Annotated in this window: 51 protein-coding genes and 1 riboswitch (1 of these 52 running past the window's edge); of the genes, 41 read left to right on the plus strand and 10 right to left on the minus strand. The window is 36.5% G+C overall.

All coding sequences use genetic code 11. From position 1 onward, the window contains the following. The first annotated feature begins 277 nt into the window (after nt 1-277). The 5 genes from ACIQ1H_RS10140 (at nt 278) to ACIQ1H_RS10160 (ending at nt 8,500) form a co-directional block, all read left to right on the plus strand. Nucleotides 278-1,600, plus strand: coding sequence for an MFS transporter (locus ACIQ1H_RS10140; protein ID WP_402888598.1), 1,323 nt, complete (start codon nt 278-280; stop codon nt 1,598-1,600). A 69-nt stretch (nt 1,601-1,669) separates the two neighbouring features. Next, nucleotides 1,670-2,572, plus strand: coding sequence for a chemotaxis protein (locus ACIQ1H_RS10145; RefSeq protein ID WP_173477967.1), 903 nt, complete (start codon nt 1,670-1,672; stop codon nt 2,570-2,572). Nucleotides 2,573-2,736: 164 nt separating this feature from the next. Next, a complete protein-coding gene (locus ACIQ1H_RS10150) occupies nt 2,737-4,314 on the plus strand; it encodes a Ppx/GppA family phosphatase (protein ID WP_173477966.1) in 1,578 nt (525 codons plus the stop codon). Further along, complete coding sequence (locus ACIQ1H_RS10155; RefSeq protein ID WP_402888600.1) at nt 4,280-6,436, plus strand: RNA degradosome polyphosphate kinase; 2,157 nt, start codon at nt 4,280-4,282, stop codon at nt 6,434-6,436. The genes ACIQ1H_RS10150 and ACIQ1H_RS10155 overlap by 35 nt, the downstream gene beginning before the upstream one ends. 54 nt (nt 6,437-6,490) lie before the next feature. Next, on the plus strand, nt 6,491-8,500 hold the full coding sequence (locus ACIQ1H_RS10160) for a putative bifunctional diguanylate cyclase/phosphodiesterase (protein WP_402888602.1): 2,010 nt from the start codon (nt 6,491-6,493) through the stop codon (nt 8,498-8,500). Between the two features lie 238 nt (nt 8,501-8,738). Here ACIQ1H_RS10160 and ACIQ1H_RS10165 read toward each other — a convergent pair whose 3' ends face one another. Beyond that, nucleotides 8,739-9,356, minus strand: coding sequence for a TetR/AcrR family transcriptional regulator (locus ACIQ1H_RS10165; RefSeq protein ID WP_402888604.1), 618 nt, complete (start codon nt 9,354-9,356; stop codon nt 8,739-8,741). A gap of 231 nt (nt 9,357-9,587) precedes the next feature. On the opposite strand from ACIQ1H_RS10165, the gene ACIQ1H_RS10170 reads away from it, so the two are divergent. The 12 genes from ACIQ1H_RS10170 (at nt 9,588) to ACIQ1H_RS10225 (ending at nt 20,518) form a co-directional block, all read left to right on the plus strand. Beyond that, nucleotides 9,588-10,481 (plus strand): NAD(P)-dependent oxidoreductase, encoded by an 894-nt coding sequence (locus ACIQ1H_RS10170; RefSeq protein ID WP_402888605.1) that lies wholly within the window; start codon nt 9,588-9,590, stop codon nt 10,479-10,481. A 22-nt stretch (nt 10,482-10,503) separates the two neighbouring features. Beyond that, the gene (locus tag ACIQ1H_RS10175; RefSeq protein ID WP_402888607.1) at nt 10,504-12,024 is read left to right on the plus strand and encodes a CoA-acylating methylmalonate-semialdehyde dehydrogenase; all 1,521 of its coding nucleotides are present in this window, start codon (nt 10,504-10,506) and stop codon (nt 12,022-12,024) included. A gap of 179 nt (nt 12,025-12,203) precedes the next feature. Beyond that, nucleotides 12,204-13,520, plus strand: coding sequence for a GntP family permease (locus tag ACIQ1H_RS10180; protein ID WP_402888608.1), 1,317 nt, complete (start codon nt 12,204-12,206; stop codon nt 13,518-13,520). Nucleotides 13,521-13,535: 15 nt separating this feature from the next. Next, entirely contained in the window at nt 13,536-14,297 is a 762-nt protein-coding gene (locus tag ACIQ1H_RS10185; protein ID WP_402889482.1) for a 3-hydroxybutyrate dehydrogenase, read from the plus strand. 17 nt (nt 14,298-14,314) lie between these two features. After that, complete coding sequence (locus ACIQ1H_RS10190) at nt 14,315-15,499, plus strand: iron-containing alcohol dehydrogenase (RefSeq protein WP_402888610.1); 1,185 nt, start codon at nt 14,315-14,317, stop codon at nt 15,497-15,499. Nucleotides 15,500-15,613: 114 nt separating this feature from the next. After that, entirely contained in the window at nt 15,614-16,051 is a 438-nt protein-coding gene (locus ACIQ1H_RS10195; RefSeq protein WP_402888612.1) for a PadR family transcriptional regulator, read from the plus strand. A 2-nt stretch (nt 16,052-16,053) separates the two neighbouring features. After that, nucleotides 16,054-16,461 carry a DUF1700 domain-containing protein gene (locus ACIQ1H_RS10200; protein ID WP_402888614.1) on the plus strand — a complete coding sequence of 136 codons (408 nt, stop codon included), beginning with the start codon at nt 16,054-16,056 and terminating at the stop codon, nt 16,459-16,461. Between the two features lie 198 nt (nt 16,462-16,659). Further along, nucleotides 16,660-17,367, plus strand: a complete 708-nt coding sequence (locus tag ACIQ1H_RS10205) for a hypothetical protein (protein WP_402888616.1) — start codon at nt 16,660-16,662, stop codon at nt 17,365-17,367. A gap of 396 nt (nt 17,368-17,763) precedes the next feature. After that, complete coding sequence (gene fadH, locus ACIQ1H_RS10210) at nt 17,764-18,531, plus strand: 2,4-dienoyl-CoA reductase (protein ID WP_402888618.1); 768 nt, start codon at nt 17,764-17,766, stop codon at nt 18,529-18,531. 156 nt (nt 18,532-18,687) lie between these two features. Next, nucleotides 18,688-18,927 carry a short-chain dehydrogenase gene (locus tag ACIQ1H_RS10215; RefSeq protein WP_173477958.1) on the plus strand — a complete coding sequence of 80 codons (240 nt, stop codon included), beginning with the start codon at nt 18,688-18,690 and terminating at the stop codon, nt 18,925-18,927. Nucleotides 18,928-19,355: 428 nt separating this feature from the next. Next, a complete protein-coding gene (locus ACIQ1H_RS10220; RefSeq protein WP_402888620.1) occupies nt 19,356-20,231 on the plus strand; it encodes a helix-turn-helix domain-containing protein in 876 nt (291 codons plus the stop codon). Nucleotides 20,232-20,353: 122 nt separating this feature from the next. After that, the gene (locus tag ACIQ1H_RS10225; protein WP_402888622.1) at nt 20,354-20,518 is read left to right on the plus strand and encodes a hypothetical protein; all 165 of its coding nucleotides are present in this window, start codon (nt 20,354-20,356) and stop codon (nt 20,516-20,518) included. Between the two features lie 54 nt (nt 20,519-20,572). On the opposite strand, the gene ACIQ1H_RS10230 is transcribed toward ACIQ1H_RS10225, so the two are convergent. Beyond that, complete coding sequence (locus ACIQ1H_RS10230) at nt 20,573-21,406, minus strand: alpha/beta fold hydrolase (RefSeq protein WP_402888623.1); 834 nt, start codon at nt 21,404-21,406, stop codon at nt 20,573-20,575. A 156-nt stretch (nt 21,407-21,562) separates the two neighbouring features. On the opposite strand from ACIQ1H_RS10230, the gene ACIQ1H_RS10235 reads away from it, so the two are divergent. The 17 genes from ACIQ1H_RS10235 (at nt 21,563) to ACIQ1H_RS10315 (ending at nt 41,612) form a co-directional block, all read left to right on the plus strand. Then, on the plus strand, nt 21,563-21,691 hold the full coding sequence (locus tag ACIQ1H_RS10235; protein WP_255639661.1) for a hypothetical protein: 129 nt from the start codon (nt 21,563-21,565) through the stop codon (nt 21,689-21,691). Nucleotides 21,692-21,784: 93 nt separating this feature from the next. Then, complete coding sequence (locus ACIQ1H_RS10240; protein WP_173477954.1) at nt 21,785-22,555, plus strand: hypothetical protein; 771 nt, start codon at nt 21,785-21,787, stop codon at nt 22,553-22,555. Then, complete coding sequence (locus ACIQ1H_RS10245; RefSeq protein ID WP_402888626.1) at nt 22,552-23,766, plus strand: YcaO-like family protein; 1,215 nt, start codon at nt 22,552-22,554, stop codon at nt 23,764-23,766. Before ACIQ1H_RS10240 ends, ACIQ1H_RS10245 begins: the two co-directional genes overlap by 4 nt. Nucleotides 23,767-23,778: 12 nt before the next feature. Next, a complete protein-coding gene (locus ACIQ1H_RS10250) occupies nt 23,779-24,492 on the plus strand; it encodes a SagB/ThcOx family dehydrogenase (protein WP_402888627.1) in 714 nt (237 codons plus the stop codon). Beyond that, nucleotides 24,479-25,279, plus strand: coding sequence for an arylamine N-acetyltransferase (locus ACIQ1H_RS10255; RefSeq protein WP_402888628.1), 801 nt, complete (start codon nt 24,479-24,481; stop codon nt 25,277-25,279). The genes ACIQ1H_RS10250 and ACIQ1H_RS10255 overlap by 14 nt, the downstream gene beginning before the upstream one ends. Further along, nucleotides 25,276-26,043 (plus strand): DUF2268 domain-containing putative Zn-dependent protease, encoded by a 768-nt coding sequence (locus tag ACIQ1H_RS10260; RefSeq protein ID WP_402888630.1) that lies wholly within the window; start codon nt 25,276-25,278, stop codon nt 26,041-26,043. Before ACIQ1H_RS10255 ends, ACIQ1H_RS10260 begins: the two co-directional genes overlap by 4 nt. After that, a complete protein-coding gene (locus ACIQ1H_RS10265; RefSeq protein WP_402888631.1) occupies nt 26,040-27,284 on the plus strand; it encodes an MFS transporter in 1,245 nt (414 codons plus the stop codon). Before ACIQ1H_RS10260 ends, ACIQ1H_RS10265 begins: the two co-directional genes overlap by 4 nt. 385 nt (nt 27,285-27,669) lie before the next feature. Beyond that, nucleotides 27,670-28,113, plus strand: coding sequence for a cyclic-di-AMP-binding protein CbpB (gene cbpB, locus ACIQ1H_RS10270; RefSeq protein WP_173477948.1), 444 nt, complete (start codon nt 27,670-27,672; stop codon nt 28,111-28,113). Between the two features lie 68 nt (nt 28,114-28,181). Beyond that, entirely contained in the window at nt 28,182-29,069 is an 888-nt protein-coding gene (locus tag ACIQ1H_RS10275) for a transcriptional regulator CcpC (RefSeq protein WP_173478122.1), read from the plus strand. A gap of 688 nt (nt 29,070-29,757) precedes the next feature. Further along, nucleotides 29,758-32,148 (plus strand): hypothetical protein, encoded by a 2,391-nt coding sequence (locus tag ACIQ1H_RS10280; RefSeq protein WP_402888633.1) that lies wholly within the window; start codon nt 29,758-29,760, stop codon nt 32,146-32,148. Further along, entirely contained in the window at nt 32,148-33,083 is a 936-nt protein-coding gene (locus tag ACIQ1H_RS10285) for an ABC transporter ATP-binding protein (protein ID WP_173477946.1), read from the plus strand. The genes ACIQ1H_RS10280 and ACIQ1H_RS10285 overlap by 1 nt, the downstream gene beginning before the upstream one ends. Next, entirely contained in the window at nt 33,080-33,925 is an 846-nt protein-coding gene (locus ACIQ1H_RS10290; RefSeq protein WP_402888635.1) for an ABC transporter permease, read from the plus strand. The genes ACIQ1H_RS10285 and ACIQ1H_RS10290 overlap by 4 nt, the downstream gene beginning before the upstream one ends. A gap of 12 nt (nt 33,926-33,937) precedes the next feature. After that, nucleotides 33,938-35,401 (plus strand): hypothetical protein, encoded by a 1,464-nt coding sequence (locus tag ACIQ1H_RS10295; protein WP_402888637.1) that lies wholly within the window; start codon nt 33,938-33,940, stop codon nt 35,399-35,401. An 11-nt stretch (nt 35,402-35,412) separates the two neighbouring features. After that, a complete protein-coding gene (locus tag ACIQ1H_RS10300) occupies nt 35,413-36,408 on the plus strand; it encodes an AAA family ATPase (RefSeq protein WP_173477943.1) in 996 nt (331 codons plus the stop codon). Continuing rightward, nucleotides 36,405-37,277 (plus strand): DUF58 domain-containing protein, encoded by an 873-nt coding sequence (locus tag ACIQ1H_RS10305; RefSeq protein ID WP_173477942.1) that lies wholly within the window; start codon nt 36,405-36,407, stop codon nt 37,275-37,277. The genes ACIQ1H_RS10300 and ACIQ1H_RS10305 overlap by 4 nt, the downstream gene beginning before the upstream one ends. A gap of 11 nt (nt 37,278-37,288) precedes the next feature. Continuing rightward, the gene (locus ACIQ1H_RS10310) at nt 37,289-39,034 is read left to right on the plus strand and encodes a vWA domain-containing protein (RefSeq protein WP_402888639.1); all 1,746 of its coding nucleotides are present in this window, start codon (nt 37,289-37,291) and stop codon (nt 39,032-39,034) included. Then, a complete protein-coding gene (locus ACIQ1H_RS10315; protein WP_402888641.1) occupies nt 39,018-41,612 on the plus strand; it encodes a VWA domain-containing protein in 2,595 nt (864 codons plus the stop codon). The genes ACIQ1H_RS10310 and ACIQ1H_RS10315 overlap by 17 nt, the downstream gene beginning before the upstream one ends. Before the next feature lie 58 nt (nt 41,613-41,670). Here ACIQ1H_RS10315 and thiW read toward each other — a convergent pair whose 3' ends face one another. The 7 genes from thiW to ACIQ1H_RS10350 form a co-directional block, all read right to left on the minus strand. After that, the gene (gene thiW / locus ACIQ1H_RS10320; RefSeq protein ID WP_402888643.1) at nt 41,671-42,162 is read right to left on the minus strand and encodes an energy coupling factor transporter S component ThiW; all 492 of its coding nucleotides are present in this window, start codon (nt 42,160-42,162) and stop codon (nt 41,671-41,673) included. 200 nt (nt 42,163-42,362) lie between these two features. Beyond that, nucleotides 42,363-42,470: riboswitch (TPP riboswitch) on the minus strand. 55 nt (nt 42,471-42,525) lie between these two features. Then, on the minus strand, nt 42,526-43,722 hold the full coding sequence (locus ACIQ1H_RS10325; protein ID WP_173477938.1) for an MFS transporter: 1,197 nt from the start codon (nt 43,720-43,722) through the stop codon (nt 42,526-42,528). A 398-nt stretch (nt 43,723-44,120) separates the two neighbouring features. Next, nucleotides 44,121-45,194 (minus strand): ABC transporter substrate-binding protein, encoded by a 1,074-nt coding sequence (locus ACIQ1H_RS10330; protein WP_402888645.1) that lies wholly within the window; start codon nt 45,192-45,194, stop codon nt 44,121-44,123. Beyond that, on the minus strand, nt 45,191-45,988 hold the full coding sequence (locus ACIQ1H_RS10335; RefSeq protein WP_402888647.1) for an ABC transporter permease: 798 nt from the start codon (nt 45,986-45,988) through the stop codon (nt 45,191-45,193). Before ACIQ1H_RS10335 ends, ACIQ1H_RS10330 begins: the two co-directional genes overlap by 4 nt. Continuing rightward, nucleotides 45,985-46,794: an ABC transporter permease gene (locus tag ACIQ1H_RS10340; protein ID WP_173477935.1), complete on the minus strand. Its 810-nt coding sequence runs from the start codon at nt 46,792-46,794 to the stop codon at nt 45,985-45,987. The genes ACIQ1H_RS10335 and ACIQ1H_RS10340 overlap by 4 nt, the downstream gene beginning before the upstream one ends. Then, complete coding sequence (locus ACIQ1H_RS10345) at nt 46,784-47,890, minus strand: ABC transporter ATP-binding protein (RefSeq protein WP_402888649.1); 1,107 nt, start codon at nt 47,888-47,890, stop codon at nt 46,784-46,786. Before ACIQ1H_RS10345 ends, ACIQ1H_RS10340 begins: the two co-directional genes overlap by 11 nt. A gap of 17 nt (nt 47,891-47,907) precedes the next feature. Continuing rightward, the gene (locus ACIQ1H_RS10350) at nt 47,908-48,450 is read right to left on the minus strand and encodes a helix-turn-helix domain-containing protein (RefSeq protein WP_024362223.1); all 543 of its coding nucleotides are present in this window, start codon (nt 48,448-48,450) and stop codon (nt 47,908-47,910) included. Between the two features lie 403 nt (nt 48,451-48,853). On the opposite strand from ACIQ1H_RS10350, the gene ACIQ1H_RS10355 reads away from it, so the two are divergent. The 7 genes from ACIQ1H_RS10355 to ACIQ1H_RS10385 all read left to right on the plus strand — a co-directional run bounded on the left by ACIQ1H_RS10355 (nt 48,854) and on the right by ACIQ1H_RS10385 (nt 55,699). Beyond that, complete coding sequence (locus ACIQ1H_RS10355) at nt 48,854-49,396, plus strand: peroxiredoxin (RefSeq protein WP_173477933.1); 543 nt, start codon at nt 48,854-48,856, stop codon at nt 49,394-49,396. A 141-nt stretch (nt 49,397-49,537) separates the two neighbouring features. Then, nucleotides 49,538-49,990 (plus strand): TlpA family protein disulfide reductase, encoded by a 453-nt coding sequence (locus tag ACIQ1H_RS10360; protein ID WP_402888651.1) that lies wholly within the window; start codon nt 49,538-49,540, stop codon nt 49,988-49,990. Between the two features lie 284 nt (nt 49,991-50,274). Next, nucleotides 50,275-50,937 carry a potassium channel family protein gene (locus ACIQ1H_RS10365; RefSeq protein WP_024362220.1) on the plus strand — a complete coding sequence of 221 codons (663 nt, stop codon included), beginning with the start codon at nt 50,275-50,277 and terminating at the stop codon, nt 50,935-50,937. Nucleotides 50,938-51,001: 64 nt separating this feature from the next. After that, complete coding sequence (mprF, locus tag ACIQ1H_RS10370; protein ID WP_402888652.1) at nt 51,002-53,524, plus strand: bifunctional lysylphosphatidylglycerol flippase/synthetase MprF; 2,523 nt, start codon at nt 51,002-51,004, stop codon at nt 53,522-53,524. Nucleotides 53,525-53,703: 179 nt separating this feature from the next. Then, nucleotides 53,704-54,270, plus strand: coding sequence for a GNAT family N-acetyltransferase (locus ACIQ1H_RS10375; protein WP_402888654.1), 567 nt, complete (start codon nt 53,704-53,706; stop codon nt 54,268-54,270). A 140-nt stretch (nt 54,271-54,410) separates the two neighbouring features. After that, the gene (locus ACIQ1H_RS10380) at nt 54,411-54,920 is read left to right on the plus strand and encodes a GNAT family N-acetyltransferase (RefSeq protein ID WP_402888656.1); all 510 of its coding nucleotides are present in this window, start codon (nt 54,411-54,413) and stop codon (nt 54,918-54,920) included. Then, on the plus strand, nt 54,917-55,699 hold the full coding sequence (locus ACIQ1H_RS10385; protein WP_402888657.1) for an alpha/beta fold hydrolase: 783 nt from the start codon (nt 54,917-54,919) through the stop codon (nt 55,697-55,699). The genes ACIQ1H_RS10380 and ACIQ1H_RS10385 overlap by 4 nt, the downstream gene beginning before the upstream one ends. Nucleotides 55,700-55,898: 199 nt before the next feature. Here ACIQ1H_RS10385 and ACIQ1H_RS10390 read toward each other — a convergent pair whose 3' ends face one another. Next, nucleotides 55,899-57,671: the 3' portion of an efflux RND transporter permease subunit gene (locus tag ACIQ1H_RS10390; RefSeq protein ID WP_402888659.1), read on the minus strand. It continues 1,317 nt past the right edge of the window; only the last 1,773 of its 3,090 coding nucleotides appear in the window; the start codon falls outside the window, past its right edge; it ends in the stop codon at nt 55,899-55,901.

Raw genomic sequence — 57,671 nt, forward strand, 5'->3', positions numbered from 1 at the left:
CAAAGAAAACTAAACAACCAGTCGCCGGTTCAATACCGACAACTGGTTGGATAATGCTTTTTTGATTATTGTCTTTTATATGGGGGTCAGTCCCAGGGGCTTGAATATCTTTTTTTCTTTCTTTTAAAATGGCTTAGTAAAGGATTAACCAATTTATGGTCTTTTAATAGGTATGTTTGTTATATTGTAAATAATATTAATTTTTATTAAACAAAAGGTATTTTTTAATACAAGTAGGAATTAATTTAATATTATATAAAGGAAAAGGAGGGATTTAATGAAACAGAGGCAAGCAGGAGAAACACAGCATCGCAGTCAGCTAGCACTCTATTTATCATTGCCAATTCTATCATGGGCATTTTACGATTTTGCTAATACGATATTTTCTTCCAATATTAATACAGTTTTTTTCCCTTTTTATATGGACGAAGTTTTAGGTACGAATGAAGTCATGCAGCAAGTAGCAAGTACATTTATTTCATATGCCAATGCATTAGCAAGCTTTTTTCTAGTAGTTTTTTCACCGCTTTTTGGAGTATGGATAGATCAAACAGGCTATAAAAAGCGATTCATTGTATGGTTCGCATCAATCTCTATTTTATTTACCTTTATGATGGGTGTTTTCGCTAATTTAGAGACAACAACAAATTACTCAGGTGTACCGCTCAGTTTATTTTTAGTCGTTGCAAGCTTTGTCATTGCGAAATTTTTCTTTAATTCGAGTCTCGTATTTTATGATTCGATGATGGGGGATCTTGGAACAAAAGAAGAAATGCCCTTAATATCAGGTTATGGTGTCGCAATTGGTTACTTAGGAACTATTTTTGGACTTCTTGTTTATTTATATGTAGGAAATAGTGATTTCCACCGTGCGTTTATTCCAACAGCAATTTTATATTTGTTATTTTCATTACCATTATTCTTTATTAATAAAGATACGCCGATACCGAAGGAACAGCGTAAAACGGCTAAGTTTTTTGAAGGATACAAAGAAATTATTCGTACATTTAAGGATATGAAGCAACATAAAGCGATTTTTACTTTTATGATTGCTTATTTCTTTTTAAATGATGCAATTGCGACAACAATAGCGATGATGGCTGTTTATGCAACGACTATTGTAGGGTTTTCTTCAGGTCAATTTATTATCCTATATTTAGTTTCCACTGTATCGACAATTATTGGCTCACTTGCATTCGGTTATATTACGAAAGCAATTGGCGCTAAGCGAGCTATTACCATTGTAGCCGTATTAATGATTATTGCATTAACCTTTGCTGTTTTTGCGACAGAACAGTGGATGTTTTGGATTGCTGGCAGTATGTTTGGTATTTCATTAGGCTCAATGTGGGTTACATCAAGAACCTATATTATTGAGCTATCACCAGATGAAAAGCGAGGACAGTTTTTCGGCCTATTTGCTTTTTCTGGTAAAGTCTCATCGATAATCGGACCAGCTGTATATGGAACGGTTACATTATGGATGAAAGATTACGGTACATTAGCAAGCCGCGTTGCATTATCAACATTAATTTTAATGACGGTTATTGGTCTATTGGTTCATCTAAAAGTTAATGATAAAAATGGAAATACCAGATAGGAGAATTGTATCGCCTATGATACAATTGAATTATTATTTGATGTTGATATAGAAAGGAGCGGGGTTGCTTTGGAACATAAAGGCATATTATTAGAAAGTGGCACAAATGAGCTAGAAATCGTTGAATTTGAAGTAGCTAACAATAAATTCGGTATTAATGTTATTAAAGTAAAAGAGATTATTCAACCGATTCCAGTAACGTTTATTCCACACGCGCACCCGCATGTAGAGGGAATTATTCAATTAAGAGGCGAAGTACTACCAGTAGTAGATATGCTACGAGTATTAGGGATACAAAGCGCAGAACGTAATCCACAACAAAAATATATTGTTGCTGAGTTTAATAAACAACGAGTTGTTTTCCATGTAGATAACGTAACACAAATTCACCGTATTTCTTGGAATCAAATTGAAAAACCTTCAGATATGTATCAGGGGGGGACTTCACAAGTCATTGGTGTCATTAAGCAAAACGAACAAATGATTTTATTGCTAGATTTCGAGAAAATTATGGTTGATATTAATCCTGATTCGGGTATAAGTGTAGAGTCAGTCAAAAAACTTGGTAAACGTGAACGCTCTGAAAAACGCATTTTAATTGCTGAGGATTCACCATTATTACGTAAGTTATTATTCGATACGATGAAGGAAGCCGGTTACGAGAATGTAGAGTTCTTTGAAAATGGCCGTGATGCTTATGAATACTTAGAAACATTGGCGAAAAGTGGCAGTAATGTAACTGAGCACATTCAATTAGTAGTAACAGATATTGAAATGCCACAAATGGATGGTCACCATCTTACACGCAAAATTAAAGAGCATCCCGATTTACAAAAGCTACCGGTCATTATTTTCTCTAGTTTAATTACAGATGATCTTCGCCATAAAGGTGATCAAGTAGGGGCAGAGGACCAAATTAGTAAACCCGAAATTGCAGAGCTTATTTTACGCGTCGATCAACTTATTTTATAAAGCTAGTGAAAAGGAACTTCACAATTATAATAATTGGTATCCTGAAATATTAATAAAAAATGAAAGTCGGATACCTTTTAGGTTCCGACTTTTTTTGTATAAATGAAGGGGCTACTAACACAAAATAATGAGACTACCGATTGTTCTATAAAGGAAGTGATTATTTGGATGAATTGAAAACGGCTATTATTGATATTGGCTCGAATACGATTCGTTTAGTACTGTATCAGTATGATAATGAAGAAGGGCTTAGAGAGCTAGGGAATATTAAAACGGTTGCACGTTTACGTACATATTTGCAACCAACTGGTGACATGTCGGAAGAAGGTATACAAGTATTAACAGAAACATTATTAACATTTAAAGCAATGCTTGATGATTTTGAAATTGTGGATGTGAAAGCTGCTGCGACCGCTGCAATTCGTCAAGCAACGAATCGACAACAAATAATAGCGTTAATGAAAGAGAGAACTGGTATACAAATAGAGCTGTTGTCTGAGGAGGAAGAGGCGTATTTCGGTTATGTTGCTGTAGCACATTCCATTGGCACACTTTCTGCTGTGACCATTGATATTGGTGGAGGAAGTACGGAAATAACATTGTTTAAAAATAAAGAACTGATTGAATCTTTCAGCTTTCCTTTTGGAACGGTGTCGTTAAAGCAACGTTTCGTTAAAGGTGACATTATGAATAGTAGTGAAAAGAAAGAACTAATTGCATTTGTGAAAGAGCAATTTAAAACACTTCCTTGGATTCAGCAAGTCGGCTTACCGATTATTGCGATTGGGGGAAGTGCCAGAAATATTGCGCAAGTTCATCAGCAGCGACATCAATATCCCATTGCCAGTGTGCATGGTTACGAAATATCTAAAGGTGATTTAGATCAGCTTAGTTTGTTTTTAGGAAGTTTAAGCTTTCAAGAACTAAAACACTTAGATGGATTATCGACAGACCGCGCAGATATTATTGTACCTGCCTTAGAGGTGTTCCGCGTACTTATGGACATTGTTGGTAGTGAAGTGTTCCAACTAACGAAAAAAGGTTTACGAGAAGGGCTTATTATCCATCGTATTTTGCAAAAGGATGCCAATGCTTTTGATAAATATAATGTGTTTGAGGGAAACGCTAGGAGGTTAGCTAGGCAATATGGTCGCTCTGAGGAAGAAGTTGATTATTTAATGCACCTAGCAGACCAATTATATCGTGAATGTTGTCATTTAAAATTTTTACAATTTGACGAGTCAGATTGGCAATTGTTGAGGAAGGCAGCAAAGATATTTAATATCGGGGAATATATCGAGTTAAGCTCTGCGAGTCAACATACCTTTTATTTAGTTGCCAATCAATCTATTGATGGCTTAAACCATAAAGAGCGACTAAAACTTGCACTTTTAGCATCATATAAAAATAAAGATTATTTTCAACGATTTGCTGCACCTTTTATAGAATGGATGAGTCGTGAAGAATATCGTAAAATGCGTGATTTCGGTTCATTGTTAAAATTTGTCTATGCGTTAAATGTATCAAAGAGAAATATCGTGCATGCGATTGAACTGCAACCTAAGGACAATTTTGTTCAGTTAAACATCTATGTTAAAAAAAATGCGGCTGCCGAAAAATATCAAGCCAATCGTCATAAAAAACATTTAGAACGTGCTCTAAAAACACCAATTAAAGTAAATTTCATTGAAGAAGGGTGGAACCAAGATGACAACGGAAGTAACGAACAACCGCTTACATGAAGATGAATTTTCAGAAGCACATAGCCGTTTACTCGAAGAAATTGCAAAGCCTCAATATTATAATAATCGTGAATTAAGCTGGCTGGCATTTAATGAGCGTGTTTTAGAAGAAGCAGAGGATGTCAATAATCCTCTGCTGGAACGTCTGAAGTTTTTAGCGATATTTAGCTCCAATTTAGATGAGTTTTTTATGGTGCGCGTAGCAGGACTACAGGACCAAGTGCGTGCAGGCTTTCATAAACCTGAAAATAAATCAGGCTTAACACCGAAAGAACAATTAGCGAAAATTGCTGAGCGTACACAAGCTTTAGTACGTCGCCAAACAGAAGTATACAGACATTTAATATATGATTTATTGCCACAGCATAATGTACATATTGCGGACATGAAGGATTTAAATAGTAAGCAAAAAGCATTTATTAATGAAATGTTTGCTGAGACAATTTTCCCTGTACTCACACCTGTTGCAGTAGACGCTTATCGACCATTTCCAACATTGCTTGGAAAAACTTTAAATTTACTTGTACTATTGGAACAAGATGAAACAGATTTTGAAAGCCGTGAAAAAGTGGCAATAGTGCAAGTACCATCTGTATTGGATCGCTATATTAAAGTACCTTGTGCTGAGGGCGAAACGGTTATTGTGCTTCTTGAGGATGTTATTGTTGCCCATATTGAAAAGCTTTTTTATGGGTACAGTGTTAAATCTGCACAGGCGTTCCGTTTAACACGTAATGCGGATTTAACGATTCATGAAGAAGGCGCCCGCGATTTACTCGTGGAAATTGAAAAAGAATTAAAGAAACGCAAATGGGGAGTCGGCAGTCGTCTTGAAGTACGCGTCGGAGAAATGAATGAAGAAGTCCTTGCTTATTTATTAGAAGAATTTGAAATCGAAGAGAACGATGTTTTTCATATTGATGGTCCATTGGATTTAACATTTATGTTTTCGTTTGTGAAAGGTATTTCTGTAGGACGAGAACATTTAGAGTACGAAAGCTTTATCCCGCAGCCACCTTTAGATTTACAATCAGATGAAAATATTTTCGAGAAAGCATTACAACAGGACATTTTTTTCCACCATCCATATGAGTCATTTGCACCAATTGTGGACTTTATTTCAGAGGCCGCTGTCAATCCCAATGTATTAGCAATAAAGCAAACATTGTATCGCGTTAGTGGCAATTCCCCAATCATACAAGCATTAAAACTCGCGGCTGAAAATGGTAAGCAAGTGACCGTTTTAGTAGAGCTAAAAGCCCGCTTTGATGAAGAAAATAATGTACATTGGGCGAAGCAACTGGAACAAGCAGGTTGTCTTGTTATATACGGTATGAATAATTTAAAAACACACTCTAAAATAACGCTAGTAGTGAGTCGTCGAAATGGAAAAATTGAACGTTTTGTACATCTTGGCACAGGAAATTATAATGATGCCACAGCCAAAATTTATACGGATATGGGCATTATAACGTCTGATAAGGAATTTGGTATCGATGCAACAAACTTCTTTAATTATTTAAGTGGCTATACGGAAAAGCCTACTTTTAATCATTTAGTCGTTGCTCCATTCGATATTCGTGATGAATTTATTCGCTTAATGGATGAAGAAATTAGCTGTCATAAGAAATACGGAAATGGGTTTATTCGCGCTAAAATGAATTCATTAACGGATAAGGATTTAATGATGAAGCTTTACGAAGCCTCTATTGCTGGTGTAAAAGTGGAGCTTATTATTCGTGGCATATGCTGTATACGGCCAGGTATACCGAACATTAGTGACAATATCACCGTCACAAGTATCGTTGGTCGATTCCTGGAACATTCACGGATTTACTGGTTCCATCATAATGGTGAAAATAAAGTGTATTTATCTTCAGCAGATATGATGACAAGAAATATGATAAAACGAGTTGAAATTCTTTTCCCTGTCTATTCAATTGAAGCAAAAGCCCGTATTATGGATATTATGAACAAACAACTTGAGGATACAGCAAAGGCTCGTATTCAAGATTCCAATGGAAAGTATCATTATAAAGAATTTGATCGAAGCGAAGACCCTATTAATAGTCAGGAAATTTTCTTAAAGGATGCTCTAAAGCCTACGCTAGATGAAGAATAAATAACAAGCGTACTAGACGACTTAGAGTAAACACGCTACCTAGAGAGGGATATAATGAAAAAATATAGAGATAATGTAGCGCAATTCGCAAACTATCGACAGATGGCAATGCTTAATCCGTTTGATGCAGTTATATGCTTGAAAAAAGCTAATAATGGGGAATTTGAAATAGTTCACTATAACGATAAACTCCCATTAACAGTGTTGCAGGATGTGAAAGCAACGAAAGCAGACCAATTCTTTACCAAGCAATGTTGGCAACAATTATTGAAAATCGTGCAACAAGAATTTAACATTGTGCGTAAGATGGAGCTTTATTCAGAGACAGAGCAAATGAAAAAAACATTTGCTGTAAGTGTACAGCAATTGGAGGCATCACTGATAGCTGTTATTTTACGTGAAGAACAGAAGGATACGAAGCCTTATTTGCAATTCGTTGAACAACATATATGTCCTGTGCTGACGACTGATTTACAAGGTCATATTATCCATCAAAACGTCGCTGCTACGTCTGTATTGTCGAGAGAACATCACAGTCTAATAGGACTTGATATTTTTTCATTATTAGAGTGCAACTATGTAAACGAAGTACAATTATTATTTGCTAAATCGATTGAGGGCGCTACATTGGACATGCCTAAATGTTTATTTAAGCGTAATTTACTAAGTAGCGAGCCATTTTATTTACGTATCCATCCAACTTATTTTAACGGTGAAATAATAGGAGTTCATTTTTTTGTAAAAGACCCGAAATCGTTTATAAATGATCATGATGCCTTTTATTATTTAGCGTTAAAGGATGAACTAACAGGTATTTGGAATCGTAGAGCATTTAAAGAGCATTGGCTACAGCATTTAAATGATAATCAAAATGAGCATCAGCAAGCAACAATCATTTTAGTAGATATAGATCGCTTTAAAAAATTTAATGAGTCCCTTGGTGAAAGCAAGGGTGATGAGCTAATGCGGATGTTTAGTCATAGACTTCGTGAACTTTGTTACACAAAATGCGCACTATATCGTTATAATAGTGACGAATTTATTTTTATTCTAAAGGATGCAACGATTGACAAAATCGAGCAATTAGCGAATTCAATATTAGACTCATTGAAACAGCCCTTTATGATTGATGAGCAAGAGTATTTTATTAGTGTTTCAATCGGTATCTCGTTAAGTCCAGCTGATGGCAAGGATATAGAAACGCTTGTGAGAAAAGCCGATCAAGCATTATTTTCGGCTAAGGAGCATGGGCGTTCACATTACCGCTATTATCGTGATGATATGACAAATGTGTTTCCAAATGAGGCATTGATGGAGGCTCATTTACGTCGTGCTATTGAGTTTAATGAGCTAAGTATCCATCTACAGCCACAGATGAACTTAAATGATAATAGCATTAATAGCTTTGAGGCATTATTACGATGGAATAATCGTAAATTTGGTTTTGTTTCCCCAGCGCAATTTATACCAATTGCCGAGGCGACAGGCTTAATTGTTGAAATTGGTGATTGGATTATTAATGAGGTTTGTCGCTATCAAAAGGAATGGAGTGCGAAAGGCTATCGACCAGTCCGAATTGCGATAAATATATCGCCAAAACAATTTAGAAAAGAAAACTTCGCTCGGAAGATTAAAGCAACACTAAAGAAATATAATGTGGCACCACAATTAATTGAAGTGGAAATTACAGAAAGCTCAATGACCAATGTTCATGAAACCTATTCAATCCTAACGGAACTGAAGCAGCTAGGGGTATATGTTTCGGTAGATGATTTTGGTACGGGTTATTCATCACTTAGCTACTTGAAACGCTATCCAATCGATATTATAAAAATTGACCAATCGTTTATTGCTGATATCGAAAAGGATGATAAAAATGAGGCGATTATTAAAGCAATTATTTCCATGTCTCATAATTTAGGGCTTGAAGTAATAGCAGAAGGCATTGAGGAGCCGTCACAAGTAGCATTTTTAAAACGTCATCGTTGTCAAAAAGGGCAGGGCTACTTATACAATAAACCTTTGCCTGTTGAAACAATTGTTGCACAATATTTTGTAGGGTAAAGATATCACATTGCCGTTTATTTCCGCTATGGGTGGGCGCTTTCCGCGGGCACAACGTAAGCCGCACCCCTCGCTAACACGCGGAATGCCCGCGTCTTACGTTTTGTGCTGTTCCCGCAGGAGTCGCCCACCCTCCGTTACAATCAACTAATTAAAAAATAGTGAGCATGAACTATATGCCTTCTGTCAACACAAAGAGCACCTCGAAAATATCGAGGTGCTCTTTTTATAATTTTGGCTATTTTGTAGGATGTGCCTTCATGCCATTTAATACAACCGCTGTGAAGTTTGCCATTTCTGACACTAAATCAAATTCCTCATTATGAATTAACCAATCATAAACATTTGCGCGCATACAACGCTGTATAATTTGTTGCATTTGTTGCGCTTGTAGTTCGTTAACAAACTCTCCTTGCTGCACGCCTTCATCAATATAGCGATTAATTATTTGGAAGATTTTGCGCTGAGGGCTAATTAAATAATGGTTTTGCTCAACTTGATTAGTCATTGCGGCAGAATAGACTGTTCGTAATAAATCTTTGCCGACAACATTCGTTAAATACAACATTTGTTCCTTGTAAAGCGCAAGAATTTTGTCACTTGCTGATAATGTTTGATCAATTTTTTTTTCAACTGTACTATAAAAACTATCAAGCTCCTCGAATTTTTCCAAAATAACATCATATTTAGATGGGAAATGTGTATAGAATGTCCCCTTTGATACGTTACATGCTTTCGTAATTTGTTCAACAGACACATGCTCATATCCATGCTTATTAAATAATTCCAATGATGTTTTGAGTAACTTTTCCCTTGTTTCTAATGCTTTCTTTTGGCGTGTAGTTAACGAATTCATGCCCTTCTGCCTCCGTAAATAAAATATTCTATAATAATAAAAATCAAATTTATTCAGAAAATATAAAAAATTTAATTGACGCGCTCTATTAAGTTTGTTTATGATTTAAGTGACCGAAGTCAGTGACTGCGGTCATTGAGAGTATCTCGCTATTAATGTTACGATAAAAACGTAAAGTTTGCTAGTGTATCAGCGCTTTTCTACGCAAATCACAGGAAATGGGGGACTCAAATGAAAGAGAAGTTAGGTTTTATAGGCCTAGGCAATATGGGGTTACCAATGTCGATTAATCTACTTCGTGCTGGTTATGAAGTGTACGGTTTTGACACGAATACGAAAGCAATGGAGCAATTTATTGCAGAAGGTGGTATTGGTCTATCAACAACGAAAGAACTTGTTCAGCACAGTAATGTTATAATGACAAGCTTACCTACACCGCAAGTCGTTGAACATGTCTTCACCTCAGAAGAAGGGATTTTACAAAATGCTCAGCAAGGCAGTCTGCTAATTGATTTTAGTACAGTAAATCCTGAGTTAAATGATGAGCTACATAAGAAAGCGCAATCATTTGATTTACGTTATCTTGGGGCTCCTGTAAGTGGTGGCGTTATTGGTGCAATAAATGCAACTTTAACAATTATGGTTGGTGGAGAAGAAAAAGATTATCAAAGTGGTGAGAAAATTTTCGGAATAGTTGGAAAAAACATCTATCATCTTGGTACATCACCTAGTATCGGTACACGTATTAAGTTACTGAACAATTTAATGATTGGTTTTTATACGCAGGCTGTAGCGGAAACGATTGTCCTCGGAGAAAAAATGGGGATTTCAGCTAATACACTTTACGAAGTATTAAGTAATAGCTATGGTCAAAGTCGTATTTACGAACGTAATTACTTAGAATACATGAAAAATGAAAATTATGAGCCTGGATTTTCTACGAATTTATTACTAAAAGATTTAAGGCTAGCTAAAAATATGGCTGATGAAGCAGGTGTCCCTCTTCGAATAGGCGAACAGCTAGTCCATCTTTACAATGATATAGCAGCGGAGGGCTATGGTGAGAACGATATGTCTGCAGCTTATTTAAGTTTAAAGGAAAAATGCATTATTAAACAACCTTAAACATTAAAGGAGGAAAACAATTATGACAACAGCACAAGAAGTGAAAACATTAACGCATTTTATCGGTGGAGAAATGATTGAGGGGCAAAGCGGTCGGTATGGTTCGGTTTATAATCCTACAACAGGTGACGTCATCGCGAAAGTTCCGCTAGCAACGGTAGAAGAGACACGTGAGGCAATTGCTAAAGCGCAGGAAGCATTTCCTAAATGGCGTGATACTTCTGTATCCAAACGTGCGGAGGTTGTACTAAAGTTCCGTAATTTAGTGACAGATAATATGGAAGAATTATTACAAATAATTTGTACGGAAAGTGGTAAAACGATTGAAGATGCAAGAGGTGAAATTACACGAGGGCTAGAGTCCGTGGATTTAGCAATTGGTGCTCCTCATCTAGTGAAAGGTGAGTACTCTGTTAACGTCGGTGGTCAAATTAATGCCTATTCGGCCAAGTATCCATTAGGCGTTGTAGCAGCAATCTCTCCATTTAATTTCCCAATTATGGTGCCGTTAGCACAAACAAGTATGGCTATTGCTGTAGGGAACGCCGTTGTATTAAAAGCCTCAGAGAGAGTACCGATGACAGCATTATACGTAAGTGAGCTTTGGAAAAAGGCTGGATTGCCAGATGGTATTTGGACAGTCGTCAATGGCGATAAAGATGCAGTGAATGAACTTTTAGAAAACCCCATTGTGCAAGCGATTTCATTTGTAGGATCAACACCTGTTGCTAAATATATATATGAAACAGGGTCAAAATATGGGAAACGTGTCACTGCTTTAGGTGGCGGTAAAAATAATATGGTCGTAATGCCCGATGCAGATCTTGAGCAAGTTGCAAATGCATTTATCGGTGCAGCATATGGGGCTGCATCACAACGTTGTATGGCGATTTCTACAATTATGCCTGTTGGTAAAGAAACGGCAGATCGTTTAGTAGCGATATTAAAAGTAAAAATTACGGCATTAAAAGTAGGCGCTTACACAGATGCAGATACAGACTTTGGTCCAGTTATTTCACAGCAATCAAAAGAAGCAATTCTTGCTGCAATCGAAAAAGGACAATCACAAGGGGCAACTGTTGTATGTGATGGTCGTGAGCTAGCGATCGTTAACGAATCAAAAGGGTTCTTTGTAGGACCAACATTATTAGACCATGTAAAACCTGGAATGGAAATTTATGAACAAGAAGTATTTGGACCAGCTCGAAATGTTGTACGTGTTGATTCATTAGAAGAAGCAATCGAGCTTATTAACGAGCATGAGCTAGGAAATGGTGTCACGATCTTTACAAATGATGGGCTTGCAGCTCGAAAATTCACAACAGAGATTGATGTAGGAATGGTCGGTGTGAATGTACCAATTCCAATTCCTGTTGGCTACCATAACTTTGCTGGATTTAAAGGCTCACGTTTTGGTGAGGGGCATATGTTTGGACCGGATCAGGCACGTTTCTTTACAAAAACTAAAACAATATCAGAACGCTGGATGACAAGTAATGCTTCCTCAGCATCTACATTTGCTTTCCCAAGTAATAACGATTAATGCTAAAGAAAAAGTTGTATCCCTTAAGTAAACTTCATATTTTTTTATAACAAACATCAAGGGAGCTGTAGGCGGCGACTCCCGCTGCTTGATAGCAGAAAGTAACTGCCTGCAGCTTACTGATGCGAATATATGAGATGTAACATAGCACTTTCTATACAAAGATAGGTGGGATGTGAATGTTAGCGTATATTGGACTTTTTGGAAGTTTAGCACTTTTGGTCTTTTTAACAATGAGAGGTGTCAATTTACTTATTTCAGCACCATTAACCGCATTAATCGCAGCTGTAACGAATGGTCTAGCATTCTTTCCACAAACTGCACATGACAATCAAGCAAATTATTTAACGAGTTATATGAATGGCTTTACTGGCTTCGTTGGTTCTTGGTATTTAATGTTCATGGCAGGTGCAATTTTCGGGAAGGTGATGGAAGATACTGGTGCGGCGGATAGTGTTTCCAAATGGATTGTTGAAAAAATTGGCGTGAAATATGCGACTTTTGCGGTGGTGGCTGCAGCAGCAGTTTTAACGTACGGTGGTGTCTCTGTATTTATTGTAGCTTTCTCTGTTTATCCGATGGCTATAAGTTTATTTAAGCAAGCGAATTTCCCGCGTCGCTTTATTCCTGCGGCACTTGGCTTAGGTTCTGTGACCTTTACGATGACATCTGCAGGTTCACCCGAGATTCAGAACTGGATTCCCATAGAATATTTACATACTTCACCATATGCAGGTTGGGAAGTGAGTATAGTCGTCGCGATTTTTATGGGGGGTGGAGGGGCGCTATGGCTAAACTGGATGATTAAGCGTGCAGTGAAAAATGGGGAAGTATTTATTGAGCGCTCAACGGATCCAGTAGTTGACGAAAAGAGGAAGCTTCCTAGCCCTATATTAAGCTTAGTGCCTCTATTAGTAGTGTTAGTGATTTCGTTTATTTTCCATGACTCACTTGGCACATCGGCTTTAATCGTTGCGCTAACGAGTGGTTGTATTATGGCGTATTTAGTAAGTTATAAATATTCAAAGTCTGTAAGTGCGACACTTGCAGCTGGTGCTATGGGTGCTGTTGTAGCTATTGCAAATACGGCAGCAGTAGTCGGCTTTGGAGGCGTTGTAAAAGCTACACCATCATTCGTAGCAACTGTAGATTTAATGACCAATATTCCTGGTAATCCTTTGATTGGCGGTGCTATTGCAATTGCTGTTATTGCGGGCTTAACAGGGTCAGCATCAGGTGGGCAAACGATTGCGATGCCATTACTTGCTCCACACTATATTGACATGGGCGTAGATACAGAAGCATTACACCGAACAATTGCGATAGCATCTGGCTCCCTTGATTCATTGCCACATGGTGGTTACGTTGTGACGACGATAAATTCTGTCTGTAATGAGAAACATCAAGATGCTTATTTGCCTTTCGGTGCATTGACAGTCGTTATACCAATTATTGGTACAGTTATTGCAATACTATTATTTTCACTTGGAATGTAGGAGGGAAACGAAGTGATAGATGGCAAAACAGTATTTATTACTGGCGCTGCACGTGGAATTGGTCTGTCAATCGCTCAAGCATTTGCTGAGCAAGGGGCAAATGTTGTTATTTCAGATATGAATGCGCAACGTTTAGCTGAGGCAGTAGAACAAAATCCACGATTAACAGCTTTTACATGTGATGTTACAGATGAACAAGCAGTTAGCGATGCAATCGCTTTTACAATTGAGAAATTTAACACTCTTGATATTTTAATAAATAATGCAGGGTTCCAACATGTTTCTTATATCGAGGATTTTCCGACTGAAGTCTTTGAACAAATGCAAAAAGTAATGCTTGTTGCACCATTTGTCACAATGAAATATGCATTACCTCATATGAAGAAAAATACATTTGGTCGCATTATTAATATGGCGTCGATAAACGGTGTTATTGGTTTTGCCGGTAAAGCAGGATACAATGCTGCAAAACATGGGCTAATAGGATTAACAAAAGTCGCGGCACTTGAAGTGGCCAATGATGGCATTACTGTTAATGCTATATGTCCAGGATATGTGGATACGGAATTAGTCCGTAATCAGTTTACAGATTTAGCAAAGACGCGAGGTATCCAAGTAGAAGAAGTACTAGAGCAAGTGTTATACCCACTTGTTCCTCAACAGCGCTTGCTAGACGTTTCAGAAATTACAGGACTTGCACTCTATCTAGCTAGTGATGTAGCAAAAGGCTTAACAGGTCAGGCGATTGTATTAGATGGCGGTTATACTGCGCAATAATGGAGGAGAGATGCGTTATGATTCAAACAAAAACAACTTTCACTGTAAATTCTCCAGGGACGATCATTTATGGAAGAGATGCTTTCGAAGAGGTTGGTTTATATGCTAAAAAACTAGGAACGAAGGCACTCATCGTTAGCGATCCAATAATGGATAGCTTAGGGTTTGTCAATCAATGTAAGTCATTATTGACAGCGAATAATTTGGAAGCGGTTTCTTATTTAGGGGTAACGACTGAGCCAGTAGATACGTATGTAGCAGAAGGTCTTGAACTTTTGTTATCTGAGCAATGTGATGTCATCATTTCTGTCGGTGGTGGAAGTTGTATTGATACAGCGAAAGCAATTGCTGTTGTAGCAACAAACGGTGGGTATATTGGTGATTATATGAAATTGGCGAAAATCGCTGAGCAAGCACCTATTCCACATATAGCAGTACCAACTACAGCAGGCACTGGCTCTGAAGCAACAGATGCTACCGTTATTACCAACACGACAAATGATGTAAAAATGATGATAAAACAAGCAGCTTTTATGCCACCAGTTGCAATTGTTGACCCAATGTTAACGATAACTTCTCCACCAGCCATCACAGCGGCGACTGGCATTGATGCATTAAGCCATGCAATTGAAAGCTATTTATCACGTTTAGCACATCCCTATTCAAATGTACTGGCGTTATCAGCAATGGATTTAATTATTCATAATATGTTAAAAGTTTATGAGCATGGTGATGATATCGATGCGCGAGAAGCGATGTCTCTAGGCTCCATGCAAGCAGGACTATCGTTTTCCAATGCGTCAGTAGCGTTAGTGCATGGTATGTCACGTCCTATAGGTGCACTTTTCCATGTACCTCATGGAATTTCGAACGCAATGCTACTACCAGCGGTCTTAGAATTTACAAAGGATGCATGTGTAGAACGGTTAGCGGACATAGGCCAATTCTTTAACATAGATGGACAGTACGGTACACAAGAAGAACTAGCAACTTTAGCTATCGAATCAATAAAAGAACTATGTAAAAAGATGGGGATCGGTAATTTACGCCAATGGGGTATCGAGGAGGAAGCTTTTTATGCAGCAATTCCAAAAATGGCAACCGATGCAATTGCAAGTGGTAGCCCAGGAAATAACCCTAAAGTGCCAACGCACGACGAGTTAATGGAGCTATACAAAATTGCCTATCATTATGAATTTTAAACAATTTGAGTCAGAGTGTCTTCCTTTATGCAATAGAGGAAGGCACATTTCATTTGAAATTTCATGGTGAAAATAAAAAGGAGTTGATATTTCATAAAATTAGACGTCACATTCATGCTGGGTCATTATAATGCAATGTTCCGTACACTTATAAAAAATGATATGTATCAATTATACATATGTATGATTGACACATATGTATTGGAAAAATATAATTACCTTATGAACAACAAAAATAATAATACGCAATATCTTAAGGGTTTATTTGAAATAGCTATTTTAATGATGCTACAGAAAAAAAAGATGTATGGCTATGAATTGACTAAAGAATTGAAAGAGAGCAAATGTTTTTCTATTTCTGATGGCTCAATTTATCCAATATTAAAACGTTTGACGGCGAATGATTATGTTGATGTATTTTCAGAAGAATACGAAGGAAGAATTAGAAAGTATTACCGTATTACAGATTTAGGAAAGGCATTAGTAGAAAATAGACTGAAGGAGTTAGAATCAATATTAAAATATTTTGAAGAAATTAAGGGGATGGATTAGACGTGGATAATCAGAAGATAAATGAATATGTACGACAACTGGAATTTGAGTTGGAGCCATTACCGAAAAAAGATAGAGATCATCATATCATGGAAGTAAAAGATCATTTATTGCAATCAGTAAATGATGGTAAATCAGTAGAACAGGTATTAAAAAGTTTTCTCCCAGCTAATGAATTAGCGAAAGAAATTAAAGCTGAGTTTCAACACTTGTATAGTGCACCCTCTACTGAAAATAAACATCCTATTAAACAAAAGAACAGCAAGAAAATATGGATAACTGTAATGGCTTCTTTAATAGGTATAGTCATTTTTTCTATATTTATAGCAATTATTGTATTTATGGGAAATTCATCAGATAAACCGTTAGAAACGAATGGAGTTGTTGATTATGAAGAAATAAATGATTAACAATTAAAAAGAAGTATTTAACATTTGTGCTGATGAATATTTCGTTTTTGATTACCCTACAGTATTGCTTACAATATATTAGGCTCCTTGTGTATATATCAATATTCCCTGTATATTTTTTAATACAATAAATACATATAATGGCCATATATGTGTGTTGTTTTTTCTTCATAAATTACTCTTTGAAAGGAGAACATCATGAAAAAATTATTTCTAACATTTTTTGTAGCTCTAACGATATTTTTCGTAACAGATTCTAAAACAATCGCAGCTAATAATGGTGAAAATTATGATGATTACCCAGGTGTAAAGATAATAGTTGAAGAATTAAACGCTGATGGAAGTAGAGAAGCTATTGAGAATCTTGACAAAATCGTAGCGTTATCAAAAAAAGAATTATTTATTCTTGATGACATTTTAAGAAACCCAGATAGGTTAGCTGAAGAATTAAGTAAACCTGAAAACTTGAATGTAGAATCAGTGAATATGGATTATTCTCAGAAAGTAGAATCATATGATAAGGACAATTTTAAAAAATATAATATACGGCCTTCGGCATTGGGGTATTCAGGACGAGTTACAGTCATAACATCATTAAGAGCTTTAGGAATAGATCTCATAAAATATGAATTAACAGGTGAATTCACTGTAGATAGCACAAAAACTCGATTTATAAGCGCTGATCGCATGGATGGAGTTGTAATTCGTAAATGGTTACCGCAAGTAATAACTAAGAAAATTGGAACACCTACTAAGAGTGTTACAGATACACAATTTACTGGACAAGTTACTTTCAGTTATGACTTAGGTGTTGGTTCATGGGGAATTGCCCGTATAGGAGTAGTGCGTACAGGATTTACAGCAAATACTAAAGAAGTAACTGATTCATGGGCTTACACTGAATAAATAGTTAAAAAGAAACTATTACTTTGAAAATCATATTATTTTGAAAGTGGTAGTTTCTTTTGTTAAATAATAGAATTTATAAATATACATAAATAATCACTTATACTGTAGACAAACATAGTAAAACTTTGAGTTTGTCTACAGTATTTTTTAATTTAAAATACATAAATAATTGAGGAAAGTTAAATTCCGTTTCCTAACTTTAAAAGAATAAATTGTGATGACTAAAGACTTCAAGAGGAAACTTCTTGATGCCTTTGATCGACAGTATGAAAAGATAGTGAATACACTTCTATAAAAAAAGAGTTTTGTAGAATTAATATGACATTTACGAGAAAATATAGTAAAATAAAATGAATGAGTATTCATTTTTTAAAAAACAAAGGGGGAAGTAGAATGTTGCAGGGGAAAACAATTATTATTACTGGTGGATCAAGTGGTATGGGGCTTTATATGGCGAAGCAATTCGTATCAGAGGGGGCAAATGTAGTTATTGCTGGTCGTAATGAAGAACGATTAGCAAAAGCAAAGGAGTTTATATTAGAAGCTGGAAAAACAATTGAAACATTCCAGATGGATGTTCGTATACCGGAGCAGGCTGAGGCAATGGTTGCGTTTGCTGTTGAAAAATTTGGCCAAGTCGATGGACTAGTGAATAATGCTGCAGGTAACTTTATCGTTCGGGCAGAGGATTTGACGCCAAATGGCTGGAAAGCAGTTGTGGATATTGTCTTAAATGGTACATTCTTTTGCTCTTCTGCTATCGGGAAATATTGGATTGAACATAAAATTAAAGGCTCCATTATTAATATGGTGGCAACCTATGCATGGAATGCAGGCGCAGGTGTAATCCATTCATCTGCTGCAAAAGCAGGCGTATTATCAATGACAAGAACATTAGCAGTTGAGTGGGGAAAACGTTATGGAATTCGTGTAAACGCTATTGCGCCTGGTCCAATTGAACGCACTGGTGGGGCAGCGAAACTATGGGAATCAGAGGAAGCAGCTGCCATGACTCTTGACTCCGTTCCACTTGGGCGAATTGGTACACCAGAGGAAATAGCGGATTTAGCAACATTCATGATGTCGGATAAGGCGCGTTATATGAATGGGGAATGTGTCACATTGGATGGAGGACAGTGGCTAAATCAATCACCTTTTTAACTTGCTTCAGCAAAATTATGAATGCGGTTGATTCCAGTTTAATACACTTGAAGATTTCCTCATTTTGAAAGGGAGCATTTAAAGCCTTGAAAAAAATCATTGCATAATGAAGCGCTGTATTGATGCATACTAAGGACAAAGAAAGGAGTTTTGTCTATGGGTATGTGGTTAATACCAGCTCTAATTGCGATTACAATCATTGCGGTTATTTCCTTTGTATCAACAATGCGAATTGCCAAAATGACTTCAGAGCGGGAATCGGAGAAAGATAAACCGATTTCAGGGACAGTCGAAGAATTTGCAACAATGCTGAATCCAATCGTTTGGGTGTATATTGTTTTTTTACTTTTTTTAGGGATTATGATTTTTTACTACTGGAGTAAAATAGGATATTAACATGATTTACATGAAGTATCACATTTACATGTGGTACTTCATTTTTAATAAAAGCAAAAGCTAAAGTGTTAACTATTATTTTTCCTTAAAATAAAGAAATTATAAGGTGTTTTTTATTATCTTTAATTAAACGTCTAATCGGTGCTGAGCTCAAATAATTGGAGCGACAGCACTTTTTTCTTTTTAACCGTAAATTTGAAAATGAATGACATAAACACTCCTTAATATTTTTGAAGCTATAATTGAGTTATGGACATATTACTTTTTTATTATTAGAATAGTTATAATGATAAGGAGTTTATATTATAAGTAATAATATATAATAACAAATTTCTTCAAAAAATTTGCACCATGTTGCGCTCACATAAAAAAATGTAGTGATTAGGTAAGTATAAGAATCAAATATACTGTAGAAGAAAAGGAGAATTATGTTAGAACTTATTTCAAGTAAAATAAAAGAAGCACGTAAGGATAAAGGAATTACACAAGCAGAGCTGGCAGATGGAATTTGTACGCAGGCGATGATAAGTAATTTTGAAAAAGGTGAAAGTGTACCATCTAGTATAGTGTTATTTAAAATTGCTCAAAAATTAAAGTTAGATATTAACTACTTCTTCGGACAAAATTCAATGAAAACTCATCATGATGATAATGAGGAAACAAAAAAACTAATAAGGAAACTAATTAGAAATCGAGATTATCAAGCGATAAACTATATTGTCAAAACTGAAAAAGAAAAAGCGAATTTTAGCAGCAATGAAGACAAACAGTTTTTACTATGGCATGAGGGCATATGTGATTTTTATTTAAATAAAGATAGTGTAAATGCTATAGATATATTAAACACTGCATTAAAATTAACTGGTAAAGAAAATTACAGTGAGCAAACTATTAGTATAAATAATAGTATTGCGATCATTTATTTTGAAGTACAACAGTATGAAAATTCTTTAGAGTTCTTCCAAAAATGTAAATCGGAATACGATTTAAGTAATTTAAAAGATAGTGTTTTAAAGATTAGGATTTTATATGGATTATCTAAAACGTTAGTTGCTTTAAAAAGAGAAGAAGAAGCTATTTTGGAATGTAAAAAGGCAATTAAAATCTGTGTTACAGAAGAGTCACTATATTTATTGGGAGAGCTTTATTTCCAAATAGGTAGAAACTTAGTTATTTTAGATAGGGTCAAGGAGTCAGAACAATATTTTGAGAAAGCGCAGCATATTTTTGAAATTGAAGGAAACTATGAATTCCTTGATGTGATAGAAAAAGTAAAATTGGATTATTTCACTGAAAAACGATAACAATAATGGATTCCTGATTGCAATCTGCTATCGGGAATTTTTTAATAAAAAATATTTATATAAAAATACTTATTGAAAAAATCAAAATATTTATGTATAATATTTCAAAAGGAGGGTAATATATGAAGAAAATAATAGCGCAATTTTTAGTAGTATCTACTCTTTTCGTAACTTTTATTAGTGGACCAGCAACTACGCCGACAACAATGGTGGATAGTCCGAAAAATATTGAAGTAGTCAATATAATAGAAGTTCTGGATATACCTGATTTACCAAGCCAACACTAATCCTATGTTGAAAAGAAGCTATTCCTCCTATACGTGGGGGAATAGCTTCTTTCTTTATTTAGTAGACTTAACGAAATGATGAAATGCCTCTTCTTCTTCAACAAAAGGGTTATGACTACTTTTTTCAAATATCGTTAAGCTAGAATGGTTAATTGCCTTGGCAATTTCTTCAGAAAAAACTAAAGGGCATTGTGTATCAAACCTTCCGCAATAAATAAAAGCTGGTATTTTTATTGCTTTTAATCTATCAGTGACATCATAGTCTTTTAATTCAGTAGTTATAAAATAATCTAATCTTTTGTTTACTGCCTTTCCACTATTAGGTCGAGACATTATGCGGTCATAATCTTCTTTTTTATAAAAGGACATTAGATTCCACTCTTTATTTAATGCTCTTCGTTGTTCTAAAGTTTTAGAAGGATCTTTAAGAAGTTTTAAAATTTCTAATAACTTCGAATTATACGGATTACTCTTGCAATATATGCTATCTGGATGCGACATATATTTTGACGATGCGGACAAACCACCTACTATAATTTTTTGTAAAGAATTAGGATTCGTTATCCCATAAATTAAACCCAACATACCACCAGCAGAATGCCCTGCAAAGCTCCATTGTGAAAAGCCTAGTGCAATTCTGATAGCTTCCAAATCTTTAACACTATTCATAAAACTAAAGTCATCAGGTGATGTTGAATCAATAGAGTTTCCGCAGCCCCTTAAATTAATTAAATAGACCGTATAGTATTTAGTAAAAGGCGCAGCAAAGATATTGCCCTTACTATTAAACTCTGTATATTGATGTGTAATACATATTGGTTTTCCACTACCCATTTGAAAATACTCAAAGTTACCTCGAGGGGTTTCAATCATATTTTGTGTCCACATAAGGTTCCTCCAATTGTTTTTTTTCTAATTATAACACTAATGTAATAAATTTATTTATAAAACACTAATTAAAATAAATAATTTTATAATTTAATAAATAAACTTATTGTAAAAATATTAAAAATTAGTATAATTATTTACAAGGAGGTGTTAAATATGAAATTAACAATTAAAAGTGTAGATGTTCAAGCATTAAACACAAAAACTACAAAAGATTCACAACAATTACTTCAAGCTGGTTGCTGTTGTGGAGGTGGAAGTGAAGCTCGTCCATTAAAAAAATAAGAGCAAATATTTTCGTACCATCTAGATATAAAAATTTAAAAAAAGTAGCGAATTTTAAATTTGCTACTTTTTTGCAACTTTGAGGTGATAAATATGTATATTCAATCAAACGGGGAACTACAACGTTTATCTGAAAAGCTAATATTTATTAATGATAGAGTAGGTTATGAGATAGATGGAGAAGGTGTAACAAATTTTAATGAACTATTTCCTTATTTAACAGGAACAATTCCTTTGACAAAAATAAGTGAATTAGTGCATATGGAAGAACACGAATTATTGAATAATATAAGTGATTTAGAGAAAGTTGGGATTGTGTCCATTAATGAAGCACCATTGTTGAAAGTGAGCATAGTTTCTGGAAGTTTAAAAAGTGAGAAGTTACAACGAATTTTTGACATTCCTACTTTAAATCAAATTATTACTTGTACAACTTTAGAAAATATCTCTATAGAAAATACAGACATTGTAATAGCACTTGATAATGATGGTAGTAGTTTTTTTTCACAGGTACATAAACGTTTAAGAGCGATTGAAGTCCCATGGTTAAAGTATTCCTTTAGCTATTCTAAAATTTTTATGGGACCGATTTTCTTTCCTGATGGGGGTCCTTGTTACAATTGCTTCGAAAAACGTCTTAGTAGAGCAGAAGAAGAGCCTATAAAAAATAAAAGTTTAGGCAATTTAGATGCTTTTCTAGCACCTTTTATGGAGAAGGAATTATTAAAGTATTGTAGAGCGAAAACGCCAACACTTTGTTTTAATACTGAAATCGTCTTTGATGTGGAGGAACTTGAAATAAAAAAATACCCTGTATTCCAAATGCCTGACTGTGAGTATTGTAGGGGTGAGGTTAGTTTATGAGTAATCAAATAATAATTGAGGATACTTTGAGAGCAAGCTTTATTTCAACAATAAACGAAATTCAACCATTGCCAGGGTCACCTAGATTATTTCGCTATTTAGCAGTCATTAATGGGGATCAACATTTAAGTAGCGGCTCTGGCTTTTCAATAAATAAGGAGCATGCTCGATCTGCTGCAATTGGGGAGAGTATTGAGAGGTATTGTGCTAATCAGTTTCATATGAAAGACATTTATGTCGGTAAATATGCTGATATTCGCCATCAGGCACTTAACCCTACAATCATTACTCGATATACAGAAGAACAATACAAAAATAATACGAAGTACAAAGAGGTCAACTTTCATGAAGAGAGAACATGGGTTGAGGCTAAGGATGTCGTAGATAATAAAAAAATATTAGTTCCATTTGAACTCATTTTTTTAGCATCACCTCCTAATCATTTACCATTACGGGATTTAATTTCTACTGGATTGGCGTGTGGTCAAAATTTAGATAAGGCGGTATTAAGTGGCTTTAATGAGTGTATAGAACGTGATGCGTTTATTCAATTTTGGTTGCTTGGATGTGTTAGAGGAGAAATCGATTTAAATACGGTTCACAATGAATATATAAAAAGGCTATTAGAGCTTGCGGAAAATAGCAATCTACAATTGCGTCTGTATGATATAACTACCGATTTAGAAGTTCCTACAATATTAACTGTTGTAAAAGTTAAAGGGAATGCTGGATTTTACTTAGGTTGTGCTAGCTCACTTGAATATTTGCAAGCTATAAGAAAGTCATTAGAAGAGGGTTTGGGAGGATTTTCTATTTATTCTGAGTTAATTCATCACTATGAAGAACCAATTCCTAAAAAACTTGACCATACATCGACTTTAGATGATCATCCGCTCTATTATTTAGCTGGCAATAATGATGAAATTTTATCGCAACTACTGCCTAGTTCTTTACCTAAAATTGCTGCCAAAAACCATCGTATGCAATTTACTGATGCAGTCGAAAGGATAAATCGTCTAGGTCATAAAATATATTATAGCGAAATTACAACTGAAGATGTAAAACAAATGGGATTATCCGTTGTAAGGGTGATAATACCCACTTTGTGTTTTCTCTCAATTAATGATCCTCTACTCAATTGTCCAAGATTACAAGAAACAGCTTCTAAATTAGGGAGAAAAATAAATCTAGAACCACACCCATTTCCATAAGGAGGGCTTTATTTGAAAGATTCATATATATACGAGTTTTATCATAACAATTCAAAAAACTATCTTTCGCAAATTTTAAATGCTCCGGGGAAAAGTTTTACTATAGATAGTAACGGCAAATATTATCCACTTAGTAATAAAAATTATGGTGATGTACCGAATGTGAACGGTACTATAACGAGTTCTTTTAGAAATTATGAACAAGTGGATTTAACAATGGAAGTACTTTTACAAATACTAAAAAAGAGTTACTTTTTAGAGAGAAAGGGGGATGAAATTAAATCTTTAACCCCCTCAGCAGGTGGTTTATATCCAATTGAAATGTATGTACTAACATCTGCTAGTCATTATTTAAAAGGAACTTATCATTATCTTAGATCAGAAGCAAAGCTAAATTATATTCGTGATGCAATCCCGTTTGACTCATTTCTACCGATTAATAATAGTTTTGTTTATAGTGCTTCCTTTGTCATAGTAATGACGGCAAGAATGGAAGAAATAATTAATAAATATGGCGCTAGAGGATATAGATACGCCCTTCTTGAAGCGGGGCATATAGGTCAAAATATTTCGAGGACAATGATAGATAATCCAGATTTAGGTTGTTGTGCTATTGGTGGCTTTTATGATGACAAATTACATCGTGCACTAAATCTACCGTTAGATGAAGTGCCGTTATATTTATATTGTATTGGTCAAAAAGGGGGGTTAGATGATGGCATATAAAGAATATTTAAGGTTATTAAACATTGATGAATCTATGCTTTTACAACTGCCGCGTTTTGAGTTACTTTCACGAATTATTTTAAATCACCAGTTAGCAATACCATTCGATACAGTTCGAAAATTTCAAGATTATAATGCTAAAAAAACTGTAAAAGAGAATTATGCAGATGTGAATAAATATATTGAATCTATTCGTGTAAATGGTTATGGAGGGACCTGCTTTCATCTCACGTGGGGTCTTTATAATCTGTTACGTGCACTTCATTTTGACGTACAAATAATTAAATTAGAGGAGCTACATTTTGCGTTAGTTGTCAGCTATGATGCAGAAGAGTATTACGTAGATGTTGGTTTTTGGGCACCGTTATTTAAGCCCTTTCCTTTAAGAGAAAATTGGATTGTAACTAATCATGTGCATTCTGTTGAATGGCGCTATGTGCCTGAAACGCAAAGTGGCACTCTTCTATGTGGTGGAGAACCCGCAAAATGGTGGGATGGGCGTTTCCTAACTGTGAATGATTTTTGGTGCGAATGGGAAAATTCTATGCATGAAGACAATACATTTCTTCAAAATTTATATATTAATAAGTGGAAGAATCCAGAGACTTTTTTATTTCTAGTTAACAATAGCTATAAGGAATTTTACAAAGGGGAAAAAATTCAAGATATTCAATTTGACTATACAAATTCAGTAGAATTAAAGAACTTACTTGTCAGTAATTTTAAAGTGGATGGGAACGATTATATTTATTTATTGGACCAACATAATAAAAGCAAGATGAGGTGAGTGATATAGTTAATGTAATTAATTTAATTGACAAACCTATCGACGAGGTAAAAGAAAAGCTTGTTATATTTAGCTCAGCTTTAGATATCAATCAATTATCACAAACTGGTTTTAGTCAAATGATACATGATAAAAAGGAAAACTTATATAATGACATCGAACATGAAGTGGCAACTTATATACAGGCAGCGAGTAACAATTTAATAGAAGTTCCTACGAATGTGTTCCTTCTCCCGTTAATTACGACAGATAGATTTTATTTAGAAAAAATGAACGGAATTTTGGCACATACAGATGGCACATCGAATATTTTTATGTATTTAAATGTTGATAAAAGGGTGGAGTCAAAATATATTCACAGTATTTCCTTCCATGAATACCAGCATGTTGTTCGCAATACAATCGTCAAAAAGAAAGATCCCAAAACTTTACTAGACGTAATAATAGATGAAGGCTGCTCAGAATTATTTGTAGAATATGCGCTGGGCAAAGACTATGTTGGAAGATGGGCAACAGCTATAAGTAACAATGAAATAGATCAATATATAGGACGTTTTAAACGTAAGCTTTCTTTAACGAAAGTGGATGAAATTCAAAAATTTATGTATGGTAATACGTTGGATTATCCATTGTGGTTAGGTTATACGATGGGATATTACATTGTTAATAAATTTATGAAGAAGGCGCCCCAAACACAATTTGAGCATTTAATACGACTTAATCCTTATCAAATTTATTATAACTCTACTAGTATAGATAGGTGATTAACATTAAAATAAATACAATTTCGTCTATATGGAGAAAGTATCCCGATTTTAAAAGATTACAAATGTCCTCTATTTTTACGGGTTTAGGATCATGGATTTCGTTTATTGGGATGCTAGTGCTATTAGATAAAATAACACAAAATGGAATACAGTTAGGATTATTATGGTCAATAAGTGGACTTGCACCTATTTTATTTAGCTTATTTACGGGGGTATTTGTAGATAGGGTAAATATTAGGAAGTTCATTGTATTGGCTGATTTTTTAAATGCAATGTTGTTTTTAGTTTATATATTTGTACCTCAATTAGATATGAAAATATCTTGGGTTTTATTTTTTGTTATTCGATTTATAATTGGTATTTCAAATTCGTTTTCCTCTATTGCCTCTCAAAAAGTAGTGAAAAATATCGTTAATGGAGAAGATTTAGTTGCTGCTAACTCTTTAAGTTATACAATTACAAGTGTTATAAGACTGACAGGTGCCTCAATTGGGGGACTAGTAATATCATTTTTCCCCCTTGAAATAGCATGGATTATCGCCTCATTCCTCTATCTAATATCAGCGGTTAATATTTATTTATGTAACTGGAAGCTTAGTGAGAAAATAAAATCTGAAAAGAATTTTAAAGAAGAATTTATAACGGGGTTAAAAGTTGTACAGCAAAATAAATTAGTAGGAATCGTCTTAATTTCTGCATTTTCAATGGGGATCATTATTGGGACATTCAATTTAATGCTTCAGCAATATGTAACGAATATATATGAAATGCAAAATTACGGAATTAGTATTTTGTATTGTGCGGAAGGTTTCATCGCAATTATTGTTGGGTATAAAATAGCGCAGAAAAAATTTATGCTAAGCAATAAAATTAACTATAGCTTTATTTATGGCTTGATTGGATTAGGATGGATACTATTCGGTTTTACTAACGGGATATATCAAGGCATTCTTGCACTAATAATATTTTCAATCGGCGCAGCTATACTAGCTCCATTTGAAAGATATATTATGCAGACTCAAGTTCCAGAAAATCTACAGGGCAGAGTCTTTGGCTTGTGGAATACCGTTACATTGGCTGCAATTCAATTGGGTGCATTACTTACTGGTATCATTATCGAAGGGTTAGGTATCCGATTTGTCCCACTCATAAGTGGCACTCTGGAAATATTAACAGGCATTCTATTTTTTATTATATTGGGTGTCAGGCACACAAAAAATTCTGAAAATTTAAGTTAACAGGAACAAATGTCCTTTCCATATGCAAGTACATTGTAGAGAACAGGTGAAATGAATTTTGTATATGGAAAGAGGCCTTAATGGTTTAGTCGAAGGGTTATGAGGAAATTTTATTAGTAAACGACATAAAGTTATTTCAGCATTACATACATAAATAGATAGTACATTAAAATATGCATTATCTATTGTAAAACAGGAGAATATAAAATTATTCCTCCTAATACGCTTAGAACAGAAGAAGGTGTTAATGGGAAATGCCCATATTATGCGTTGTGTATAAAAAACTCTTCTTGACCTTGTCGTGGTCATATTCGGAAACATTGTGATATGATAAAAGAGAAGGATCCTGTTCTGCAAAGCAAGGACAGAAAAGGAGAAGAATTTCATGATTTCAACTAACAGCAAAGACTTATTAGCAATGCCAATTAGTGATTTTATTATTTCATCCGAAAAGGTCGCGCATGTACAAATTGGTAATAGTGCTGAGCATGCACTCCTTGTTCTAACACGTACGGGGTACTCATCAATACCTGTATTAGATTTAAAATATCGACTTCAAGGTTTATTGAGCATGAAAATGATTACCGAATCCATTCTAGGTCTCGAGCATATTGAATATGAAAAATTACCAGATATTAAAGTGGATACAATAATGGAGAAAAATATAGCCGTTTTAAATATGACGGATACATTCCAACGCGCTTTAGATTTGGTTATTAACCATGCATTTTTATGTGTTATAGATGAAGATGGTACATTTACAGGGATTTTAACAAGACGCGTTATTTTAAAGCAATTGAAAAAATATATCTATCAAAAAGAAAAGTAGTGTAAGAGGGAGCTCAGATGAAAATCATGAGGTCCCCCTTTACTTGTATTAGGAGGTTTAGGTAATTGATGGCAACAGAGGCGGAAATTTTGAAAGTTTTAGCTGAGGAACGTAATATGCGTAAGGCAGCGGAGCGGTTGTTTTTATCGCAGCCTGCACTTTCTCAACGGTTGCAATCGATTGAAAAAGATTGGGGTGCACAGCTTTTTATTCGTTCACAAAAAGGTCTAACAGCCACACCAGCAGGGGAGCATGTTATTGCCTATGCAACAGATATGCTCACTAAAAAAGAGGAAATCTTTGAAATGATTCAATCCTTAACGACAAAAGTTAATGGGACATTAAAGATTGCTTGTGCTTCAATTGTTGGACAAAACTGGTTGCCCCAAATATTAAAGGACTTTGTGACAAAATATCCTGAAGCTAAAATTTCACTTATGACTGGCTGGAGCTCAGAAATTGTAAAAGCTTTATATGAAGGAGAAGCCCATGTCGGAATTGTGCGTGGTCAGGTCGATTGGAAAGGTGAAAAGATTCATCTTTTCCGAGATACATTGTACTTAGTCGATCAGGAATTAAAAACAGTTGAAGATGTGTTAACAACTGATCGCCCTTTTATTCAATTCAAAAGTGATTCGAATTATTATCAAGAAATACAGCAATGGTGGCAACAGCATTTTGCTTCAAATCCAAGAAGACAAATTTTAGTGGACCAAATTGAAATATGTAAGCAGATGGCGCTAAATGGCATAGGCTATGCTATTTTACCGTCCATTACTTTAAATGAGCATGATAATATCAATAAAATTGCACTAACAAACGATGAAAAAGAATTCGGTTTAACTAGAGATACATGGTTAATTGGCTATGAGTCTTCATTCGAATTACGACAAGTGGAGGCATTTGTAGAAGTCGTACAAGATCATGCCCGATGTCTGTTTGATTATACAAAATAAATAACCCAATGCTAAAAGGGTCTGGGACAAAAAGTGTTAGATTGATTTCAGTCAATCTAACACTTTTTTGCAATGCCTAATAGGAAGGAGAACTACGAAATACTTCCTTCTGCCAAAGAAAAAATTTAGCAGAGCACACTAGTTGATGGTAGCGAAGGCGGTGACTCCTGCGGCTTACGTTGTGCCCACGGAGAGCATCTGCCCGTGACGGAAATCAAAGCTAAAGTAGTTATTGAAAGGAGCTACTATCATTACCTAACCAGTTGATTGGAGCGGAGGGCGGCGACTCCTGCGGGAACGCACGCATAGTAAGACGCAACAGACCGCGCGTTAGCGAGGGTTGCGGCTTACGGTGTGCCCGCGGAAAGCGCCCGCCCGTAGCGGAAATCAAAGCTAAAGTAGTAATTGAAAGGAGCTACTATCATTACCTAACCAGTTGATTGGAGCGGAGGGCGGTGACTCCTGCGGGAACGCACGTATAGTAAGACGCACCAAACCGCGCGTTAGCGAGGGTTGCGGCTTACGTTGTGCCCGCGGAAAGCATCCGCCAAAGCGGACATCAGCAATAGCTCCCTAAATCTTAAGAGTTTATGAATATTCATGAAGATATCATAAGAAATGGAACAAAATGCCCGATAAAACGTATAATTATGTAATCATCTAAAAGTAAGAAAAAGGGGTTGAGCTTTTGAAAAAAATAAATATTACAGTACTAATATTACTATTAATGCTTGTTGTAGGTTATGCTCTGCCTGTCTCCGAGGCGAGTGCAGCACCTACTTTAGAGGTACAAGCTAAGGCAGGAATTTCAGGAAAGGCTAAATATCAATCTGTTACACCATTGCAAGTAACAGTAAAAAATAATGGTGCAGATTTTTCTGGTGATATGGCCATCAATGCCTTTAATTCTTATCAGGCTGCATCAGCACTAGTCGTTCCAATTGATATAGCGGCTGGTGAGGAAAAAACATTTACATTATATTTAGACAGCCTAGCTGACTACGGCTATTCCGATGCCGATTTATTTGCCTTTTATGAGGGCGATATTGAAAAAGGGAAAAAGGTTGCTTATAAAGGAACAAAACGTTTGCAAGCTAATTTCTTAGAAGCAAATTCCACATTTGTTTATACGCTAACAGATAAAAGTGACCGTTTATCAGCATATTTGCGATTATCTCAATTTGCACCATCCACTAGTGTTGAAGTATTTAATTTAAATCAATTAAAAGACTATACATTACCAGAGGTTGCGCAAGGCTTTGCGATGGCGAATATCATTGCAGTAGATGAGATAGCCATTGCTGACTTATCACCAAAACAACAGGAAGCGTTATTAAAATGGGTACAAGATGGCGGTACATTATTACTTGGAGGCGCTGAGCAGATCAATGAAACAGCGGGCGTTTTTAAAGACTATTTACCACTTTCATTATCTCAACAAACGACAAGCGTCTCAGCAGATAGCTTAACAAAATTATCTGGAGGCGGTATTTTCACGCAAGCAATCCCTGTTTATACAGCAACAGAAAACAAAGGAAGTATCCCTGTATTAAAGGACAATAATATTATACTAGCAGCTAAGAAACAGGTTGGTAGTGGAGAGGTTGTACAAACAACGTTCTCTTTAGGAGATCAACCTTTAGCATCAATGGATGGCTATGCGGCATTAACAGCGAAAATGCTAGATTTTCAAACAATGTCTCAGCGAACGCAAATGCAAGGTCAATCTACGATGGATCAGCTATCCTATGAGCTAGGTAGTATTAATGAGTTATTCCCATCATTTGAAGTGTCTGTTAGCTATATGCTTATCGTCATTATTCTTTATATTTTAGTAATTGGTCCACTCCTTTACTTCGTTCTAAAGAAAATGGATAAACGAGAGCATGCTTGGTGGGTAATCCCTGCTATTTCTGTTGTCCTATCAATCGCATTATTTATATTTGGTGCAAAAGATCGTATAGTACAGCCACAAGTTCAACAATCCGCATTTTTTAAAGTAAATGAAGATAGTAGTGTAAATGGTTATTATGTAGAATCCATTTTAACCAATCGAAGTGGTGATTTTGTTGTGAATGCAGATAATAACACCTCTGCATTAGCATTCCGCAATAACTATAATCTTACTGGTACAGCGGGTTCATTACATGAATCTTCGTACATTAAGGAGCACGCAAATGGCTCTACATTAACATTACGTGATTTAAGCTACTGGTCCGTCCAATCTTTTGGAGGGAAAACAGCAGCGCAAAATATTGGTAAAATGGATGTTGATATTACATTAAAAGATGAAAAGCTTTCTGGAACAGTTAAAAATAACTTCCCGTTTGCTCTAAAGGATGTCACGGTCATATCAGGCACGAAAGAAGTGATGCTTGGTGATATTGAGCCAAATGCTACACTGAAGGTAGATCAAGAGATGAAAACAACGGTTCTTCAAAAGCCTTCAAACTTTAATAATTATAATTATGATTATCCAAAGAAGAAGGAAGAAGTTGACCCACTACGTATAGATCGCATGAAGTCTCAAGCACTTCTATTAGTAGAAGATGAAAAACAACCTGTCATTACTGCTTGGGCAGAACAAGCTATTGTTGGCGTAGAACTTGACACAAGCGTCAAAATGTCGCCTATTTCCTATTTTGTACAGCCATTCGATGGAAAAGTTGAAATGTCTGGTCCGTTTACGATGAAACGTAACAACTTTTCGTATAATTTGAGTCCACAATCATCAAATGCCTATTTCGATAAAATAGATGAGCAGTTGAATACGTGGTACATGCAAGACGGCTTATATGAATTATCAATAGAGATGCCAGACAACTTTATGAGCTTCGTTCAATCTTTAAATGAGCTCACAATTTCTAATAAAGATGTGAAACGTATGCAGCTGTCAATTTGGAATAATACAACGAGTGCCTATGAGCCATTAGTTGATACAAAGCAGGTGTTTACAAAAGATATTACCCAGTATTTCAATGATAAGGGTGAACTGCTTTTAGAAATTAAATTTGGACCAGATCAAACTGGAGAGCAGACAAAATTACCTGAAATAGAGCTGAAAGGAGTGGCGAAGTAATGATTGAAATTCGTGATTTAACAAAAAAATATGGCTCCTTCATAGCACTAGATCATTTAAATCTGTCATTGGAGGAAGGGGTAGTGTTTGGTTTTGTAGGTGCCAATGGTGCTGGGAAATCGACAACATTTTCGATTTTAGCAACATTGCTTTCCCCTACTTCAGGCGATGCATTGATTAATGGAAAAAGTGTTATTAAGGAACCAAAAGAAGTTCGTAAACAAATAGGCTATATGCCAGATTTCTTCGGTGTCTACGATCAACTAAAGGTAGACGAATATTTAGATTTTTATGGTGCGAGCTATGGCATTGGCATACAGGAGCGTAAAGTATTAATACCGCAGTTACTAGAGCTCGTCAATTTAACAAATAAACGTTTTGAATATGTAGATTTACTATCGCGAGGAATGAAGCAGCGTCTATGTTTAGCAAGAGCCCTCATCCATGATCCAAAGGTATTAATCTTGGATGAGCCTGCTTCAGGATTAGATCCACGTGCACGCGTAGAAATGCGTGATATATTACGAAATTTAAAATCCATGGGGAAAACCATTTTAATTTCATCACATATTTTGCCAGAGCTAGCTGAAATGTGTGATGAAATTGGCGTTATAGATAATGGGAAGCTGATTGCTCATGGCAATGTTGCTTCTATTCAAGCTCAGTTACAAGGAGAAAAACGCATTGTCATAAAGGTTTCGGATAGATTAAACGATGTACGTGCATTTTTGGAGGAAGATCCACTTATTTCTTCAATAGATGTGATCGACAATCGATTGGAAATTGCCTTTAATTACCGTGGAACAGACCGCGATCAAATTATGCTACTGAAAAAAGCAATGCTTGCGGATTTACCAATTTATGCATTAAGTGAGGAAGAAAAAGATTTAGAGGATGTCTTTATGGCCATTACGAAGGGAGCGGACAATCAATGATGGAAAGGTTTTATAACCCCGTACTCGTGAAAGAATTGAAGTTACGCTTCCGTTCTTTTAAAAGCTTTTCAGGTTTAATGTTTTATCTAGCGGTGATTTGTATTTTTATCGCAGGGTTTTTACTGCTGACGACTGGATTTACTGGCAGAGGCTTCTTTAGACCTGATACGAGCTTTATGATGTTTGCCGTACTGACAATTTTACAAATGGCACTCGTTCTTTTCATTACCCCGAGTTTAACAGCAGGGGCAATTAGTAGTGAACGAGAAAAGCAAACATTAAATATTTTGCTAACAACGACACAAAGTTCAACACAAATTATTATTGGTAAATTATTATCATCAGTGGCGTTTTTAGTATTAATGTTAATCGCAGGGCTACCGTTGTATAGTTTAGTATTTTTATTTGGTGGTGTATCACCTTCACAGCTTATTTCAATCTTTTTATTTTACTTATTAACAGTCGTTGCAATTGGCAGCATCGGAGTTATGTTTTCAACTATTACGAAGAAAACCATTGTTGCCATGATAGCTACGTATGGCTCTATCATTTTTTTAGGAGGAATTACTGCGTTTTTCTTCTTCCTATCAATGGCATTCCATCAAATGGGCAATACGATCGCAACAAGTACTTCATTTATGACATACTTTTGGGCATCTATTAATCCAGGAGCTTTAATGCTTACACTGATTTCTCCATCTATGGGAGATGCGTTAACAGAGCTAAGCGGAGTAGAATTCCCCGTATGGATTACCTATTTAGTAATTTATATTGTAATTATCGTGTTAAGTTTATCGATTGCGATTAAAAAATTACGTGCCAATATGAAAAGTAATCGATGAGGAGGAAACAGCATGGAGCGTCGACAGCAATTACGAAAATTTATTCAGCGTGCACAAAGTAGTTTAACTTTTGAGAGAAGTCTTCCAATTGCACAGTACGGGTTGTTTTTAGCATTGCTTACGAGTGCTTCACTCGTCCTTGTATCAAGATTATTTGTATGGCCATATTACCGTCAGATTGCTGTTGCTACCTTTATTATAGGCATAGTTGCTACGGTTATTTTAATGTGGTGGCGGCGTGTGAAAGAGAAGGAAGCATTGCATGCGCTTGATCATTACTTTTCTCATAATGAATTAGTAACCGCACTATCTTTTAAAGATGATAAAGATCCACTCGTACAGTCTTTACTTGCGAAAGCAATGCAAAAGTCGGATAAAGCATTTACAGAATTTAAAGGTCGAAAAAAGAGTTTGTTTCGTCCTAAAGCATTCGTCGGACTTTTTGTGACAGCTGTCGTATTAGCAATACTTTATATGTTCCCAGCTGCAACGCAAATCGAGGCGATTGAAGTTGAAAAAGAAAAAGCGGTTATTGAGGACATTAAAAAAGAAGTTGCCAAGTTAGAGAAAAAAGCAGAGACAAAAGAAGTGAAAGAGCAGTTAAAGGAATTACAAAATACATTAAAAGAAACGCAAACAGCGGAAGAAGCGTTACGTGAAGTTGTGAAAAAGCAGAAGGAATTAGCTCTAAAAGAACAGCAATTAAAAGATAAGCAAACAGCGAATAATGAAGGCGCTGCAGACAATAACAATGATGCATTATCAAAAGAGGAAATCGCCCAGTTGAAAGAGCTTGCTCAGATGCAGCAACAGCTTACACAAAGTGCAAATACAACACAAACTGCAATGAGCAATCTAGGTAAACCAGCAAGCAATACGTTACAAAATGCGATTGCTAGTGCAAATAGTACAAATAATAACAAGCAAAGTAATGCCAATGCTAATCAAACTTCGGGTAACGCTCAGCCGAGTAGTCAACAAGGGCAAGCGGGACAGCAAGGGCAAAATAATTCACAAAATGGTTCCCAACAAGCAACAGGCAATGGGCAATCACAAGGCAATCAGCAAGGCCAGGGTCAAGGACAAGGCCAGGGTCAAGGGCAAGGTCAAGGTCAGGGTCAAGGTCAAGGGCAAGGTCAGGGACAGGGACAAGGACAAGGACAAGGCCAAGGAAGCGGCTCTGGTTCTGGTTCTGGAAAAGGTGCGGGGAGCGGTCAAGGTAGCCGCAACTTATTAACTACACCTAGACTTGGTGGAACTAATGAAACGTCTGTCGATAGTGGGCAATTAGGGGACGGTTCGCATGTATCGGAGCAACAAGGAAATGGGCCGATTACGAAAGGTTCTATCCGACCGTATGAAGAAGTAATTGGCTCGTATAAAGATAGCTATTTAGAAAGCTCTGAGCGTTTACAATTGCCGAAGGATTTACAACAAGTCGTGCAATCTTATTTCACGACTATTGAGCAGCAGTAGGAGGAGAAAATATGGCATTTACAGAACAACAGTATGTTGAAATGGGTACGAAATTACAACAAGTAAAGGATGAAATTCATCGCTTTATTGTTGGACAAGAAGAAGCAATTGATTACACGTTATATGCAGTCCTTGCAGACGGCCATGCGCTGTTAGAGGGGCTTCCAGGTTTAGGGAAAACGATGCTCATTCGTACAATTTCTGAAGTGCTCGATTTATCTTTTTCTCGTATTCAATTTACACCGGACTTAATGCCCGCTGATATTACAGGAACAAGCATGATTGAGCGAACAGCAGACGGCAGACAGCAATTTACATTCCAGCCTGGGCCGATTTTTAGTCAAATGGTATTGGCGGACGAAATTAACCGTGCAACACCGAAAACGCAAAGTGCCTTGCTTGAAGCAATGGGGGAAAAAACAGTTACGATTTTAGGTGATACGAAGAAAATGGCAAAACCATTTTTCGTTTTAGCTACACAAAACCCTATTGAAATGGAAGGTACATATCCGTTGCCAGAGGCGCAAATGGACCGATTCCTTTGTAAAATACTTGTTCCTTATCCCGAGAAAAGTGAGCTTATGGAAATTATGAAGCGGACAACAGGTGCGCAAGAAGTAAGCTTACAAAAAGTTTTGGATACAGATGGACTAATATTGGCACAACAAATGGTTAAGGAAGTGATGATTGCTGATGAGATGCTGGAGTTTGCAGCAGATCTTGTAGTGGCAACACATCCAGAAAGAGAAGAAGCTATAGATGAAGTAAAACACTATGTACAATATGGCAGTGGTCCAAGGGGCTTACAAAGCTTAATTAAATTAGCGAAAGCTAGAGCACTAATGAGTGGACGCTTTCATGTATCTGTAGGGGATATTAAGTCAGTGGCGAAGCCCGTATTCCGTCACCGAATGCTGCTGAATTATGAAGGGGAGGCTTCAGGTAAGACAGCAGATGATGTGATCGATGTGATTTTAGAAAAAGTACAGCAAGGCGTAAGTCGATGACAAAAAACATATTGCCCGAAGATTGGTTAGCGAAAATTAGTCGTTTCCAAGTGGCGACTGCCTCCAAATTGCGTGGTCAACATAAAGGCTCGCATCGTTCGCAGCGCTTCGGGGCATCCCTCGATTTCTCTGATTTTCGCGAATATCATTTAGGTGATGACGTGCGACAAGTAGATTGGAACGTTTTTGCAAGAACCGATAAATATTTTATTAAACGTTTTTTAGACGAGCAAGAAATGCGCGTGCATATTTTATTAGATGCAACAAAGTCAATGGGCGATTCGGCTAAATGGACGTTCGCAAGGCAAATCGTTGCTTCACTTGGTTTAATGGTACTTGGACGAGATGACCGTTTATCGTTTACTTATGTGCAAGATGACGTAAAGCCACCTTTTCGTCGGAAAGGAGCAATGTATCGTCGTGCATTTTTACAAGTTGTAACAGATATTGAAGAAGCAACTTACACAGCAGGCTTTGCACAAGGTGCATTAAAGGCTTTACCAAAGGATAGTACAGTGCTATTCATCGTGACGGATGGGCTTGAACCTATTGAGGAATGGGAGCAGTTATTGAGAAGATTACCCCGTTTTGCAGGTGATGTCCGCATTTTACAAATCGTTACGGAGGAGGAGCTATCCCCTCATTATGCAGGAGATGTGCGTTTACTCGACCGTGAAACAGGACGTGATGTAAATGTCACAATGTCATCAAAAGTACTAAATACGTATGAGGCAAGACGTCGCCAGCACGAAGAGGAATTTGAAGCGATTTGCCGTCGCTTTGGTGTACGTAAGCTGCAGCTTAAGGTGGAGGACGGGTTGCAACATGCAATCTTTCAGCAATTATTAAAAGCACATTGGATTAGGTGAGGTGAGCCGTTTTGGGCTTTAGTCAAATTATGTTTAGCTGGACGGTCATCATCCCGGTCATTGTCCTGCTCTATTATTTCTTTCGAAAAAAATATACCGATCAAACGGTGTCCTCAACACTTTTTTGGTCTGAAATTATGCAAGAAACAAGGGTTTCCCCATATTTAAAGCATTTACAAAAAAATGCGTTGCTCTATTTGCAATTGCTGGCATTGCTCCTATTAGTGCTTGCACTAATGAATCCGTATATGAAAAAAAGCACTATTGCTGGTGCGCAGACGATATTTATTGTGGATACATCTGCTACAATGCTCGCTGGCAAAGAGCAATCCACATTTGATGCACATAAAAAAGAAATGCAATCATTAGTAGATCAACTTGAAGGTCGACCTGTCACGTTAATTACAACTGGCAATACGCCACAAGCAGTATTACAGCAGGAAACGAATGTGAAAAGTATTGAAAAAGCGATACAAGATTTACATGTAACGTATGAAACTGCGCAAATGAATAAAGCACTTGATGTCGCACAAGCATTTGTCGGTGATACACAAACATCGATTTACGTCTTTACAGATTCACTTGATAAAAAGCAATTGCCGATGGAGAAAAATTCAGTAAAATGGCTCGTATATGGTTCTGAGAAGGGGTTAGCAAATGTTGCGATAACACGCTTTGCCGCTACGACAGATGGGCAATCTACAATGGCATTAGTGCAGTTACAAAATGATACCGACCAGAAACATGAGCTGACAATTGCACTACAAAATAGTCAAGGTGAAGTAGTAATTGAAGAGCAAGTTTCTTTAGCAGGAAACGAGGCAACGACTAAAACATTTAAAGATTTACCGTTAATGGATACTATAACAGCTAACATTAATGTGGAAGATGATTATGCGGTGGATAATAAACAATCAGTTGTGCTTCAAACAGCTACATCGAATATCGTTGTCGATCAAAACATGCATCAACTTATTCAAAAGGGCTTTCAATCGATTAGCGATCATGTAAAGATAGTACCGTCATTACAACTAACGGATAACGAAAATGCTACCATCGTAACAAACCAAACGTCATTACTTCAAAACATGCAGCGACCGTTAGTGTTAATTGGACGTGATGATGTAGAAAAAAAGGAAATCAATGGTGAGGTCAAAACAACGAGCGATGCTTTATTTGCATTTAGTGAGTTAAATGATATTTATGTAAGTGCTCTGTATCCTGCTTTTGATGGCTATAAGACAATTGCCACAGTAGCTGATAAACCATTTATTCAACGATCACCGCAAGGCGATATTATCGTTTTAGCTGATATTGCTGATACGGACTGGCCGTTATATCCTTCATTTCCGTTATTTTTATGGAGTGCGACACAACAATTATCTGAATCAGTAGGCTCTCTTGGCATTTTCGTACCAAATGAGCAACGTTCAGTTGCGTTAGCACAAGGTGATTGGAGTGTCTATTCTCAGGACGATGAATTTTTATCGACAATCACTAATGGCTTAATAACTGCACCGATGCAGCCAGGTATTTACACGGCTCGCTCAAGCAGTGAAGAAAAACGCCTTATCGTGCAACTACAGGCACCTGAACGTGTAATAGAAGAAGGGACAAGTTATACACTTGGCGAACTTCAGCCAAATGGTAAGGAAGAAGTATCAAAGGCTTCATTTGTTCCTTGGTTAATACTCATTATTTTATGTTTGCTTGTAGCAGAGTGGGAGGTGCAACGACGCCGTGGATTTACGAATTGATACGCCATTAGCCTTATTGCTATTAGTACCATTGTTTATATACTTTGGATGGTCTTATTGGCATGAGCGTATGCGCCTGAAAAAAAGTCATCTAGTCGTCATGAGCATTCGTGTAATAGCGATCGGTTGTTTGGTTTTCGCACTCGCAGCGCCCTATATTTTATTACCAGTAAAGGACGAGCAAGTATTATATTTAGTTGACCGTTCTGCTTCAATGAATAACACAGAAGCGGATATGACTAGTTTTATAGAGGAAAGTTTGAAATCGAAAAAGGATGAACAACTTGCAGGGATTTACTCTTTTTCATCAACTCTCCAAACAGAAGCGATTTTATCGAAATCTTTAAAAGAAGTTCCTAAATTTACAGAGGTTAAAGGAACTGACCAAACGAATATTGAGCAAAGCCTTCAACTGGCTACGGGTATTGTCGATCCGAAAAAGGCAACGAGACTTGTTTTACTAACGGATGCTAATGAAACCCAAGGCAGTGCGTTAGATTTTGCTACGAAGCTAAAGGGCTCCAATATTAGTATAGATGTCGTTCCGTTCCATCAAAACGTGACGAATGATGTGTCACTTAAAAGCTTTGTTACACCACAAGTAGCATACGTAGGTGAACAGCAGCAGCTTGTAACGGAAGTAAATGCTACAGCTGCAGAACAAGGTGAACTATTACTGTACGAAAATGATGAACTCATTCATCGCGAGTCGGTGGAACTTGCAAAAGGTTCAAATGTTTTCACATATAAACATACGGCAACTGCAGAGGGGCTTGTAAAATATGAGGCACAGGTGCAAGTTGGACAGGATGCTATTTTTGAAAATAATAAATTAACAAGTATTACAATGGTGCAAAGCGAGCCACATTTACTTATTGTTAACGGCTACGATACGGCATCACCTATTGCTGTAGCGCTAGGGATGAATTCAATTTCCTATGATGTGATAAATGCAGCAAGCTTGCCAAATGAACTTTCTAGCTATTTGCAATATAACGCTATTATTTTTGATAATGTACCAGGCCACTTAGTTGGTGAAGCGAAGATGAGTGTTATTGAGCAGGCGGTTAAAAACTTCGGTGTTGGCTTTACAATGGTCGGTGGTGAAAATAGCTTTGGCTTGGGTGGCTATTTCAAAACGCCGATTGAAACATTGTTACCTGTTGAAATGGAGATAAAAGGTAAAGAGCAATTACCATCGCTAGGACTTGTCATCGTACTGGACCGTTCAGGAAGTATGTATGGCTCAAAATTAGAGCTAGCGAAAGAAGCAGCCGCACGATCAGTGGAAATGTTACGTGATGAGGATACGCTCGGGTTTATTGCCTTCGATGATCGCCCTTGGGAAATCATCGAAACGGCCCCCCTTGGTAATAAAGAGGAAGCAGTCGATACGATTTTATCAGTGACGCCTGGTGGGGGTACGGAAATATATAGCTCCCTTTCAGCAGCATATGATAGTTTGGCAGATTTAAAATTGCAGAGAAAGCATATTATTTTACTAACAGATGGACAGTCGCAATCAGGCAATTATGAGGATTTAATTGAAAATGGGAAGGAACAAGGGATTACACTTTCTACAGTGGCGATTGGACAAGATGCAGATGGCAACTTACTTCAGTCATTAAGTGAAATGGGTAGTGGTCGTTTCTATGATGTTATTGATGAACAAACAATTCCCTCAATTTTATCCCGTGAAACAGCGATGATTTCCCGTACTTATATAGAGGACAATCCGTTTTATCCTACAATTTATAATGCAACTGGATGGAATACACTTTTTGCAAAGGGTGTGCCACAAATGAATGCATATATTGGCACGACGGCAAAGCAGGGAGCTGCTGTGATAGCTGAAAGTGAGAAGGAAGACCCTGTATTGGCCCTATGGCAATATGGGCTTGGTAAAACATTCGCTTTCACATCAGATTCGACAGGGAAATGGGCTGGTGACTGGGCAAGATGGCAGGAATGGGGATCATTTTGGCAAACAATCATTTCGCAAATGCTACCAAGCTATAATGATGTGGCCTATGATGTACGACTCGATACAGATGGCTCATTTCTCATCACTGATCCGACAAATGAAGCAGCATTTTTAGATATCGTCGCTGTCGATGAAGCGGGTGAGGAGCTTGATTTACAGCTTGAAACGATTTCCGCATCGCAAGTACGGGCAGTTGTGCAAGCGAAACCAGGATTGATTTTTTTCCGTATTGCTGACGAAGATCAGGCTATTTACCAGGCTGGTCTAAGCGTACCGTACAGTGCAGAATATGAATTACGTCCTGTGAATGAAACACTTGTCGAGCAACTAACGAAGCAAACGGGTGGCTCTGTCTTGAAAGAACCACAAGACGTGTTCCGTAATTTCACCAACAAAGGAGCAGAGCGCCAAAATATTGCAACATGGTTACTATTAACGGGGATGCTATTATTCTTCGTAGATATTACGATTCGACGCTTTGGTTGGAGCTTTATAACAAGGCATAAGAAAGAAAAGCCTGTTGAAGAAGCGACTGTCCAGTCAGAGGATACGAATGTTGCACAGTTATTAAAAGGAATGAAAAAACGCTCATAAATAAAAAACGATGGCACATTGAAAAACGCATGTGTCATCGTTTTTTTTATAAACATAGCTATTTCGCAATAAGAAAATGGGGCGCAGTTTTCCGTAGACTGCTAGCCATCATCATGCCAAGAAAGGCTCCGATTAAACTTGATGTAAAAAATGCAGGCATAAAAAATAATGCACCGACAGACGTTCCCATAAATAATTGCGCATATGGAACAGCGACTAATGAGGCAAGAATACCTGTGCCAAATACTTCACCAGCACCAGCAAGCCAATTGCTGCGACTGTATTTATAAGCAAAGGCCGCACATGCCGCACCGATGACGCTTCCAGGAATCGCTAAAAGGGAGCCTGTGCCTGTTAAGATACGAATCAATGCTGTAACGATAGCAACGACGATAGAAGGCATAGGACCTAATAGAATGGCACAGATGACGTTGATCGCATGTTGTACAGGATAGGCACGTGCAATGCCAGTTGGAATGGAGACAAAAATAGAGCCTGCTACTGCAATAGCGACTAATAAAGCCATAGTAGTTAGTTTTCGAATAGACATGATAGTTACTCCTTTTAGTTTTGTGCGATGAATCGCCGATAGAACTCAGTGAATCGCCGATAAAATGTGAGAAATCGCCGATAAAACCGTACAAATCGCCGAGAGACCTCACAAAATCGCCGATAGCACTGCCTGATGAATACAAAAAAGCCGCTTCCTAGTAACGAAAGGAAGCGGCCTTGCATTTTTAAATTACACAAAAGCAAGTGTCGCCACTTCCCTCCGCTAGTGTGAACTAGATCAGGTTCAAAGGGTCCGTATATGAACATATACGTCTCAGCCTTGTAAAGACTCCCCTAGTGGTGTTAAACGATTTAATTTTTCGATAATAAATGTACCATATTTGAAATAATTGTCAATGGACTAATTTGAATCAGGATGCATAAGATGTGGAGCCTTTTTTACGGTCCAAATGAGCGCTAGTAAGAAGCATGTCATTAAAATAATCGACCCGAATATATACGGACTGTTCATATCCCAGTCAAATAAAAGACCCGCAAGTGCAGGACCAATCATATTTCCAAGACTCATATAGGCATTGGTAAGTCCAGCGGCTAAACCTTGCTCATTGCCAGCAAGCTTAGAAATCAGTGTGTTGACTGCTGGACGTATAAGTGTTGTTGCCGTAGAGAAAATTGTTGCGACAACTAAAATTAATGCGAAGCCAGAAACAAATAATATGAGGAAGATTGCTACAGCAGCAATAAATAAATTGACTAATACAACTTTCATTTCCCCATAGCGCTTAAAGAGTGGTGTGATAATGAACATTTGCACAATAACACCGAATGCGCCACCTACAGTTAAGATGATTGCAATATCTGGAGGTGTATAGTTAAATTTCTCAGTTACAAATAATGATAATGTCGTTTGGAAATTGGCGATTCCGAACGAAAACACTAGCATAATAATAAGCATGACAAAGTAAGGCATTTGGACTGAACGCGCCATCTGCTTCGCAAGATTTTCTTGCTTTTGTGCTTTTTGAGCAGCAGTTGGTTTTGTAGAAGGTAATAACACCAACGAAAGGATAGAGGCTATAATAGCCGCTCCTCCAGCCATAAAGAATGGGAAATGCAAACTAACTTTAGAGAGGAACCCGCCAATACCTGGTCCAATCATAAAACCAAGAGACATAGCAGCACCTAACATGCCCATCCCTTTACCTCGTTCTTCATACGTTGTGATATCTGCTACAAATGCCATAATTGGAGGTGCTATAAAGGCAGAACCTAATCCTCCTAAGAAACGAGCAACAAAAAGCATCCACACATCTGTAGATAGCCCAAATGAAATTTGCCCAATACCAGTTACAATCAGACCAAAAACAATCAAATTTTTTCGACCATATCGATCCGAAAGATTCCCAGCAATTGGAGAAAATATAAACTGTGCAAAGGCGAACGTTGCAATTAACATGCCAAGAACTTGTCCTGCAGCACCAAATATGTGTAAGTACTTTGGCATGACAGGAATAATAATTCCGATACTCCCCATTGCGATAAACATATTAAACATTAAAATGTACAAAGCCGCCTTGTTTGACTTCTGCTGGGTCATCGTATACCCCCCTTTTTTCTATTGAAACATTCCTACAGTCTATCATAAAGAAATATTGCTTGGCTATCAGATTATAGTCGTAGGTGAATGACTTGGTTAGCGGAACGAAGACATTGTTTTTCCTTAGAATAATACTGTTAATTTCCGCTACTTGCGGTCTCTTTCCATGGGCACTGTAAGCCGCAACCATTTCGGTGCGCGTGGCCTGTTGCTTCGTACATGTTGTGTGTTACCGCAGGAGTCGCTGCCCGCCGCTCCAATCAACTGAACACATCGAAAGTGAAATTCTATATTAGAACGATTAAAAGAAAAAATGACAAAAGACATCAAATATTTAACTCTTGATGTCTTTTGTCGACTTTTTGAGAGAGAAAAATATTGTTTTTTCTCTTTAGTATTTATCGAATACTCATTTTAAATTCTAAAAACAATTCATTATATTTTCCTAAATAATCTGGGCCAAGGTTTTTATATACTTCTAATGTTTTACGTTGCTCCTCGGAAGGGTAGAAGCGCTCGTCAGCTACAACTTCTTTATCCATTAATTTTGTCGCTGCAATATTAGGAGTAGAGTAGCCTACATAATCCGCATTTTGAGCACCAGATTCCGCTTTTAACATAAAGTTAATAAAAGCATGTGCACCATCAACATTTTTCGAAGTTTTTGGGATAACCATATTGTCAAACCACAAGTTCGAGCCTTCCTCTGGAACAGCGAAGTCTAAATCTTCATTTTCGAATAACATATCTGCTGCTTGACCAGACCAAGTGAGGGCGACAGCCGCTTCATTATTAATCATCAAAGGTGTAATCTCATCACCGATGATTGCTTTCACATTTGGAGCGAGTGTAATTAGCTTATTTGTAGCCTGACGTAATTCTTGATTATTTAACGAGTTAAGAGAATGACCAAGACTATTTAAGCCCATGCCAATAACTTCACGTGCACCGTCTACTAAAAAGACTTTACGTTTTAACGAGGGATCCCATAAATCTTCCCAAGAAGAGAAATCTAAGTCACCGACTAAATCTGGATTATAAACAATACCTACTGTGCCCCAGAAATAAGGAACAGAGTATTCATTGTTATCATCAAATGGTAAATCGAGAAAATACGGATCGATATTTTTAAAATTAGGTATTTTCGTTTTATCTAAAGGAAGGAGTAGGTTTTCCTCCTTCATTTTTTCAATCATGTATTCAGACGGCACGGCAATATCGTAAGCTGTACCACCTTGTTTAATTTTCGTCATCATAGCCTCATTTGAGTCAAATGTTTCGTAAATAACATGGATACCCGTTTCTTTTTCGAATTGCTTTAGCAAATCAGGGTCGATATATTCTCCCCAGTTAAAAATAGTTAATGTATCTTTACCACTTTTACCACCGTTCGCACTCATGGCATCAGCAGCGTACATTAAAAGGGCGGACACGACAAGAATGGCAATGGTTGCTTGAATTAAATTTTTCATCGATGTCCCTCCGTTCTTTTATTTGTACGGCTTGTAAAGAAATAGTAGCCAACTACAACTAATATCGTTACGAAGAATACTAAACCAGAAATTGCGTTAACCGTTAACGAAATACCTGCACGTGCCATCGAGTAAATTTCAACAGATAATGTACTAAAGCCATTTCCTGTTACGAAAAATGTTACGGCAAAGTCATCCAATGAATAAGTTAAAGCGAGAAAGAAACCTGCAAAAATACCAGGCTGAATATATGGTAAAATAACGCGCATCATGACATCTTTTTTTGTAGCACCAAGATCTAAAGCTGCATCAATTAACGACTTATTCATCTCAAGCAACTTCGGTAAAACCATAAGGACTACAATAGGAACACTAAACGCTACATGGGCTAATAATACTGAAGCAAAGCCTAGTTTAATGCCAACCATTGTAAATAATATTAAAAAGCTTGCACCGATAATAACATCTGGACTAACGATTAACACATTATTTAAGGAAAGTAGGGTATTGCGCATTTTCGAATCCTTTACTGTCACAATACCGATTGCGCCTAATGTGCCAATAATTGTTGAAATAAGGGCAGAAAGCAATGCAACAATTACCGTGTTAATTAAAATCACGAGTAGTCTTGAATCCTCAAAAACGGCCTTGTAATGGTCCAATGTAAAGGATTGGAAGTTAGTCATAGAATCCCCACTATTGAATGAGTAAAAGACTAAGTAAAAAATAGGTGCATACAGGACGAGAAAAACGATCGCTAAATACACTTTTGCAGATGTAGAGAGTTTGCTCATCGTACGCGACCTCCTTTATCTTTTTGACCTGTAATAAGCATAATAATTACCATGAATAAAATTAAAAATACGGCAATGGTTGAACCCATGCCCCAGTTTTGCGTCACAAGGAATTGCTGTTCAATTGCTGTACCAAGTGTAATGACACGATTTCCTGCAATTAAGCGAGTAATCATAAATAGTGATAAAGCTGGAATAAATACAACTTGAATCCCTGATTTAACACCATCCATCGTCAATGGTAATACAACGCGACGGAATGTTGTAAAAGCAGATGCACCTAGATCGCGCGCTGCGTATACAAGCGTTGGATTTAGACGATCTAATGAGTTGAAAATCGGTAAAATCATAAAGGGTATGAAAATATATACGGAAACGAAGACAAAGCTAATATCGGTGAATAGCATTTGTTTCGGATCAAAGCCAAATACTTCAATAGCAGCGTTGATTGGACCATATAAACCAAAAATCCCAATAAACGCATATGTTTTTAACAATAAATTAATCCAAGACGGAATAATAATAAGCAATAACCATAGCTGCTTGTGTTTCGTCTTTGTTAAAAAATAAGCCGTCGGGTATGAAATAAGCAGTGTAAAGAAAGTGATTAAAAACGCATACCAAAACGAACTAAGCGTCATTTTTAAATAGACAGAAGAGAAAAAGGCTTTGTAGTTATTAAGCGTAAAATTGCCATGTAAATCTAGTAGGGAATAGTAAACAACGAGAGCAATCGGCGCAATAACAAAAAGTGCAATCCATAAAACGTATGGAAATAACGCTGATTTCGAAGTTTTAGTTTGCATCTTCGTCATCTCCATAGGATTCTAGACGTTTATCGAACTCTTCCTCAGTTTCATTTAAGCGCATTACATGAATGGCTTCTGGATCGAAGTCTAATCCTATTTCTGTCCCTACTTCAGCTTTTTTCAATGAATGAACAAGCCATTCATTGCCTGCCTTGTCATACGTGGAAAGCTCATAATGTACCCCACGGAATAATTGTGTATCTACCTTAACAACTAATTTTCCTTTGTCGACTGTTGTAATTTCTAAATCCTCTGGACGAATAACAATATCAATTTTCTCATTTGGTTTCATCCCTTGGTCAACACACTCGAACACTTTACCAGCAAATTCAACGGTAAAATCTTCTATCATCACACCGTTAACAATGTTTGATTCACCGATAAAGTCGGCAACAAAACGGTTAATTGGTTCATCATAAATATCTACAGGTGTGCCTGATTGTTGAATTTGACCTTCGCTTAGTACAAAAATTTCATCACTCATGGCAAGGGCTTCCTCTTGATCGTGTGTAACAAATACAAAAGTTTTGCCGAGTCTTTGCTGTAATTCACGAAGTTCATACTGCATTTCTGTACGTAGTTTTAAGTCTAATGCAGAAAGTGGCTCATCAAGTAAAATTACTTCTGGATCATTCACAATGGCACGTGCGATAGCTACGCGTTGACGCTGACCACCTGACATTTCAGAAATTTCACGATTTCCATAACCTGCTAAATTGACAAATTTAAGCGCTTCTGACACACGTTCTTTAATGTTTTTTTCAGGAAGCTTTTTAATGCGCAGTCCAAATGCAACATTTTCAAAAACGTTTAAATGGGGGAATAACGCATAATCCTGAAATACTGTGTTAACTTGGCGTTCATTAGCTGGAACAGTATTTATTTTTTTATCGTGGAAGAAGACATTACCTGTAGTAGGTTCTGTGAAACCAGCAATAATACGTAAAATAGTTGTTTTACCGCAACCAGAAGGACCAAGTAACGTATAAAACTTTCCTTTTTCAAGCTCTAAATTGATATTTTGTAGGACGACTGTACCGTCACTATATGATTTTGAAACATTTTCAAAGCGGATAATTGAATTTGTTGTCATTGAAGCGCCTCCTTAAGCTATAAATAAGAATCTGTTGCGACGAGTAAAATTTTCGTCTCATCGTCATGTGCATTAAAAATTTGGTGATGGTCGGCTGCGTCAAAATAGAGCGCATTGCCTTCACTAGCTATATATTGTTCATTCCCTAAAACGAGACGAATACGCCCTTTGACAATATAAATAAAAGTTTCAGATAGAGACGGCTCGAATTGTTTAAATTCACCATCAGCAGCAAGTGTCAAAAAGATAGGCTCCATTTCTTTCTCATTGGATGTAGGAATGAGCCATTGAATTTCATATTTTTTTTCTTCATCAGTATAGGTTGATTGATCTTCCTCAGTGTAGACAACCTTTTGTTCTGGTGCATCATCATCAAAAAATTCCTTTGGCGTCGATCCTAAAACTTCTAATAATGAAAAAAGCGTTTCAATAGAAGGCGAATTCAAATCTCGCTCCAGTTGTGAAATATAGCCTTTACTTAAATCAGTACGTTCTCCAAGCTCTTCTTGGGTAAGACCTTTTTTCAAACGAAGTGCTTTAATTTTTCCTCCAATTTGCATCCTTTCCCTCCTAGAAGAAGTTTAGCAATCATAAACTTTCAGAAAACGAAGTTTACTTTAACGAAACTTTTAGTTTACTAAAAACATTACTATTATACATAATAATAAAAAATTTGCAATCGTTTTGAAAGAAAAAAAGTAGAAGAAATTTATAGAAAAAGTGCATATGTATTTTCATGCAAATTTTTAGGCTTTTCCAGAATAAATTTGCGAAAAGAAGCGAATAACTAATGTGTAGAGTTGAATATTTTTGGGTATATGACAAATAATTGTCAATGCGTTGGAAACGATTAGCATAGAGAAGTGAACTTCGTTGAAAAACTGAGCTTTCTTTGCTATCGTAGAAGACGGTTCGCATGTGCGAATAGAATATAAAACTACATATTATTCGGAGGGATTAATAATGGCAGAACGCATGGTAGGTAAACAAGCCCCAGACTTCACAATGGAAGCAGTACTTCCAGACAAATCTTTTGGTAAAGTATCTTTAGAAGAAATTAAAGCACAAGACAAATGGACTGTACTTTTCTTCTACCCAATGGACTTCACTTTTGTATGTCCAACAGAAATTACTGCAATGAGCGATCGTTATGACGAGTTTGAAGACTTAGATGCAGAAGTAATCGGTGTATCAACTGATACAATCCACACACACTTAGCATGGATCAACACAGATCGCACTCAAAATGGGCTTGGCGATTTAAAATACCCATTAGCAGCAGATACAAACCATGCGATTTCAAAAGAATATGGTGTTTTAATTGAAGAAGAAGGTATCGCACTACGTGGTTTATTTATTATTGACCCAGAAGGCGAATTAAAATATCAAACAGTATTCGATAATAACATTGGCCGTGATGTTGATGAAACATTACGTGTACTACAAGCTTTACAAACAGGTGGTCTATGCCCAGCAAACTGGCGCCCAGGTCAAGCAACACTTTAATTACGGATTTTATGAGATAATTTGCGAGCATGCTCGAAAAAATCTAAACACCATTACGCTAGGACGTTATGGATGCATAAAATAAATAATGGGTCCCCACGATACGCTTGTGGGGATATTTTTTTCTAGGGAGGATTTTTAATGAAACTTCGTGAACAAATGCCTGAACTAGTAGGCGCAACAACGTGGTTAAATGGGGAAGTAACAAAAGCGGAGCTAGTAGGCGAAAAACCAACTTTAATTCATTTCTGGTCAGTTAGCTGTCATTTATGTAAAGAAGCAATGCCAGATGTGAATAATTTCCGTGATCAATTTAAAGATGAACTAAATGTTATTGCTGTGCATATGCCTCGTTCTGAAGCAGATACAGATTTAGATACAATTAAAGCTGTTGCAGCAGAGCATGATATTACGCAACCAATTTTTGTTGATAGTGAAATGAAGCTAACGGATGCATTTGAAAACCAATATGTTCCAGCGTACTTCGTTTTCGATAAAGATGGTCAGCTTCGTCATATGCAAGCTGGTGGAAGTGGCATGAAAATGCTAGAAAAGCGTGTAAATCGAGTGCTTGATGAAATGCGTAACGCATAATTTTGATTGTAGAAAGACGGGGATATTTACATCCTCGTCTTTTTTTAACTTCCATTATAGAAACGTGCAGATGGAATGTCATGGTATTTAAGAGATGCGTTTCATGCGTGCTCGAAAATATTTAAATGTTGTTAAGCTTATGTATAAATAAAAGTTGTATGATAGAATGTCGAAAGCTATAGATAGAATATATAAAATGGGGAATCGTATCCTGTTTTGACGATACATATGGGGAAATATAAGTTAAAATAAAGTAATTGTAGTTTTCGGAGGGATTTGTAATGATGAAAAAGGAATTTGCTGTCATTGGACTTGGTCGTTTTGGGGGAAGCATTGTTCGTGAATTAATGAGTCAAGGAGCGCAAGTAATGGCGATAGATCATTCATCAGAACGTGTGGATGAATTTGCTGCGATTGCTACTCAGGCTGTTATTGCAGATTCAACAGATGAATCGGTTTTAAATTCATTAGGCATTCGTAATTTTGAACATGTGATTGTCGCGATTGGCGAAGATATTCAGGCTAGTATTTTAACGACAATTATTTTAAAAGAAATCGGTGTTCAGCAAATTACTGTAAAGGCCCAAAATGATTATCATGAAAAAGTGCTAAGAAAAATTGGGGCAGATTTTGTCGTGCATCCTGAACGTGATATGGGGATTCGTATTGCTAATAATATGCTGTCTAATACGGTGCTCGATTACTTAGAGCTTTCAGATGAGCACTCTATCATGGAGTTAAAAGCAAATGATGCCATTGCAGGCTACTCTATTATGGATTTAGATATCCGCGCAAAATATGGCATTAACATCGTAGGTATAAAGCGTGGATCAGATATTATTGTTTCGCCACAGGCAAGTGACAAAATTTTACTTGGGGATATTATGCTTCTTATTGGTGCAGATGTGGATATCAATCGTTTTGTGAAAAAAGCGATGAAAGAATAAAAATTGGGTGCCAGGCACGCACACAATTTTAAATTTTTAGAAAGCTTGGGAGTAGGTTTAGCACATGTTCAAAATTAGAAAAGAACCATTAATGCGGTTTCTGAAAATTTTATTTCCAATCGTACTCTTAGCGATAGCTATTTATGAAATTCAGCAATCGTTAAGTGGGGTAGATGTTCATTTACTTCGGAATGAAGTTAGTCAATTGCAAATATGGGAACTGTTATTGATTTTTTTCATCGCGTTTTGTGCGATTACTCCGATGATTTTTTACGATGTCATTTTAACGAAACTACTAGGAATTAAAATGAAGAAGCGTACTTTGGTGAACAATTCATTTATCGTCAATACATTTTCGAACCTCATTGGCTTTGGAGGTTTAGTAGGCGTTTTTCTACGAAATTATTTTTATTCCAAATATAAAGAGGATCGAGAAGGTTTGCTGAAAAGTATTGCCACCGTTACTCTTTTTTATTTGACTGGCATTTCCTTACTAGCGTGGCTAATGTATATTTTCTTTTGGGACTTCCCATTGCTAAAAGAATATCGGTGGCTTTCAATTGCTGTTATTCTTGTCAGCTTGTATGTTCCCGCGTTTATTGGGATGCACCTTATTCGTTATAAAAAAGGGAGCTCCTTATCAATAAAAGTTTCTTTTCAGTTAATAATTACTTCAGTAGCAGAATGGCTTGCGGTTTTTTTTGTTATTTGGATGTTAACATTAATCTTGCACATTCCTATTGAGTTAACGACCCTTATACCAATATTTTTAATAGCCTCGTGTGCTGGCATAATTAGTATGATACCAGGAGGGGTCGGCTCATTCGACCTTGTTTTTCTGTGGGGGACCCAAAGTGTAGACATAGGCGAAGAAAAAGTACTTTTCTTATTAATTTTGTATCGCGTTGGTTACTTTGTATTACCATTTTTAGTATCTGTCCTATTATTTATTAAAGATTATTGGGAACGCTGGAATCGTTCTTGGGATGACTTACCAAATGTTATTTTTCAAAAAATTAGTCATAAGTTGTTAACGATATTAGTTTTTGTATCAGGTATTGTGTTATTGCTATCGGCTTCGGTACCAGGCGTTCTAAGTCGGCTAAAAATTGCTCAGGAGTTTTTATCATCACCCATTATGAATATATCCCATCAATTGACGGTCGCAGCAGCCTTTATCCTTTTAGGGTTGTGTAGGGGAATTAATTATAAGGTGAAAAAAGCTTATCAGCTTGCAATTATTGTGCTTGGTAGTTCAGCTATATTCTCCATTATTAAAGGCTTTGATTATGAAGAAGCAATCTTTTTACTAATTGTCGCCGTGTTACTTATGGCATCGAAAAAACAATTTTATCGAGAAAGTTATGTCCTCACATGGGGTGCCATCCTATTTGACATTGCTGCTGTTATTTTCATTACTACAATGTATTTGTTAATCGGCTATGTCAACTTACCTACAGCAAAAATTCATATTCCGACAGCGTTACAATACTATATTCTTACCGACTATCGGGATTTATTTTATAGTGCAATTATTGGTATCCTCATAGCGTGTATCATTTTTTACTTCGGCTATTTTACGCGCGGACCTAAAAAGATGGAGAAGCTCCTATCAAAAGAGCATGAAGATAAAATTAAAAATCATTTAATGGAATATAAAGGGACGGAGTTTTCTCATTTAATATTTTTGCATGATAAATTTGTATACTGGAATGAGAAAAATACAGTCTTATTTGCGTATCAAATAATTGCAGATAAAATTGTTGTGTTGGGCGATCCAGTAGGTCAAGAAAGTGATTTCTTACAGGCAATGGAAGAGTTTTTAGAGTTAGCAGATAAACATGGGTATACACCTGTTTTTTATGAGATAAACAATAAAATTTTCCCTTCTCTACATGAGCATGGCTATAGCTTTTTTAAACTTGGAGAGGAAGCATTTGTTGATTTAGAAAAATTCACGTTTACTGGTAAAGAAATGAAGAGTAGTAGGGCAGTAAAAAATAAGTTTGAACGAGAGAACTACACTGTTGCATTATTAAGCCCGCCTTATTCACAGGAAGTCATGAAAGAATTGCAAGAGGTATCAAGAAAGTGGCTACAAGGAAGAGCTGAAAAGGGCTTTTCTCTTGGCTTTTTCGATGAAAACTATTTGAGCAAGTCAAACATTGCTGTGTTAAGAGGAGCTCAAGGTGTGATGGGCTTTGCGAGTATTATGCCAATGTATGACGATGGCGAAAGAATTTCCGTCGATCTTATGCGCTTTAAACCAGGAGCACCGTCTGGCACGATGGATTTCATTTTTTTATCGCTGTTTGAATGGGCGAAAGAACAAGGGTATCGCGTGTTTAATATGGGCATGTCGCCATTATCAAATGTTGGACAATCGAGATACTCCTTTTTAAGCGAAAAAATTGCAGCACAAATATTTTTACATGGCCATTACTTCTATCATTTTAAAGGATTAAAAAATTTCAAATTAAAATATGCTGATTTTTGGGAACCAAAATATGTGGCGTACCGAAAAAAATCTTCATTACCATTTACAATGGCACAAGTAACACTATTAATAGGTCGCAAAAGAAAATAAGTAATTTTTAAATTGCAAGTAAGCATACTAGAAATGGAAATGTGCTGTAATTTTCCTAATTACAATGGAAGGAATGATGAAAATGAAACAGCTTGGGAACGTGATTGAGAAGTAGCATATAGAGGATATGCCACTTTTCAATAGTAAAAAAATAAATAATCATTGAAAAGAGGCTGCTTATGTACACAGATCAAGAATTAAACCTTCGTCCTATCATTGAGTCAGACTTAGAGCGCATTTGGGAGCTTATTTATAAAGACGAGCAACCAGAATGGAAAAAATGGGATGCTCCTTATTTTCCACATCAAGCTAAATCATTGCATGATTTTATGTTAACATCACAGCAATTTATTAATCAGAAAAACTTTTGGGCAATCGAGGCTGATGGCATTATTTGTGGCGTTATTTCTTATTATTGGGAGCATGAGCCTTCTAAATGGTTAGAAATGGGCATTGTTTTTCATGAGTCTCATAACTGGGGCAAAGGACTTGGCACTAGAGCCATGACACTATGGATTGATCACTTATTTTCAACGATGCCACTTGTCCGTGTTGGCTTTACGACATGGTCAGGAAATAAGCGGATGATTCGCGTCGGAGAAAAATTAGGAATGCAATTGGAAGCGAAAATTCGTAAAGTACGTTTTTACGAGGGTGTCTATTATGATTCTATACGTATGGGTTTGTTAAGAGAAGAGTGGGAAGCTAGACAAGTAAGCTTAAAGGAGCTTCCAATAATGAAATAACGTTTTGGCCTGTGTTCGATATTGTATCGAAGCAGGTCTTTTATTTTTAGTAAATGGAACATATTTATGTAAAATTGTGTTTGATTTCCTGTTATAGCTTTGTCATAATAAAGGAAATTTGAATAGCGAGGCAACAAGTTATGATAATAACTGAAAATTGTAATATACAGTCTGTGAAGCCAAACGATATTGAAGATGTTTATTCATTGTATTGTAATGAAGATGTCAGAGCCTTTCTCGGAGGGATACCAGATAAAAGCTACATTTATGCTTCTTTTGACAGCATGCTACAGGCACCTTATCCTAATTCCTATTTTTGCATTTCATTAAAAAATAAAAATGAGTTTATTGGTTTAGTATCGATTGATGCATATCATGAAAAATTAACATATGAGCTGAGTTATCAATTTCTGCCTCAATATTGGGGCAAGGGGTATGCGTTTGAAGTATTATTTGCCGTCATACATTATGGATTTGACAGCCTGAATTTATCGAAAATAGTAGCAGAAACGCAAACCGCAAATATCGCCTCCTGCCGTGTATTAGAAAAGTTAGGGATGCAAAAAGTAAAAGTTTTAGAAAGGTTTGGTCATGAGCAAGCTGTCTATCAGTTATTGAAAACAATAAAAAAGGATAGGGATAGCCGATGAGAAATTATATACAGTACAATGCCAATCAGCAAAACGAGGTTATGATTGCAATTCCTGCACTCGGAGAACGGAAAGAAATGTATGAAGCATTGGCCAAAGCATTACCAGAAGTGTGGATTGTAGCAATTGATTTACCTGGGCATAATGGGTTGCTAGACAATGATTTTTCATTTCAGTCATACAATAAGACAATAAAAGCAGTCATGAATGAATTAAACATGACAGAAGCGCATTTTGTAGGTAATTCAATTGGTGCATGGATCATTCAACATTTTTATAGAAACTATTCGACCGCAGTGAAGTCCTTAACATTATTAGACGGTGGCTACTATTTTCATGGAGACTATCATCTTGATGATGAAATGGAAATACAGTTGCCTATTATTGAAAGATTTGAAGATTTACAAGAGGCAATCCATGAAGAAATAAAGAGTATGGACATTGTACATGCGGAAGATAGACTATATTTATACGAATATTTTATTGGAAATTTTATAGAAGAGGACGATATTTACCGTCATCATAGTATGGTAGAAGCTTTAAATTATTTGGCGAAGGCAGTTGACCAACAAAATTATTGCATTGAAAAGGAAACGCCACTGCCAGTTTTATTATTGTTAGCAGATCATCAACAAGACGAGTTGTTAAATAAGAAATTAACTAAATTCCACGAAAGACAACCCACTTCGAAAATTATAAAAATCCCTAATGGATTTCATTTTTTACCACTTACTAATCCACAAGAGGTAGCTGGGTGGATTCGTAATACGATACTGTAGGGAGAAAACGAAATACACTTCTTTTTAAACTACCTCGGCCTATGAATTCAAAAACCTCGTAAAAGTTAAATGCTGCATTTCATTAGAATTTTAAATACTCGATGTAGAAAGCGAGTTTCGAATTAATCCATGGTTTTTTTAAACGTAAAGAGAGGGCACTCCATTTCTGGAATGCCCTCTTTTGCGTTGCTAGTATGAATTAGTTTTCTTCAATATCTTTACGATTTTTCTTTAACATTTTTGATAACATTTCATACACAATTGGTACGACAACTAATGTTAATAATGTTGAAGATAATAAACCGCCGATTACTGTAATGGCAAGGTCTTTAGAAATTAATCCGCTACCGCCACTGCCTAGTGCCATTGGAATCATTGCACCAATCGTAGCGATTGCAGTCATTAATATCGGTCGCAGACGAGTTGCACCTGCTTCTAATATTGCTTCACGCATACCGAGACCGTCGCGCTCCATATGGATAATGCGGTCAACAAGTACGATGGCATTTGTGACAACGATACCTATTAACATTAATAGACCCATCATAACTGAGACAGAAATGGTTTGATTTGTTACGTATAAGCCAACAAATGCACCAATTACCGCAAACGGTAATGAGAAGAGGATAGCAAATGGTGCTAAACCTTCACCAAACGTTACGACAAGAATGAAGTAAACGATGGCAATTGCGGCTAACATAGCCACGCCAAGTTGTGTGAATGTTTCCTGCATATCTGCAGCTACACCTGATACGCCTGTTGTCACACCTTTAGGTAAGTCTAACTTATCAATTTTCTTATCTGCTGCAGTTGTTGCTTTTGAAATATCATCGCCAATAATTGTGGCAGATACAGTTGCAAAGTATTCACCTTTTGAGCGTGATAATGAATTAAGCGTTGTACCTTCTTCGTCATCCACTAATTCACCGATCGTCATCGTTGTGCCTAAAGCTGTTTTAATTTCAGTATTTAGAACATCATCGATTGATAAGGCTGCTGCCTTTGCATCGCGTTTTACAATAACGTTAATGTCTTTACCATCGCGTTCAACTGTTGTTAATACTTCTTGTGATGTTGTAGAATTTAATGCCATGACGATTTGAGCAGTCGTTAAACCATATTGTAAGACATTTTCTTGCTCTACTTTTAAGACATGCTCTACATAAGGGTCTTCATTATCAGATTTAACATCCTCTAAACCATCAACATCTTTTAACGTTTCTTCAACGTCTTTTACAGCACTACGAAGGTTATCTAAGTTTTCACTGTATAATGTGTAGCTAACTTCATTTGATGACATTGACATTGATGAGAAGTTTTGGCTTTTCCATTCACCTGATTGGCCAATGTTAAAGACGTAATCTTCTACTTCTTCACGTGCCGCAGGGAAGTCCTCCATCTCTGGATCAAAGATTAGGTACATTAATGCACCACCAGCTCCGCCACCCATCATCATTGCTGAAGGGTCTGTGTTTGCAGCATCTGTAATAGAAACTTGTAAAATATCAATATCTTTACGTTTCATTAATTCTTTTTCTACTGTTGCAACATTTGCTTCAGTTTCATCTTTTAGCTCGCCAGTACTTGGTGTATATGTTAAATACATTACCTTTTCCTCTTGAGAACCCATGAAGCTAAAACCGATTAATGGTGTGAGGGCAAGTGAGCCAACAAGCATTAATATTGCAATCGTAGACGTAATAATTTTATGATTTAACGCTTTTTCTAATACACCTCTGTACCATGTAGCTAGTTTACCAACTTCTTGATGTTGGCTTTCTTTTTTCTCTCCATATATTTTTTTACGGAATAAGAAATGAGATAAAGCAGGTACGATTGTAATCGCTACTAATAATGACGCACCTAAAGCAAATGTCATTGTTAATGCGAAAGGCATAAATAGTTCACCAACCATACCACCAACGAAAATAAGTGGAGCAAATACCGCTACTGTAACTAATGTAGAAGACAA

The sequence above is a fragment of the Lysinibacillus sp. NPDC097279 genome (assembly GCF_044761745.1).
GTDB lineage: Bacteria > Bacillota > Bacilli > Bacillales_A > Planococcaceae > Lysinibacillus.

What these genes read in the sequence shown, in the direction of transcription:
- ACIQ1H_RS10140 (WP_402888598.1), top strand. Translation starts at nt 278, where the DNA reads ATGAAACAGAGGCAAGCAGGAGAAACACAGCATCGCAGTCAGCTAGCA.
- ACIQ1H_RS10155 (WP_402888600.1), top strand. Translation starts at nt 4,280, where the DNA reads ATGACAACGGAAGTAACGAACAACCGCTTACATGAAGATGAATTTTCA.
- ACIQ1H_RS10160 (WP_402888602.1), top strand. Translation starts at nt 6,491, where the DNA reads ATGAAAAAATATAGAGATAATGTAGCGCAATTCGCAAACTATCGACAG.
- ACIQ1H_RS10165 (WP_402888604.1), bottom strand. Translation starts at nt 9,356, where the DNA reads ATGAATTCGTTAACTACACGCCAAAAGAAAGCATTAGAAACAAGGGAA.
- ACIQ1H_RS10170 (WP_402888605.1), top strand. Translation starts at nt 9,588, where the DNA reads ATGAAAGAGAAGTTAGGTTTTATAGGCCTAGGCAATATGGGGTTACCA.
- ACIQ1H_RS10175 (WP_402888607.1), top strand. Translation starts at nt 10,504, where the DNA reads ATGACAACAGCACAAGAAGTGAAAACATTAACGCATTTTATCGGTGGA.
- ACIQ1H_RS10180 (WP_402888608.1), top strand. Translation starts at nt 12,204, where the DNA reads ATGTTAGCGTATATTGGACTTTTTGGAAGTTTAGCACTTTTGGTCTTT.
- ACIQ1H_RS10190 (WP_402888610.1), top strand. Translation starts at nt 14,315, where the DNA reads ATGATTCAAACAAAAACAACTTTCACTGTAAATTCTCCAGGGACGATC.
- ACIQ1H_RS10195 (WP_402888612.1), top strand. Translation starts at nt 15,614, where the DNA reads ATGCTGGGTCATTATAATGCAATGTTCCGTACACTTATAAAAAATGAT.
- ACIQ1H_RS10205 (WP_402888616.1), top strand. Translation starts at nt 16,660, where the DNA reads ATGAAAAAATTATTTCTAACATTTTTTGTAGCTCTAACGATATTTTTC.
- fadH (WP_402888618.1), top strand. Translation starts at nt 17,764, where the DNA reads ATGTTGCAGGGGAAAACAATTATTATTACTGGTGGATCAAGTGGTATG.
- ACIQ1H_RS10215 (WP_173477958.1), top strand. Translation starts at nt 18,688, where the DNA reads ATGGGTATGTGGTTAATACCAGCTCTAATTGCGATTACAATCATTGCG.
- ACIQ1H_RS10220 (WP_402888620.1), top strand. Translation starts at nt 19,356, where the DNA reads ATGTTAGAACTTATTTCAAGTAAAATAAAAGAAGCACGTAAGGATAAA.
- ACIQ1H_RS10225 (WP_402888622.1), top strand. Translation starts at nt 20,354, where the DNA reads ATGAAGAAAATAATAGCGCAATTTTTAGTAGTATCTACTCTTTTCGTA.
- ACIQ1H_RS10230 (WP_402888623.1), bottom strand. Translation starts at nt 21,406, where the DNA reads ATGTGGACACAAAATATGATTGAAACCCCTCGAGGTAACTTTGAGTAT.
- ACIQ1H_RS10235 (WP_255639661.1), top strand. Translation starts at nt 21,563, where the DNA reads ATGAAATTAACAATTAAAAGTGTAGATGTTCAAGCATTAAACACAAAA.
- ACIQ1H_RS10240 (WP_173477954.1), top strand. Translation starts at nt 21,785, where the DNA reads ATGTATATTCAATCAAACGGGGAACTACAACGTTTATCTGAAAAGCTA.
- ACIQ1H_RS10245 (WP_402888626.1), top strand. Translation starts at nt 22,552, where the DNA reads ATGAGTAATCAAATAATAATTGAGGATACTTTGAGAGCAAGCTTTATT.
- ACIQ1H_RS10255 (WP_402888628.1), top strand. Translation starts at nt 24,479, where the DNA reads ATGATGGCATATAAAGAATATTTAAGGTTATTAAACATTGATGAATCT.
- cbpB (WP_173477948.1), top strand. Translation starts at nt 27,670, where the DNA reads ATGATTTCAACTAACAGCAAAGACTTATTAGCAATGCCAATTAGTGAT.
- ACIQ1H_RS10275 (WP_173478122.1), top strand. Translation starts at nt 28,182, where the DNA reads ATGGCAACAGAGGCGGAAATTTTGAAAGTTTTAGCTGAGGAACGTAAT.
- ACIQ1H_RS10285 (WP_173477946.1), top strand. Translation starts at nt 32,148, where the DNA reads ATGATTGAAATTCGTGATTTAACAAAAAAATATGGCTCCTTCATAGCA.
- ACIQ1H_RS10290 (WP_402888635.1), top strand. Translation starts at nt 33,080, where the DNA reads ATGATGGAAAGGTTTTATAACCCCGTACTCGTGAAAGAATTGAAGTTA.
- ACIQ1H_RS10295 (WP_402888637.1), top strand. Translation starts at nt 33,938, where the DNA reads ATGGAGCGTCGACAGCAATTACGAAAATTTATTCAGCGTGCACAAAGT.
- ACIQ1H_RS10300 (WP_173477943.1), top strand. Translation starts at nt 35,413, where the DNA reads ATGGCATTTACAGAACAACAGTATGTTGAAATGGGTACGAAATTACAA.
- ACIQ1H_RS10305 (WP_173477942.1), top strand. Translation starts at nt 36,405, where the DNA reads ATGACAAAAAACATATTGCCCGAAGATTGGTTAGCGAAAATTAGTCGT.
- thiW (WP_402888643.1), bottom strand. Translation starts at nt 42,162, where the DNA reads ATGTCTATTCGAAAACTAACTACTATGGCTTTATTAGTCGCTATTGCA.
- ACIQ1H_RS10325 (WP_173477938.1), bottom strand. Translation starts at nt 43,722, where the DNA reads ATGACCCAGCAGAAGTCAAACAAGGCGGCTTTGTACATTTTAATGTTT.
- ACIQ1H_RS10330 (WP_402888645.1), bottom strand. Translation starts at nt 45,194, where the DNA reads ATGAAAAATTTAATTCAAGCAACCATTGCCATTCTTGTCGTGTCCGCC.
- ACIQ1H_RS10335 (WP_402888647.1), bottom strand. Translation starts at nt 45,988, where the DNA reads ATGAGCAAACTCTCTACATCTGCAAAAGTGTATTTAGCGATCGTTTTT.
- ACIQ1H_RS10340 (WP_173477935.1), bottom strand. Translation starts at nt 46,794, where the DNA reads ATGCAAACTAAAACTTCGAAATCAGCGTTATTTCCATACGTTTTATGG.
- ACIQ1H_RS10345 (WP_402888649.1), bottom strand. Translation starts at nt 47,890, where the DNA reads ATGACAACAAATTCAATTATCCGCTTTGAAAATGTTTCAAAATCATAT.
- ACIQ1H_RS10350 (WP_024362223.1), bottom strand. Translation starts at nt 48,450, where the DNA reads ATGCAAATTGGAGGAAAAATTAAAGCACTTCGTTTGAAAAAAGGTCTT.
- ACIQ1H_RS10355 (WP_173477933.1), top strand. Translation starts at nt 48,854, where the DNA reads ATGGCAGAACGCATGGTAGGTAAACAAGCCCCAGACTTCACAATGGAA.
- ACIQ1H_RS10360 (WP_402888651.1), top strand. Translation starts at nt 49,538, where the DNA reads ATGAAACTTCGTGAACAAATGCCTGAACTAGTAGGCGCAACAACGTGG.
- ACIQ1H_RS10365 (WP_024362220.1), top strand. Translation starts at nt 50,275, where the DNA reads ATGAAAAAGGAATTTGCTGTCATTGGACTTGGTCGTTTTGGGGGAAGC.
- mprF (WP_402888652.1), top strand. Translation starts at nt 51,002, where the DNA reads ATGTTCAAAATTAGAAAAGAACCATTAATGCGGTTTCTGAAAATTTTA.
- ACIQ1H_RS10375 (WP_402888654.1), top strand. Translation starts at nt 53,704, where the DNA reads ATGTACACAGATCAAGAATTAAACCTTCGTCCTATCATTGAGTCAGAC.
- ACIQ1H_RS10380 (WP_402888656.1), top strand. Translation starts at nt 54,411, where the DNA reads ATGATAATAACTGAAAATTGTAATATACAGTCTGTGAAGCCAAACGAT.
- ACIQ1H_RS10385 (WP_402888657.1), top strand. Translation starts at nt 54,917, where the DNA reads ATGAGAAATTATATACAGTACAATGCCAATCAGCAAAACGAGGTTATG.